This window comes from Eubacterium pyruvativorans (assembly GCF_900102225.1).
GTDB lineage: Bacteria > Bacillota > Clostridia > Peptostreptococcales > Anaerovoracaceae > Aminicella > Aminicella pyruvativorans.
This window is the reverse complement of the sequence record NZ_FNBF01000015.1, coordinates 1-44324: the sequence shown is the minus strand read 5'-3', so window position 1 is coordinate 44324 and position 44324 is coordinate 1. Positions and strand designations below refer to the sequence as shown.

Here is a 44324-nt window from a genome sequence, read left to right as displayed (position 1 = left end):
AAAAAACCGGTAATCGACAACTGTCAATTACCGGCTCATCCTTGGTGCGGTTGGAGGGATTCGAACCCTCATGACTCGCATCACACGGACCTGAACCGTGCGCGTCTGCCAATTCCGCCACAACCGCATATCTGATTTTCGCTGCTCTCGTGAGCAACATCATTAGTATAAGGGGAACCGGTGGAGATTGCAAGGAAAATCTGCAGCCCCCACCGTATTCTTTTTCGTACACTCCCACCGGGCACGTCTATGCGCCCGGCTGCACTCCCTACTGATATTTCTCCGCCAGCTCCCGGGCCACATAGATTCCGGACGCCGAAGCCTGGGACAGGGAGTGGGTCACCCCGGAACCGTCACCGATGGCATAGAGCCCCGGCACCCGGGTCATCAGATTTGAATCCACTTCCACCTTGGAATTATAGAATTTCACTTCCACACCGTAGAGAAGAGTATCCTCATTGGCCGTGCCCGGCGCAATGGTATCCAGCGCATAGATCATTTCGATGATATCATCCAGCTGCCGCTTCGGAATCACCAGGCTCAGATCCCCTGCCGTAGCGTGAAGGGTCGGCTTCGTGAAGCACTTCTCCATGCGGCGGGCGCTGCTCCTTCTCCCTTTGACCAGATCCCCGAAGCGCTGCATCAGCACGCCGCCTCCCAGCATGTTGGACAGACTCGCAATGGCCTGACCGTACTCGTTGGAATCCTCGAAGGGCTCCGTGAAGTGGTTGGACACCAGCAGCGCAAAGTTCGTGTTCTCTGTCCGGAGTTCCGGATTGGAATAGCTGTGGCCGTTCACCGTGACGATGCCGTTGGTGTTTTCGGAAACCACCTCGCCGTACGGATTCATGCAGAAAGTCCGGACCAGATCGTTATATTTCTCTGTCTGATAAACGATCTTACTCTCGTACACCTGGTCGGTGATATGCTTGAACACCTCCGCCGGCAGCTCCACCCGGACACCGATGTCCACCCGGTTCTTCTTCGTCGGAATACCGAACTTGCCGCAGATTTCCGACATCCACTCCGATCCCGAGCGGCCGGTGGCCAGAACCACGTCGGCTGCCCCGTAGGTTTCCTTGTCCGTGTGCACCCGGAACGTGCCGTCCCCTTCCTGGGTGATGTCAGCCACCCGTTCATAAAAATGAATGTCGATCCGGTCCTTCACATACTCATAGATGTTGCCCAGGATCTTCACATTGGTGTCCGTTCCCAGATGCCGGACCTGGGCATCCAGCAGATGCAGGTCATGCTGCAGACACTTCGTCTTCAGCTCCGAGTTGGCGGTGGAATATAGTTTGGCGCCGCTGCCTCCCATTCCGCAAAGCACCTCGTCCACATAATACATCAGCGCCATGGTCTTCTCCTCGCCCAGATACTGATGGAGATCTCCGCCGAACTGGGTTGTCAGATTATATTTCCCGTCTGACAGTCCGCCTGCGCCCCCGTATCCGTTCATGATACTGCAGGGATTGCAGTTGATGCACTGCTTCGTCTTCCCGGTGCTGATCGGGCACACCCGCTTCTCAATCGGGCCTCCGGCATCAATTACCAAAACCCGGGCATTGTTCTGCACCTTGGTCAGCTCATACGCCATGAACACGCCGCCCACGCCGGCGCCGCACACTACGATATCATATTTCTCCATGTGATTCCTTTTCCTTTCTGCCCGGACCCTCTCTATCCGGGGACAAAAAACGATCTGCTGCCGTTCGCCGGCGGCATTTCCGGGACCGCCCCATGAAAAATGCACCCCCGGCGAAAGCCGGTCGGTGCATTGCGAAAACTCCGGAATGTTTCGGAATCGGATCTACTCCTCTTCCGCTTCCTGGCTGGCCATGATCTCGTCGAATTCATGGGCCACCTTGTTAAACAGTGCATCATCTGTGATGTCGATCAGCTCGAACGATGCGTCATCATACTCCTGATAACGATACAGGTAAACATCATCGCTTCCATCATCCGGAATCAGCGCAATATAATCCTTGTCATCATAATCGAAAACACCCAGGATCTCACAATCCACCTTGGAACCGTCGTCGAACTCCAGTGTGATGACTTCCGCCTCTTCCTCTTCCGGAATCAGTGTGTTCTTCTCGTCTGCCATTTCCTTCTCCATTCTCCGCAAACTGCGGCGTGCCGGCAGGAATCCCGCCGCCGCCCCGCACCGGGGCCGGGATCCGCATCCTGCAATGAAACAGGGCTGTACGCCCAATCACAATTACAACTTAATATAACATCAATCCTTTCAATACGCAACATCACAGCCGTTGATTTTCTTCCCTCCGGAGCCTGCCGAAGTGTCTTACTTTTCTTTACATTCGACCTTTTATCGACTATCATTACATATGTGTGATAACTGATGTGAAAGGAGTGCCGGTGCCTGCAGCTCCGGCACTGCGTTACGATACAGAAAGAAAGCGTGAGAATGATGAGAGAAAACAGAAGCCTGAAAGAAGTGATCATTGAATCGGCCTGGGAACTGTTCTCCGAGAAAGGATATGACCAGACCACCATTAACGATATTATTTCGAAAGCGGGGATTTCGAAGGGTTCCTTCTACTACTACTTCCGCAGCAAGGACACCCTGCTGAACACCCTCTCCAATGTGCTGGATAACAAGTATAAGCAGTTCGAAATGGAAATGTCCCGGGATATGAACCGGTTCGATGAGCTGATTGAACTGAATTACCGGATGCACAACTATATCGGAAAGAAGCTGGACTACCGCCTTCTGGCCAACCTCTACGCCTCCCAGCTCACGAAAGCGGAAGACAGCAATCTGCTGGACCGGAACCGCTACTATTTCCGTATGATCACCCGGCTGATCGACGAGGGCCAGAAACGGGGCGAAATTGTCGCTGACCGGCCGGTCCACGAGATCGCCCGTATCTACGGACTCTGCGAACGGGCGCTGATCTCCGACTGGTGCATGAACAACGGGGAATACGATCTGGGAGAGATGAGTCACCAGTACATGCCCCTCCTTTTCAGCACGTTCCGGGGAAAGCCGGAGAAATAGATTTTTTACAACGAAATACCCTGAAAATCATCTGCGGCGGGTCATCCCGCCGCATTGTTATTTTCTATGCAGCAATTCGATTATTTTTTGACAAATGAATTGCATCTCCTCCGGGCGTATAGTAGAATAAGGGTGAAGATTTTAGACTACGGTCTAAACCTGATACGACTCCGCCAACACACCAATGCAGGAGGTCAGATACCATGTCTGATGCGCCAGTTATTACGAACATACAGAAATATTCCATCCACGACGGCGACGGGATCCGCACCTCGGTTTTTTTCAAGGGCTGCCCCCTTCGCTGTCTCTGGTGTCATAACCCGGAGACCCAGGTGTACGAACGGCAGATCCAGTTCGACCCGGAGAAATGCACGGGCTGCGGCAGGTGTGCCCGTGCCTGTCCGGAGCAGGCAATTTCCATCGATCCGGGTACGGCGAAAGCCTGTACGGACACTGCCCTTTGTCAATTCCACGGAAAATGCGAGGAGGCCTGCGTCACCGGCGCCCGTGCCGTCCTGGGCAGACAGTACACCGTGCAGGAAGTCATGAAGGAGATCATGAAGGACGAGATGTTCTACGAGCAGTCCGGCGGCGGCGTCACGCTGAGCGGCGGCGAAGTCATGACCCAGAACATGGACTACATCGAGGAGCTGGTAAAGAAACTTCATCGGGAAATGATCACGGTGTACATCGACACCTGCGGTCAGGCGCCCTATGAGAATTTCCACCGCATCCTGCCTTATGTCCATACTTTCCTGTACGACCTGAAATGTATGGATCCGGAAACCCACCGGAAATACATGGGAGTGGGCAACTCTCTCATCCTGGAGAATCTGAAGCGCCTCAGCGAGGACGGCGCCAGAATATATATCAGAATACCGACCGTACCGGGTGTCAGCGGGACGGAAGAGAACATGCGGGAAACGATCGCTTTTCTGAAGAACAATCACATTCACACACCACAGATCAATCTGCTGCCTTACCACAACACCGGCAGCGGGAAGTATGCGAAGCTGGGCCGCACTTACGGCGGAGCAGAACTGGAAGTTCCGTCGAAGGAGCAGATGGAACACTTCGCAGAGATGTTCCGGGCGGCAGGTTACAGCAACACGAAAATCGGAGGTTAATCGAAATGGCTGACAGAGGAATGAACGAAAGAATCCGGCGTCTCCGCAGGATCAGCACCACCACACCGGCACACATCGACCTGGAGCGGGCGAAGATTGAAACAGATTTTTATCGGGAAAACGAAGGAAAATATTCCACCCCGGTTATGCGGGCGATGGTACTGAAGGAGTATTTCTCCAGGAAGACCCTGTATCTGGGTGATGACGAACTGATTGTGGGCGAGAAGGGAAAGGATCCCCAGGCTTCCCCGACCTTCCCGGAGATCTGCACCCACACTGTGGAAGATATGAAGATCATGGATGCCCGGGATCTGGTTTCCTTCAAGGTGACGGATGAGGACATCGCACTGCAGGAGAAGGAGATTATCCCGTTCTGGAAGGGGAAGTCCACTCGGGAGAAGCTGCTGGCCAGAATGACAGACGAGTGGAAGACCGCATACGCTGCCGGTATGTTCACAGAGTTCATGGAGCAGCGGGGCCCGGGTCACACCTGCGGCGGCGACCGGATCTGGACCCACGGCTATCTGGACTACAAGCAGGAAATTCAGGATGCCATCGACAGACTGGACTATATGAACGATCCGGAGGCGCTGGACAAATTCGAAGAACTCACCGCCATGTCCATTGACTGCGATGCGATCTGCATTCTGGGCGAGCGGTACTACAAGCTGGCGCTGGAAAAGGCGGCAGAAGAGAAGGACCCGCAGAGAAAGAAGGAACTGGAGCAGATTGCGGCGAACTGCGCCGTGGTTCCGGCCCACAAGCCGCAGACCTACTGGCAGGCGCTGCAGGCATACTGGTTCACCCACCTGGCGGTTACCACTGAGCTGAACCCATGGGACGCCTTCTCCCCGGGCCGTCTGGACCAGCACCTGTTCCCATTCTATGAAGCGGATACGGAAGCGGGTATTCTGGACGACGAGCACGCACTGGAGCTTTTGGAGTGCCTGTGGGTGAAGTTCTACAACCAGCCGGCGCCGGTGAAGGTCGGTGTCACGCTGAAGGAATCGGGAACCTACACGGACTTCGCCAATATCAACACCGGCGGCATCACACCGGAAGGAAAGAACGGCGTCAATGCGGTCAGCTACCTGATTCTGGACTGCATGGATGAAATGCAGCTGGTGCAGCCGAACTCCAACGTACAGATTTCCAAGAAGACGCCGCAGAAGTTCCTGAAGAGAGCCTGTGAAATTTCCCGGAAAGGCTGGGGACAGCCGGCGTTCTACAACACCGACGAGCTGGTGCAGGAACTGATGAACGCCGGAAAAACCGTGGATGACGCCCGCTGCGGCGGTTCCTCCGGATGTGTGGAAACCGGATGCTGGGGCAAGGAAGCCTACATTCTCACAGGCTACCTGAACATCCCGAAGATTTTCCAGCTGACTCTGTATGACGGATATGACACCTGCACAGAGCAGCAGCTGGGTCTGCACACCGGAAATGCCCAGGACTTCCAGACTTTTGAAGAACTCTGGAATGCGTTCGAGAAGCAGATGAAGTACTTCGTGGACATGAAAATCCGGGGAAACAATGTGATCGAGAAGATCTTCGCCGAAGAACTGCCTGCCCCGTTCCTTTCCATCGTCACCGACGACTGTATTCAGAACGGAAAGGACTACAACGCAGGCGGCGCCCGGTATAACACGAGATACATCCAGGGTGTGGGCATCGGCACGGTTACCGACTGTGCGGCCGCCATCAAGTACAACGTATTCGACCAGAAGAAGTTCACCATGGCGGAACTTCTGAAGGCCATGGAGGCGGACTTCCAGGGATTCGACGACATCTACAGCATGGTGCATGACAAGTCCCCGAAGTACGGCAACGATGACGACTATGCAGATGATATCATGAAGGAGATCTTCGATCTGTATCATGACACCATCACCGGCCGGCCGACGGTCTGCGGCGGAACCTATCATATCGATATGCTGCCGACCACCTGTCATGTGTACTTCGGCGACGTCATCCTGGCAACGCCGAACGGCCGGAAAGCCCATAAGCCGGTGTCCGAAGGTATCTCTCCGGAGAAATCCGCCGATGTGAACGGCCCGACCGCCGTCATCAAGTCCTGTGCAAAGATGGATCACATCGCCACCGGCGGCACACTGCTGAATCAGAAATTCACACCGGGGGTTGTGGCCGGAGAAGCCGGACTGGATAACATGGCGAATCTGATTCGTTCCTATTTCGCCATGGACGGACATCATATCCAGTTCAACGTGGTGGATCGCCAGACACTGCTGGATGCCCAGGCCCACCCGGAAGAATATCAGGACCTCATCGTCCGTGTAGCAGGCTACAGTGACTATTTCAAGAATCTGGACAAGCAGCTGCAGGATGAGATCATCGAAAGAACAGAACAGTCTTTCGAATAATACCAACACAAGGCGGCGCGCGGGCGCCCGGCATGCCGGGACGTCCGCGGGTCCTTTGTCATATCTAATATTTATTCCAAAACGACTATTTTCAAAGGTAACGGAAGGAGCATTGAAATGAAGTTAGGATTTATCGGATGCGGCGTTATGGCCAATGCAATGATGGGCGGTATCATCAAGAACGGACTGCTGAAGCCGGAAGAAATCTGGGGGGCAGACCCGTTCGAAGGCAGCCGTCAGAAAACAAAGGAACAGAACGGCATCCACGTCACGGAAAGTAATCTGGAAGTGATCGAGAACTGCGATGTTGTTTTCCTGACCATCAAGCCGCAGTACTATGCAGATGCGATCGCCAGCTTCCGGGATCACGTCAGAGAAGACCAGATGTTCATTTCCATCGGCGCCGGCCGTACCCTGGACTATATCGCAGAGCAGTTTGAAAACAAGCCGGTGAAGGTCGTCCGTGTCATGCCGAACACCCCGGCCCAGGTTGCGGAAGGCATGTCCGCCGCCTGCCCGAATCAGTACGTTACAGAAGAGGAAACCCAGACAGCCCTGACCATCCTGCGGGCCTTCGGCAAGGCGGAGCTCATGCCGGAAAGTCTTTTCGACGTGGTAACCGGTGTCAGCGGCAGCGGTCCGGCCTACGTATGCATGTTCATTGAAGCGATGGCGGACGCTGCGGTTCTGGGGGGCATGCAGCGGAGCCAGGCATATACCTTCGCAGAGCAGACCGTTCTGGGCACTGCCAAGATGCTGATGGAAACCGGACTGCACCCGGGCGTCCTGAAGGACATGGTTTCTTCCCCGGCCGGCACCACCATTGCGGCGGTCCGCAAGCTGGAAGAAGAGGGCCTGCGCCGCGCCGTGATTGAGGGCGTGAACGCCTGCACCGAGAAGTCCATCCAGATGCAGAGTGCGAAGTAGTCTTCCCTTCCTTCGGATGAGACGACAAAAAAACACCCGCAGTCCGGTCTCATACCGTTCTGCGGGATCATAAACATTCTCTTCCCGGGGCCCGCATGATACATCGTGCGGGCCCCGGATTTCAATTCTACTTCTGCAGCATTTCTGCAATCTGCTGCAGCCCTTCCTGCTGCCGGGCGGAAGCAGCTTCCTGGTTTTCCGCCTCCGCATCCCGGATCTCTCCCCGGATTTTCTGCTCCACATCGTCGAAGAGCAGCTCCCGGTTATGGCGGTAGTAGGCTTCGCAGCCGAAATTCTGAACGAACCAGCTGGTGTCATATCCCGCCGTGACATTGGTGACGAAGATGACCATCTCCTGGCTGTCTCCCAGGGCCTGCTCCAGGAAACCGAAAGCATGGTCGAAGGAGGAAGAGGTGTCATCCACCTGTTTTCCCCGATCTTCCACCACTCCGGCGAACCACTCCCTCACCAGGTCCATGGCCTGATCAGAAGATGCACCCGCCGCCTCATTCCGCAGATCGGAAGTGTATCCATCCAGAATCCTGTATTCCTTCTGCAGCAGCTCCCGCTCTTCCCGGGACAGCCGCTTCTCTTCCTCGGCATTCTTCAGTTCCCGGAGCACACTGTCCGCCAGTTCCTCCATCCGGTCCCCCGGATCCTTTCCCTCTTCCAGACCGCTGCGGAAGCGGATCAGGTCACTGTGAAGCGCACCGGCCAGGGCATCTTTCCGCCGTGTCTCCCGCGCCTTGTCTGACAGGCGGGCATGGAGCAGTCCCATGACCGAGAGCTTTTCGTCGAAAGGCGCCGTCTGAAAAGAACGGGTCGTCACCGGCTTCCAGCTTCCCCGCAGAATCTCATCCACATGGTAGGTCTCCTGGTATTTCCGGTACAGATCCAGGTATCCGGCGAAATCCCGGGCGATCCCCGGAAGCTGGATATACTCGCTGATCATCTGCCGGTCCGGACGGATTCCCAGTTTCTCGTAGGCCTGCAGCATCTCACTCAGATCCTCCCAGCCCCGGGCGGTGATGAACCGCATGCCGTCCACCGTGTTCTCAATCCGGAAGAAGTTCTCCTTCTTGATATCCAGGTAGCTGATGATGGCGCCGTGAATTCCGTTCCGGTAGGCGTATTCCTTCCAGACACTGAAATCTTCCTGTACCTCAATCATCTTCACCCGGTCCATGGTGGCCACGTCGAATTCCCGGGCGGACTTATTGTATTCCGGCGGATTGCCTGCGGTGACAATCAGCCAGCCGTCCGGCAGTTTCCGGTTCCCGAAAGTCTTGTACTGCAGGAACTGCAGCATCACCGGAGTCAGGGTCTCCGACACACAGTTGATCTCGTCCAGGAACAGGATTCCTTCCTGCCTCCCTGTTTTCTCCATCATCTCATACACCGTGGCCAGAATTTCACTCATGGTGTATTCCGTCACCGGGGTGTCCTCCCCCTGAAACTGCTGATGGACGATGAACGGAAGTCCGATCACGCTTTGCCTGGTATGGTGGGTCATGGTATAAGAGATCAGCGGAATGCCTTCCTCCTCTGCAATCTGCTCCATGATCTGGGTCTTACCGATCCCCGGCGGCCCCATGAGCAGCACCGGCCGCTGCCGCTTCGGCGGGATCAGATAGTTGCCCAGATCATCCTTTGACAGATAGGCTCTGAGCGTATTCCGGATCTCCTGCTTCGCCTGCTTGATATTCATTGCCATTTTCTAAGCTCCTTCTGTTACATATCCGGAAGATCTTCCCACTGAATCAGATCTTCCAGTTCCTCGTCATCTTCCGCCGCCCGGTACAGATCCGGCAGATCCAGTTCCAGCCGGATCGCCCACGGAGGGGCCGGAAACAGTTCCGGCGCCTTGCCCAGGTACACAAAGGCCGTTTCGTAAGCCGGCCGCTTCTTCGGATAATGTCCCATGCCGTCGGTGAAATAGATCAGCCCCCGCAGATTGCGGAATTCTCCCCGCCGCACCATCTCGTCCGCATATTCGAACACCGGCCGGAAATCCGTGCCGTGTCCTCCTTTCAGCGTGAAGTGGCTCATATATTCCTTCAGATCATCCAGATCGTGGATGGCATCATCCGCCTCCACCCGGTTGTCGCACTGGATGATATGAATATTCACCTTTCTGGTGTAGGTCTCCGTGCTGTGCAGAATCGAGTAGGTGCAGGACAGAAACGCCTTGACCAGATCCCCGTTGGTGGACATGGAGGTGTCCACGGCGATGATCAGGTCTTCGATCCGCTTTTCCTCCCTCGTTTCCCGGGGCTCCACCAGAGGCATATTCCCGTAGAGCTGAAGACCGTAAGTATAGAAGATATAATCGAAGGAATCCGGGTCCGCCCTCATCACTTCCTTCGGCGCCGCGAAACGGCGCAGGAAAGAGCGGTAATCCACGTTCTCCCGGAGCTCCACATTGAGCTGCTCGATGACGGCCTTTCCGTTTCCGGATTCTGTCATGCCCCGCCCCTGATTCTGCTGGGTCTGCCGGCTGATTTTCTCCCATCTCTCGTCCTGTTCCTGCCGCTCCTGCTCCTGCTTCCGGGAACGGGGCGTCCAGTAATCATGGTCATCCACATGGAACGTCTTCCAGAGAGATTTTTTGTCCTCTTCCGTCAGCCCCTTCTTCCGCAGCAGGTGCAGGTACACCCCCTCTGCCGTGATCACCCGCATGGCGCCGGCACACTCCCGGAGAAATTTTTCCCGCAGAGGGTATCGTCCGACGGCAAGACAGTCGTAGTCCAGTTCCGCCAGCAGCGCCTCCACCGCCGCATCACAGGCAATATCCCAGAGGACCGGATCCTTCCCCCGGGCCTTCCAGATGTGACGCAGGATGCAGTGCAGGATCACATGAAGATACCCCCGGTTCACCCAACGGCGGGAGCGGAGATACCGGTCCTTCAGCCACCGCTCGTTGTACACCAGTTCCATTCCGTCTGTGGCCATACCCAGTGTGGCCCCGGCGTCTTCCCGGATCCCCAGAGAACAGAGGGGCACGTCCAGGTACGGCAGATTCATATACAGTTCATTTCTGACAGCGCGAAGAATTTCGTTTCCGATCTGTCCCTTCTCGTATGCCATGGATTCTCCCTTTGAATATTCTCTCTGCAGCCTATAAATCGAAGTTCTTCTTCCGGCCCGCCGGCACCAGCCCCCGGATCTGCTGCATCAGCACGGCCAGGCAGGCGGTGCGCCGGAGGGTGCGGGCCGTCTCACAGCCCCGGTCCAGTTCTGCCCGTTCCGCCGGCACCAGCTTCAGCATTTTTTCCAGCTGCCCCGGCGCATCTTCCCGGATCAGCCGGTCCAGAAGTTTCATCCGGTTCTTCGAAACGTATTTCTGATAGCCCTCCCGGAACCGATCCTGCAGGCCTTCCGGCCAGTACAGCCGGTACCAGGCCAGAGTCAGCAGTCCCTCCGGATCTTCCGCCTCGTGGCTCAGTGCATATTCCCATTCCCCGTCATACAGTCCGAAGGAGAGCTGCCCCCCGCGGAACAGATGGTGATACGGATAACCGAACCCCTCCGTATTGGTGACAAACTGACGGGCCGGTGTGTTCTCCGTCACCACTTCCAGGTATTCCGGGAACAGAAGCCGGGCGGTGCGTCCGTCCTCCCAGAAGATCCTCACGTCCAGTTCCGCACTGAAATGTTCACAGAGATAAGCCAGATTTCCCTGCCCTCCCTGCCAGCTGCGGATGATTATTTCATGCAGGGAGAACCAGTTCTGGCAGGCTTCGGCGCACCAGGTCACCGGCACATCGAAGAGTTCCAGTTTCTCCAGATCGTACATACCATGAAAAGCATATTCACCGATGAATCTTACACTTTCCGGCAGGGTCAGAGAGCGGATTCCGGCGTTGGACCATTTCTTTTCTCCGTCCCCGCCGGCCCCCTCCAGTTCGATCCAGGTTCCTTCTTCCTTTTCGGTATGATCCTTCGGTCCCATGGCGTAATTCCAGATCCCCGTCACAGGCACACCGCCGATCTCCGCCGGAAGAACCGCATCCCGGTCACAGGTCACGGCCCGGAGGAGCAGAATCCCTCCATCTTCTTCCACATATTTGATTTTCCAGTTTCCGTATCCCGAAAGCATTTTTTCTCCTGTGCCGGCGGTGCGTCCCTGTGCGGGATCTGCAGCTCTTCCCTGCTGCAAGACGCCTGCAAAAGCCCTCTTCCAAACGGCCTTCACCCTGCCCGGGCTATTTCACCGGCTTCTTATGTTTCTGAAAATAAGCGACGATATTCTCCGCCACATGCTGGGGGATGGATGGCACCTCCATCAGCTGGAGAACCGTCGCATTTCGTATGTTATCCACGGTTTTGAAATGATACAGCAGTTCATTCCGCCGCTTGGGTCCCACACCCTCGATATTATCCAGCACCGAGTGCATGGCGTTCTTCCCGTGCAGCTTATGATGGTAGGCGATGGCATAACGGTGCACTTCCTCCTGAATCGTTCCCGCATAGCGGAACAGGTCCGGCCGGGACCGGAGCGGAACCTCCCGCCCGTCCCGGAAAACCACCGCCCGGGTTCTGTGGCTGTCGTCCTTCGCCAGTCCCACCACCGGAATCTCCAGCTGCATGGCATCCAGTACATCGCAGGCGGCGCTCACCTGCCCCAGACCCCCGTCCATCATAATCATATCCGGCAGACGGATGAAGCCCGGGTCACCGGCCAGCGCCCGGCGGAACCGGCGGTACAGCACCTCCTGCAGGCTGCCGTAGTCGTCCGGGCCCTCCACCGTCTTGATTCTGAACCTGCGGTAATCCTTCCGGACCCGTTCCAGGCCGCTGAACACCACCATGGCGCCCACCGAATCCACACCGTTGGTATTGGAAATATCGTAGGATTCCACCCGGTAAGGCTTTCCTTCCCGTTCCGGATCCCGGTGAAATCCTCCTGCCTGCATCAGGCTCTCCATTTCCCGGTACACGGCTTCTTCCTGTTCCCGGTGGGTCTCCGCCCGCACCTGAAGCGTCTTCGTCATTTCCACCAGATCCCGCCGGGTCAGATCCATCAGCGCCCGCTTGCTGCCCCGCTTCGGCACATTGATATGCACCTTCCGGCCCTCCCGGCTCAGAAATTCTTCCAGCAGTTCCTTCTCCTCCGGTTCCTCGTCCACCAGGATTTCCCCGGGAACCCGGGCCCACTGACTGTAGTACTGTTTCAAAAACTCCCGGACCATATCCCCCCGGGTGTCCCCCTCATCCGACTGAATCGGGAATGTCTCCCGGCCGCTGAGCTTGCCGTCCCGCACCGGAAACAGCACGATGAACGAGCGGTCCCGGTCCTTCACCGCATGGACGATGTCCAGATCCTGATCGCTGATCATGGTGACCCGCTGGGTTTCTTTCAGAGACTTCACCGCCTGAATCATGTCCCGCCAGCGGGCGGCCTCTTCATACGCCATCTTCGCCGAGGCGTCCTGCATCCGCTTCGTGAGCAGGTCCACAAGAGGCTTGTCCTTTCCGGACAAAAATTGACTGATCTTCGCGATCGATTCATAATATTGATCTTTGTCCACATGGCCCAGGCAGACCCCCCGGCAGGCGCCGATATGATAGTTCAGACAAGGCCGGTGGTTTGGCGGAAACTCCGTCATGGAGCACCGCTTCAGGGAAAAGAGCTGATTCAGCAGGTCCACAATCTGATTCACGGCGCCGGCATCGCTGAAGGGACCGAAATAGCGGTTTCCGTCCCGGCTGATGCGGCGGGTCTTCACCACCCGGGGGTAGTCTTCACTGGTGGTGATCATGATGTACGGATAGGTCTTGTCATCCCGGAGCAGAACATTGTACTTCGGCATGTACTTCTTGATCAGATTGCACTCCAGAATGAGGGCCTCCATCTCACTGCCGCAGGTGATGTATTCAAACTCTGCGATGTGCCCCACCATCGCCTTCACTTTCGGACTGCTGTTCTGGTAGGAGGTCTGAAAGTATTGCCGCACCCGGTTGCGAAGGGAGATAGCCTTCCCGACGTAAATGACCTGTCCCAGTCTGTCCTTATGTAGATAAACTCCCGGGGAGTCCGGGAGTTTCTTCAGATTTTCCTGTATATCAAACATATCAGAATCGCCAGCCCCGCTGGTTCCGTTCCTCCTCTTCCATCATTTTCTGACGGGCGAGACGCTCGATCTTCCGCTGCCGGGCCAGCCGTCTCCGCCGCCGGTTCCGGGCCCGGATCGAAGCAATCCAGAGCAGGACGGCGACCACCGCCAGGAGCAGGAGGAGAATGACCACAGTTGCGAAATTGGAAATGCCCAGGTAGGACGGAAGCCAGCCCGGCAGCACATTCTCCCGCACCACGATCGGCACACTGTTCACCTGTTCGCCGCTGACGTAGATCCGGTAGGTGCCCACCCGCTGGCCGCTGACCAGAGGTGCCTTCACATTACTGTACAGGTCCGTCTTCGTGCTCACCAGCCGGGAAGATCCCTCCTTCGGCAGATAAGCGTACCCGGTTTCCCCGGTGTAGACATCCACGGAAGTCCTGGCTCCGTGACGCACATGGACTTTCCCCACATGGGTCCCCGCTTTCACCGCCACGATCCCCTGCACACTCTTCTTCGCATACTGAATAAGTGCCAGCAGATCCTTCTCCCGTTCCTTCTTCGTGTCCCCCAGCAGGATGATGAACAGCTGCAGGCCGTCCTTCCGGTATGCCACCGCCGTGCTGCAGTCATCATCTGACCAGAACCCGTTCTTCGCAGCATATACCCCGGAACCGGATTTGTTAATCAGTTCCGCCGTGTTCTTCATGGTGCGGGCGCCCGACTTGTTGGTGAGTCCCATATGGTAGACCTTCGTGCCGGCGATCTTCCGAATCGTGGGGTTGGAATAGGCCACCCGGGCGATCTGAAGGAAATCCGCCGCGGTGGTGTAATTATTCCGGTCGCTGATGCCGCTGGGATTGTCGAAATGGGTGTGCCGGCACTCGATGTTCTTCGCCGTCTCATTCATCATGGCCACGAAATCCTTCATCTTTCCGGTGCCGCTCACCGCTTCTCCCAGAGCGTAAGCCGCGTCATTTCCAGAAAGAATCAATGCGCCATAGAGCAGCTGTTCCACCGTCACCTGCTCCCCTTCCTTCAGTCCCATGCTGGTGTCCTTCTGGGAAGCCGCTTCCCGGGAGACAGTCACTTTCTGATCCAGCGGAGCGTTCTGCACCGCCAGCATGGCCGTCATCAGCTTCGTGATGCTGTAGGGGGAAAGCTTGTCATTCTTCCCCTTGGCGAATACGATCTCGTCTGTGTTTTCGCAGTAGACCACCGCCCCCTTCGCCGTCAGTTCCGGCTGATCCTGGGCATATACCCGGCCGCCCTGCCCCGGAACCGGCAGCAGCCCCGCTGCCAGAACCACTGTGAGGATGACAATCCAAAAACGGCCGAAGAAGCCGGACCGCCTCCGCTTCCCGGCTTCTTCGACCTGATGTGCAGTTATATTCCGGCGGCCCGGTTCCCGGGCCGCTTTCCGTCCAAATTCTCTGATTCCCTTCACCGGTATAGATCTCCTTCTATCGCACCTTGCCGATCAGGATCCGGAGAAGGAAAGCCCGATCAGCGGTTCTTCGCCTCGAACTGTTTCATGAATTCGATCAGCTTGTCTACACCTTCCGGCGGCATCGCATTGAAGATGCTGGCACGGATTCCGCCCACACTCCGGTGTCCCTTCAGATTGATCATGCCCTGTTCTTTCGCTTCGGCCACGAATTTCGCATCCAGTTCCGGATTACCGGTTACGAAGGTCACATTCATCAGAGAACGGTCCTCCGGTTCGATGCCGGTCCGGTAGAAGTCTGTGGAGTCCAGATAGTCATAGAGTTTTCCAGCCTTCTTCACATCGATTTCATGGATGGCCTTCACACCGCCGATAGACTTCAGATACTGGAAAACCAGCCCTGCCATGTAGATTGTGAAGCAAGGCGGCGTATTGTACATACTCCCCTTCTTCGCATGTGTGGCATAGTCCAGATAGATCGGGGTCTTCTCGTCAGCGAAGCCCAGCAGATCCTCCCGGACGATGACGATGGTCACCCCGGCCGGCGCCACATTCTTCTGGGCCCCCGCATAGATCAGACCAAACTTCGACACATCAACCTCTTCGCTCAGGAAACTGGAGGACATATCCGCCACCAGCGGAATGTCTCCGGTATCCGGGATGTAGTTAAAATGCGAACCATAGATTGTATTATTATAGCATATATAGACGTAATCCGCATCCTCCCGGAAGTCGTCCCGGCCGCATTTCGGAATGTAGCTGTAATGGTCCGGCTCCGAAGTGGCGGCAATCCGGATATCGCCGAACTTCGTAGCCTCCTCATAGGCCTTCTTCGCCCAGTTGCCGGTGATGATATAATCCGCCTTCTTCGACTTCCGGAGCAGATTCATCGGTACCATGGAAAACTGCAGCGTGCCGCCGCCCTGGAGGAACAGAACCTTGTAATTGTCCGGAATCTTCAGCAGATCTCTGAGATCCGCCTCCGCCCGGTCGATGATTTCCTGGTATTCCGCAGATCGGTGACTCATCTCCATGACGGACTCTCCGGTGCCGTGATAGTTCAGCAGTTCATCTCTGGCTTTCTCCAGAACCGGAACCGGCAGCATGGACGGCCCCGCAGAGAAATTGTACACACGATCATACTTACTCATGACTTACTCCCCTCTGTCAGAAAAAACAATTTTTATGGAAAGTATAGCACGCTTCTTCATCACTGTAAACAATTAACGTCTTAGATTCTCGCCACACCGGACTGCCGGGCCGCTTCCGCCACGGCCTTCGCCACCGCCGGTCCCACCGCCGGATCGAAGGCCTTCGGAATGATGTTGTCCGCATTCAGTTCTTCCGCCGGGATCAGGTCCGCCAGCGCCTTCGCCGCAGCCATCTTCATCTCCTCATTGATGTCCTTCGCCCGGACATCGAAGGCGCCCCGGAAGATGCCCGGGAAAGCCAGCACGTTGTTAATCTGATTCGGGAAATCAGAACGGCCGGTGGAGATCACCACCGCGCCGGCGGCCTTCGCCTCATCCGGGAAGATTTCCGGTGTCGGGTTGGCACAGGCGAAAATAATCGCATCCCGGTTCATGCTTCTGACCATTTCCTGGGTCACCAGCCCCGGAGCGGAGACACCGATGAAGACGTCCGCCCCCTTCATCACATCGGCCAGAGATCCCTTCTCTCCCTGCAGATTGGTCACTTCCGCCATCTCTTCCTTGATCCAGTTCATACCTTCCTTCCGGCCCCGGTAGATGGCACCGTGCCGGTCCGTCATAACGATATTCTTCACACCGGCAGAGAGCAGCAGCTTCGTGATGGAAATCGCCGCTGCGCCGGCGCCGGAAGTCACCACCTTGATTTCATCCATTTTCTTGCCTACCACCTTCAGGGCATTGGTGAGCCCCGCCAGGGTGATGACCGCCGTGCCGTGCTGGTCGTCATGGAAAATCGGAATGTCACACTTCTCCTTCAATTTCCGCTCGATTTCAAAGCAGCGGGGAGCGGAGATATCCTCCAGATTCACACCGCCGAAGGAACCGGAAATCATGTAGATTGTATTCACGATTTCGTCCACATCGTTGGACCGGATGCAGAGCGGGAAGGCGTCCACATCGGCAAACTCCTTGAACAGCACGCATTTCCCTTCCATAACCGGCATCCCTGCCACCGGACCGATATTGCCGAGGCCCAGAACGGCGGAACCGTCCGTGATCACTGCACACATATTCCATCTTCTGGTCAGTTCGTAGCTCTTATCCGGGTCCTTCTGAATCTCCAGGCAAGGCTGCGCAACCCCCGGCGTATAAGCCAGAGACAGATCATCCTTGTCCTTCACCGGAACCCGGGAGATCACCTCGATCTTTCCATTCCATTCGCCATGCAGTCTGAGCGATTCCTTCGCATAATCCATTGTTCTGTTCCTCCTGTGTATCCGAATATTTCGGCTGTGAATTCAGTTCACCGGCTTCGACCGGAAGCCTCATACATCCTATAGCAATTCCGTTGAAAATGCAAGAAAAAGCCCGGGGGCCGCGCTCTTCTGCGCAGCCCCCGGGGACGATCGACATGTCTGTTATCTGTCAGAGGACGGTCCTCCGTTCTACTTCGTTACAAATCTCGTGGCGCTGTACGGACGACCTGTGTAGTACATGGACGTCATCCGGATGCCGATTCTCGGATTCACCGCATGAACCACCATGCCGTTTCCGGCGTAGATGGCCACATGGCCCGGATAATGCAGCTCGTCTCCCGGCTTCAGATTACGCAGGGAAACTCTCTTTCCCACAGCACTCTGTCCGACCCGCGGCAGGTTGACGCCGAAGTGACGGTATACCGAGTACACGAATCCGCTGCAGTCCGCACCGTGCTTCAGACTGGTGCCGCCCCAGCGGTACGGATTGCCGATCCAGTTGGTTGCAAAATCCACAACCTTGTGTCCGGAAGTGCCCCGAACCAGGTACCCTCTCCGGGAACGAACCGAACCGGTTCCCACATAGGTCACCTTCGTCTTCGGCTTCTGCACCAGCTCTGTGGAAAGCTTCTCAGAAGAAGCGGTGGCGCCGTTTTTCTTCACCAGCCGGTAGGAAGTAACCCGCTTGCCGTAGACACCGCCCTTCACCTTCTTCGTGGTCTTCCGAAGAGAGTCGGTCTTCACAGTTCTCTTCCGGTACTGCAGAAGATCCGTCTTCTGGTAGTTCTCCACGGTGGTAATGTCAATATAATGATTATCTACAATCTGCTTCAGGAATTCCGTGTAGGAATACACCGTTCCGTTGCCCGCTTCCGTCTTCTCGGAATCGGTGCGGATTCCCTCCCGGGAAGAAACATCGACTGACTCTACGCCGGATCCTGTCTCCTTCACATAGGATGCCAGATCGGTTCTGATCTCCGCCGGTGTCTTCGCGGTATCGGTATATAAAGACACTGTCTTACCGGTGGACGGATCAGTGATCTGCACCTGATAGCCCATGCTCTCCTGCGCCTTCACGCGGGAATAGCCCGTCAGGCCCAGCGCTGCCGCTGCCATCGCCACTGCGATGATCACAACTGCAATCCGCCGCCCTGCCGCATGCTGTTTCAGATGTTTCTGACTGCTGCCCATCATAAATTCAATATCCTTTCGTCCGGAAATAACTCGTTTAACTGTTACCCATAGTAGCAGTTAATTCTTAAGATGTCAACGCATTTCTTAAGAATTGGACGGTGCCGTGCATCCGTTACTCCCGTTCAGACATTGAATTTTCAACGTTTATAATTCTTTAGACTCTCTTGATTTTCTTAAGAAACTTTCTTTAAACGACCTGGTTGAACGGATCCATCAGGCGGTGAACCGGCGCACCGGGTTTCTCATGATCATTCACCAGAATCGACACCGCACTGAAGTGGTTCACAATGTCGATATCCCGGGCGCCGGCCTGGTACTCCCCGTCCAGCGTCCACGGCATATCCGGGTCCGCCGTGATCTCCAGATGGCTGGTGCTGAAGAAATCAATCAGCGGACAATTGTCGTAATTCTGGCTGGTCAGCGCCATCAGAATCTGCTGCAGCTCAATGATGTTGGACGGGCTCTTGATCAGCAGTACTTCGAACACCCCGTCATTCATGTTCACCAGATCCGCTCTGAGGGTCAGCACCCCGCCCATGGAGGTGGAATTGCAGATCGCACCGAAAAGGTACTTTCCGGCATAGATATGTCCGTCCTCATTCATGAACTTCATTTCCACGGAGCGGATGGTCAGCACGTCCCGGATGCCCCCCAGAATATACGCCAGGTGGCCCAGCGAATTCTTCAGACCCTGGGGCACGTCATAGGAAGTGTTCGTGAATGCGCCGAAGGAAGCTACATAGGAGAAATACCGGCCGTTGAAACTGCCGATATCGATGGTCTCCGGCTTCCCCTCCACCACATCATAGGCTGCCTGCAGCAGATCCGTGGAAAGTTTCAGACTGGAAGCGAAGTCGTTGGTCGTTCCCGCCGGCAGATAACCGATGGGCACTTTCACCCCGGACTCCATGACGCCGGCCACCACTTCATTGAAGGTGCCGTCTCCCCCGGAGGCCACGACGACGTCCGCATCCTTCGCCCGCTCCCGGGCGATCTTCGTGCCGTCCCCCGGCCCGGTGGTGGCTGCCACCACCACTTCATAGTCCGCACGGCAAAATATTTCCACAATATCTCCCAGATACTTCGCACCCTGCCGGGTCCCCGAGTACAGATTCGTGATCAGCAGCAGTCTCTTCATAAATTCACCTTATTCTTCATTCGTTTTCTTTTCTCGCCTTCATATCCCTGGTATCCCGCCAGAGCTTATTGAACAATATGCCCAGCACCAGCACCCAGGACAGCAGATAAAGCCAGAACAGCACCGCTGCCACCGATGACAGGGAGCCGTAGATCAGACCGTAATCCACCACATAATTAGTGTAGATCGAGTAGAACACCGTCACCACCAGCATGCCCACCGAAGCCATAATACTCCCCGGCAGCAGATCCCGCACGTTCATCTTCTTCAGCGGGAGCAGATAATAGTCGAACACAATGACCAGGAAGTACAGCACCAGTGCCAGAGGCCACCGGAGCCAGGACCACAGCCGGGAGATCATGGACGTCTGAATCACCCGGCCGAAGACCAGCCGGAGAATCATCTGGCCGTATACCAGAATCACCACCACGAAGACCAGTGTGAGCACAGTCAGGGACATGGTTCCCAGGGACCGCCACCGTTCCTTGAAGAAGTTCCCTGTTGTGCGGCCGCTGCTGTACGTGTAATTGGCGATCCGCATCAGAGCGAACTGGGCCCGGGAGGCGGACCACATCGCCATGGCGATCAGGATGATGTTATTCCCCGTGGAGGACCGGTTCTCCAGAAATGCCTTCAGCGTCGCCGCCATGTTCGGCGTCACATACCGGTCCAGCCAGATAAACAGGAAATCCAGGGATGTGATGCCCAGCACATTGAGGATCTGCATGAGAATGATGACCGTCGGAACAATGGAAAGCAGCAGATAGAAGGCGATCTGCGCCGCAAACCCCTGATAATACGGGTCCGCAAACTGCCTGATTCCCATTCTCACCATTATCCGGATCCGTTCTTTCATACGAGTCCTCTCCGTCTGCTCCAGCACAATTTTCTATTCTTTCATCGCTTTCAGTTTCCGGGCAAGTTCCGCCAGCGCCCGGGAGCGGTGACTGATCTGATTCTTCACTTCCTGAGAAATCTGAGCGAACGTCTCCGTCTGTCCGTCCGGCAGGAACAGCGGATCGTAACCGAAACCGCCGGTGCCTCTCCGTTCTTCCAGCAGATGTCCCTCACATTCTCCCCGGGCCGTGATTTCCCGGCCGTCCGGCCATACCAGTGCGATAACCGACACGAAGCGGCAGGTCCGCTGCGCCCGGGGAACGCCCTTCATCTCCTCCAGCAGCTTGTCATTATTCTTCTCATCATCACACGGTTCGCCGGCAAAACGTGCCGAGTAGACCCCAGGCCGGCCTCCCAACCGGTCCACCGCCAGCCCGGAATCATCGGCAATGGCCGGTTTCCCGGTCCGCTCCGCAATGGCCCGGGCCTTCTTCAGCGCATTCTCCTCGAAGGTTTCTCCGTCCTCTTCCACATCGAAATCCTCCGGCACCCCGGCATCCCGGCGGGAGATCACCCGCATACCGAATCCCCTGGTGATCGCTTCCATCTCCCGGATCTTGTTCTCGTTCTTGGAAGCGGCAATGATGGTTTCCGGAAGTTCCGCTTCCGGATGAACTTCCGGTTCCTTCCGGCCGGCCTCTTCTTCGCTGTCATCGGCCCAGGCCAGCGCACAGCGCACCGCCCGTTTCCAGCCGCCGATCTTCCGCTGCCGCTCCGCCCCGCTGATTTCCGGGGCGAAGGACCGGTCCTCCGTCCAGTTCCGGAGCACATCATCCCGGCTCGCCCAGAACCCGACCGCCAGCCCCGCCAGATAAGCGGCACCCAGGGCCGTGGTCTCCACACAGGCCGGGCGGACGACTTCCGCCCCGCTGATATCGGCCTGAAGCTGCATCAGCAGATTGTTCTTCGAGGCTCCTCCATCCACCTTCACCCGTCCAGACAGCATGCCGGAGTCCGCCTTCATGGCCTCCAGCACGTCATTCACCTGATAAGCCAGAGATTCCAGGGTGGCACGGATAATATGCGACTTATTCACCCCCCGGGAAAGCCCCACAATGGTGCCCCGGGCGTACTGATTCCAGTACGGGGCACCCAGCCCCGTGAAAGCCGGAACCACATAGCAGCCGTTGGTGTCCGGCACCTTCCCCGCCATATATTCCGAATCCGCAGCGGAATCAATCAGCCGGAGTTCGTCCCGCAGCCACTGGATCGCCGCACCGGCCACGAAGATTGAACCCTCCAGCGCATAGGTGACCCTGCCGCTGATGCCCCACGCAATGGTGGTGACCAGACCATTCCGGCTCATAACCGGCTGATCTCCGGTGTTCATCAGCAGAAATCCCCCGGTTCCGTATGTATTCTTCACATCCCCCGGCTCGAAACAGGTCTGTCCGAACAGGGCGCACTGCTGGTCTCCGGCTGCGCCGCCGATGGCGATGGGCGCCCCGAAAAGCCGGGGATCCGTATATCCCAGCACCTCACTGGAGGACCGGACTTCCGGCAGCATACATACCGGAATATCCAGTTCCCGGAGAATCTCCCGGTCCCATTCCAGGGTGTGAATATTGAACATCATCGTCCGGGAAGCATTGGAATAATCTGTGGCATGAACTTTCCCTTTCGTCAGATTCCAGATCAGCCACGTCTCCACCGTGCCGAACAGCAGCTCCCCGTTCTCCGCCCGTTCCCGGGCCCCTTCCACGTGGTCCAGAATCCACCGGAGCTTCGTGGCGGAGAAATAGGCGTCGATCTCCAGACCGGTCTTCTGCCGGTAGACTTCTGTCAGGCCCTTCTCCCGGAGACTGTCTGCGTATTCGGATGTTCTGCGGCACTGCCACACAATGGCATTGTACACCGGCTCTCCTGTCTTCCGGTCCCAGACAATGGTGGTCTCCCGCTGATTGGTGATGCCGATGGCCGCAATATCTTCTGCCGTGGCGCCGACCTTCGCCATCGCCTCCACCGCCACACCCACCTGGGTGGACCAGATCTCGTTCGCATCGTGTTCCACCCAGCCCGGGTGAGGAAAGATCTGCCGGAATTCCTTCTGTGCCACACTGACCATGCTGCCGGACCGGTCGAACAGAATACAGCGGTTGCTGGTGGTACCGGCATCCAGCGCCATAACATACTTCGCCATTACGATATGCCTCCTCTTCTAATAACAATTGATTATACCATGTCAGGGTCAGTGGAACAATCGAATGTATTCTATATCATATCCCTGCATAAGTATGCGCCCCGGCCCCTCCATCCGGTCCCCCCAGCCCGCCGCTTCTGTTTCCATGACCCGAAGAATCATGCTATAATATTGGTTGTTTATTCACCGGAACCGGGAAACCGTTCCGGCAGCGGAAGAATGGGGGATATATGAAGAGACCGGAAACGAAAAAGCAGAATACAGGAAAAGCCCCGAGAAACAAGACGCTGGATCGTCCGGTTTCGGAGCTCGGTCCTTATCTGGACCGGACCGTGACCCTGTCCGGCCCGGCGGACAGTCTCACAGACCTGAAGGATCACACGATTCTGGGGGACACCCTGGCGGTGATGCCCCTCCTTCCGGCCGGATGTGCAGATCTCATCATCGCCGATCCGCCCTACAATCTTTCCAAGCATTTCAACGATGCGACATTCCGCCGCACCGATGACGGATCCTACGAAACGTACACCCGCCGCTGGATGAGCGAGGCGAAGCGGCTGCTCAGGCCAGGCGGCTCTGTCTACGTGTGCTGCGACTGGCGGAGCAGCCTGGTGATCGGCCGGGTCATGGCGGACTTTTTTGTCCTCCAAAACCGCATCACCTGGGAGCGGGAGAAAGGCCGGGGTGCGGCGTCCAACTGGAAGAATTCCATGGAGGACATCTGGTTCGCCACCGCCGGCGAAAAGTATTATTTCAACCTGGATGCCGTGCGTCTCCGCCGGCGGGTTCTGGCCCCTTACCGGGAGAACGGCCGGCCCAGGGACTGGCGGGAGGATAAATCCGGAAAATGGCGGGACACCTGTCCCTCCAATTTCTGGGACGATATCACCGTTCCCTTCTGGTCCATGGCCGAAAACACCGGCCATCCGACCCAGAAGCCCGAGAAACTGGCGGCGAAGATGATTCTGGCCAGTTCCCGGCCCGGGGACCTGGTGCTGGATCCTTTCCTGGGCTCCGGCACCACCAGCGTGACGGCGAAGAAGCTGGGGCGCCGCTATCTGGGTATTGAGCGGGACCCTCAGTACTGCGCCTGGGCGGAGGTCCGCCTGGAACGGGCGGAAACGGACCGCCGGATTCAGGGCTACGAGGACGGCGTATTCTGGGAACGAAACAGCGGCCCGATGCGGAAGTAGTTTTTTGCCCGACACGGGGATGCCCAGGGATTTCCCGGGACGCTGCCCCAGTGCGCCGGGAAGACAGGGAAGGCACCGGCAGACGACATAGAGAAAACCGAAGAATCGAAAGCAGAGGGAGAAGAAACAGAATGTTAACTGTATTTACAAAAGTGATGACGATCTTCGTGATGATCGGCGCAGGATATCTGGCAAACAAGGTGAAAATACTGCCGGATCAATCCACTCCCTACCTGACCAGTCTTCTGATCAATATCTCCACGCCCTGCCTCGTCATCAGTTCCATGACCGCCATGTCCCTGACCCGGGAGACACTGACCGAAACCCTGGAGGTGCTGGTGGTCAATGCGGCCTGCATGCTGATCACCGGCGCCGTCTCCTGGGTCGTCATCAAACTGCTCCGGTACGAGCCGAAGGAGGACCGGGGCATCCTCATGGCCGTCATGACCTCCATCAACACCGGGTTCCTGGGATTTCCGGTGGCGAAGGCCATCTTCGGCAATGATATTTTCTTCCTCTTCGTCATTCAGAACATCAACCTGAACATCTATATGTACAGTCTTCAGGTTCTGCAGATGAACTACGGCAGGAAGGGCGGTGTCCACCCGAAGCAGATCCTGCGGGCCATGGCCACCATGCCCATGTTCGCCACCATCCTGGGGTGTGTCCTGCTGTTTGCGGGCATCAAACTGCCGGGACCGGTATCCTCCTTTGTGGGTACCATGGGGGATATGACAATTCCCCTGTCCATGGTGCTGGTGGGGGTGCTTCTGGGCAAAAGTCCCCTGCTCACGATCGTCCGGAACTACAAGCTGGTGATCGTCTGTCTGACTGCGGAAATTCTGATGCCGTTCCTCACCTTCTTCCTGGTCAACTGGCTGCCGATCACCCCGGAGGCGAAGCTGACCTGTATCTACGCCGAAGCGTTCCCTTGTGCGGTGCTGACCGCCGCCGTGGCCGAACAGCAGCATCTGAACGGTCACCTGGCGTCGGAAGGCGTCGCCCTCTCCACACTGATTTCCCTGGGAACCCTGCCGGTGGTCAGCATGATTCTGATGCACCTCTACGGCGGACTAATCTGATCTATTTCTTTTTCACCAGCCGGCCGGCTCTGCGTTCTCCCCGGTCCGGCTGGTACATATCGTCATCCAGCCAGAGGGTGTAGCCGTTGCCGTTCACCTCACTGACACTGCTGATGGTGAGAAACGCTTTTTCATCGAACTGGAACACGGCGTTCTTCACCGCATTGATGTTCCGAGCTGAAGTCACACAGACCAGTGTGTCCTGTTCCTCTCCCAGATATCCCGTCTTCGAATGCAGGAAAGTGGATCCCAGTCCCATCTGCATCAGGCGCTCGTTGATCTCCTGATTGGCCTTGGAGAAGATCAGCATCTGAACGCCGCCCTGATCGAACACCAGAATCTTGTTCATCACCACACTGTAGATCAGCGCATAGATAATGCCCAGAATGACACCGTTGGATTTCGTGAACGGAATCTGGATGATGAAAATGGTGAAATCGATGGCATACATGACCGGCGCCACCGGCAGCCCGAATTTCGAATGCAGGATAATCGGCGGCACATCAATGCCGCCGGTGGATCCCCCCGCCCGGATGATGATACCCAGACCCAGACCGTCCAGCAGGCCGGCGCAGATGGCGGCGATCAGCGGATCATCCACCAGATGATGAAGCATGGTCAGATGATTGAAGAACTGCAGACAGATCGGGAATGCGAAAGTGCCCACGATGATGGTGGCGGCGAATCGCTTTCCCATAATGAATAGTCCTACCAGGAAAATCAGAATATTGACCGCATACACCACCATATTCAGATTCGCACCGAAGAAATACTGAAAAAACTTCGCAATACCCGACACTCCGGAAACCACCATGCCGTATGGCAGTGCGAAACATGCGATCGCCGCCGCATTCAGTGCATTGCCCAGCACCAGCAGCAGAAATGTAATGACCGCTTTCCACGGTCCGTTTTTCATTTTCTTCATACTCCCTCCATTTCTCCGGCGCATCCGGATTTCTGCCCGCTTCCCTGCATCCGGGCGAAAAAAATCGGCCCAGGCCCGTTTCCGGGCCATGAACCGTACTTGCTCACCCGCATGAATGCGGGATCTTTTCTTCGTTAATTATAAGTCAGGGAATTACCTCCGTCAACCTCTACTCCGCCAGCTTCGCTGCCAGCTCGTCCATATCCCGGCTGACATACGTCTCGATGACGCCGTCGTCACAGGCTCTGGCCACCGCCGGATCCATCGGCAGCTTCACCACATTCGGGATTCCGTGGGCCTTCGCCACCTCATCGATGCGGCTTTCTCCGAAGATCTGATGCTTCTTCCCGCAGTCCGGGCACTGGAAGTAGGACATATTCTCCACGATGCCCAGCACCGGAACATTCATCATCGCCGCCATGTTATAGGCCTTCTCCACGATCATCTCCACCAGCTGCTGCGGGGATGTGACAATGATAATCCCGTCCAGCGGAAGGGACTGATAGACCGTCAGCGGCACGTCACCGGTTCCCGGCGGCATATCCACATACATGACATCCACATCTCCCCAGACTACATCGGACCAGAACTGCTCAACCACCCCGATCAGCACCGGGCCTCTCCAGATAACCGGATCTGTCTCATTCTCCAGCAGCAGATTCGTGGACATAATCTCGATCCCCGTTTCGGACTTCACCGGAATAATCTGCTCGTCGCTGGTTCCCATCGGCCGCTCCGTAATGCCGAACGCCTTCGGAATGGACGGTCCGGTCAGGTCCGCATCCAGAACAGCCACGTTCTTCCCTGCCCGGCGGGTCGCCGCAGCCAGCATGGAAGTGACAGAGGATTTACCCACTCCGCCCTTGCCGCTCACCACACCGATCACCTTCCGGACATTCGATCTCTTATTCATCGGCGCCTTCTTCGGACCCTGGTCCCCGCAGCTGCCGTTGGAACCGCAATGATCGCAATCATGATTGCACTCAGCCATAATTAATCTCCTTCTAACTAAACTCTTCTTCACCGGCACACCGCCGGCATCCGACTATACAGAATCTACTTACCCGCTCTCCGGACACCAAAACCCTAGAACATTCCAAGGTTTTTGTAAAAGAACAACCACAGCACAATGGTCCCCACCGACAGCGCCGAAGTGAAAACCACCGTATTCCCCGCCAGTTCTCCGTCGCAGTCCATCGCCTGGGCCATGGTGAAAGAGGATACCGCCGCCGGCCCGCAAAGCATCACCGTCAGCGTGGCGAAGTGAATGCCCCGGATCCCCAGCGGCACGGCGATGGCGGTCCAGATGGCCGGTACGATCAGGAGCCGGGTCAGCACCGTGATCACCAGCTGCCGCTTCTCCGCCCTGACAGACTGAAAACTGATGGATGCCCCCAGAATAATCAGCGCCAGCGGCGAGGCCACATCGGCCATATCGTTGATCACCCCCCGGAGTATCGGGTGCAGCGGGATGTGGAGAGCGACAAAAAGAAACCCGGCAATCGTTCCGTCAATGATCGGGTTGGTCAGCACGCCTTTCAGAATGCTGCGGATATCAATGGTTCCGCCCCGGAACGTTTCCAGCACCACCACCGCCGCCACATTGAACACCGGCACCACCACCACCAGAACGGCGGCAATCTCTCCCATGCGGGCCTGTCCGAACAGATTCGTCACGATCGGCAGTCCCATCAGCACGAAATTACTCCGAAAAGAGGCCTGCACCATCACCGCCACCGTCCGGGGATCCTTCTCGATCCGCCGGAAAACCAGCGAAGAAATCAGCGCCGTGGCCACAATCGTGAAAACACAAAAAAAGACGAATCCCCAGCTCATCCCTTTGGACATGTCTGATTCCCACACATTCCGGAACATCATCGGCGGAAAAAACATATTGAACGTGAACTTATTAAACTTCTTCACTTCCTCGGTAGTGAGCCAGCCGATCTTCTTCACACCCATTCCGATCAGAATCATCATGAAAACCGGCAGAACGGCACGGAGACAAATTACAAAATTCGCATACATATATCAACTTTCAATTATCAACTCTCAACCTGCAAACGCAAAGTATTATAGCATATCCCGTCCGGAATGTATACAGCGTCCCCCGGGCTGCTGCTCACCGTTCGACCTGTCACCGGAATCTTGATTATTTATTCTGAATCCATAAAATATTGAAAAATTTTTCGAAAATGTATTGACATGAAAACATTCTGTCCCTATAATGAAGACAACAAAAGAAAGAAAGGAGCTGATACCAATGGGAATCAGAACGAATGGTTCAGGTGACATCTCAGGGCACGGCTCCGGCTTTCGGAAAATCGCATAGAAGGGTCACAAATCGAACAGAATTTTGACTGAGACGGAAGATTCGAGCTCTTCGAATCGATCGGAATGATTGACAACCTCCTGCAATGGTTTTTCGAAAGCGGGGCCCTGCCGGAAAAGGTTGGTTATCGTAATTGAAAACGGAATTGAGAATGGTCGTAGCTGTCAGGATACCTCAGTGGAACGATAACGAATATCGGAGAGGGTCCCGAAATGATGATCAGAGAACAGATACGAAGTGTCTCCGATGAATGTATGTGCAGCAGGAAACGGAGCGAAGATCTGATTCCGAAATATGAAAGAGAACTTCATATAGATTACGAGATGTCTCTGAGAGATCGAAACGATTTCTAACGTAAGACGAAACACAACTCAAATAGTGATAACATGTTGAGCAGAAAGCCCGTCGTCCACAGACGCCGGGCTTTTTCATGTCCCGCCTCTTCTACCGCATCCGGCTGACCAGAAGCCTGCAGCTCTCCATCTGCTCCCGGTACTCGGGATCCCCGGTACTGTAATACAGATCTTCGAAGATCCTGCACGCCTCTTCTGCCCGGTTCGCATCATTGGTATTCTGTACGACCGGACTTCTGGCCAGGGTCCGGAGGACCTTGGCCAGAAGCGCCAGAAGCTGTTCCTCTTCCGGGTCCGGACGACCGTACCGGCGCCGGCGGGGCAGTTCGGAGCCGCCGGCGCCGGGCGGCTCCTGCCGGGACTGTTTCTCATTCAGTGAATTCCGTATAGCCAGTTCCAGTTCATTCAGCGCCCGGAACGACTGCATCCGCCTTTGCCATCCGGCGGAGCGGGCACCTCGGATCCGTCCGGCGCAGGTGTCATGATACATGCAGAGCCGGCAGTGCCCCGGATCAAAATCAAATCCGCAGACCGTCTGCCCGACCCGCTTCTTCTCTTCTTCCGCAGATCCTTCCTCAAAAAGCCGAATCGCACGGTACCGGTTTTTCAATTCCTCCAGCGAATACTCCATCTACTTCAGTCCCAGAACATCCTCGGCCAGTTCGCATGCCGTTTTGACACAATCCGGACAAGCCATCATGACAACGCCGGTATCCCGTCCCTTCAGATCTGCACAGGCAGTGGCGCCGGCCTTCTCACGGAACCGCTTCACCATCTCCCGGGTGAACCGGTACGTTGCCCCTTTCGAACTGGCCCGTTCCATATCCACCGTACTCTTCGTGATTCCCGCCAGCACACATGCAGCGTTCAGCGCACCGCAGGTCCCGTCCATACATCCCATACCCAGGCCCAGCCCTTCGCCCACCCGGAACATCGTCTTCTGGTCCATGCCCACGTCATCGGCAAATGCGCAGAGCACAGCCTGAGCACAGTTATATCCCTGATGATGCAGCTTCATCGCTGTTTCCACATGATCCATATCCTTACCTCTTCGATTCCTTTCTATTAAATAACCTTCTCGTGACATCTCTTTCGCACCCCATATTTTAGCACCGGCCCGGGGTCCCGTCCACCGGCTCGTTCTTCTCGCCTCCAATGTGCGAAATCACCCAAAATGTCCTGATCCGCACCCGAATGACGGTATGCGAGGGTGCGAAACCAAAAGAAAATCCCGGTTAATCTATTCCGGCGGCCTCTGAAGGTGCGATTCCGGAAAAATTCCTATTTCCGCACCTGGCCGGCCGGACAGATTGTATATGTGCCGGATGTGCTGGACAAAAAACAACCCGTCTGCCGATCGATCATTCCCGAACACACTGTGCTTCAGCGGGCAGGCAGACAGACAAAGCAGCTATTGAGCATAATACTTGTGCGTTAAGTAAATTAATTGCAATGTCGAAATCATTGCTTTCAGCAGCCCAGTGCGGAAATGAAGTTTTTCGCAGATCCGCACCCCGCCGGACGACCTTCCCAACCATTTTTTCTATATACCCTGGACCCCTTCATTGAAAAAGTCAATAAATACCTGGGAATCATTGTATCTTCCTATTGGACGAATTCATTAACAACTCATACAATAGGTTGACGTAATAAAGTATTGTGATGACATTGAAGGGAGAATGATTCATGTCTAAGAACGCATCACTGCGTAAGGCGATCGTCGTTCTGCTGGCTCTGGTGGTAACGGTATGTTTCTCCGGCATTGCCCAGACGACTTCTTTCGCTGCGAAGAAAACGAAGAAGAAGACAGTTAAGCCAAAGAAGATCACGCTGCAGTCCCAGTGTAAGTATTCTGTGGGAATCAACGGGCTTTGCCAGATCAAGGTGAAGTCTGTTAAGCCGCAGAAGGCAAGCAAGACTGTTACATGGAAGTCCAGCGATGCGAAGGTTGCTTCCGTTTCCAAGACAGGTCTGGTGAAGGGCAACGCAGAAGGTCTGGTTACGATTACCGCCACATCCAAGGCGAACAAGAAGGTCAAGGCTTCTGTAAAGCTCCACGTCGTTCCGACGCAGCAGGGTACAATGACAACGAAGGTTGACCTGACGAAGCAGAACGGCAAGTCTGCGAAGGCATGGGTTCCGCTGGCGAAGTCCAACAATGATCAGAAGATCCAGGATGTGAAGATCGATGTTCCGGAAGAAACCACGAAGAGAATCACGAGGGATTCCGAGGGCAACAAGATTGCTTTCCTTGACTTCACGAACACGCCGCAGGATAAGCGTGTCGCAACGGTTTCTTTCTATGTATGCCGTAAAGCCGTCGTTCCGGCTGCAAAGGGCGAGAAGAGAAACGGAATGACACAGGCTCAGCTGAAGAAATACCTGGGCACATCCTCTCTGGGCGGTAACCTGAAGTCCGGCATCGTGAAGGAGACTTCCGACAAGATCGTGAAGGCCGCGAATGCGAAGACAACAGTTCAGAAGGCGAAGGCCATCTACAACTGGGAAGTGGCCAACCTGGTTCGTATCGACAGCACCATCGGCTGCGGCAGAGGCGACGTTGAACAGATCCTGAAGGATCAGGCAGCTGGCAAGGAAGCCGGCGGCAAGTGCACAGACCTGAGCTCCGTATATGTTTCCCTGCTCCGTGCCCAGGGCATCCCGGCAAGAGAGATCTTCGGCATCCGTATTCAGGGTACAGACACCGCTGCTGCCAAAGACGAGACAACGGCACAGCACTGCAGAGCCCAGTTCTATGATTCCAAGCTGGGCTGGGTCGAGGCAGATCCGGCAGACGTTCTGAAGGCAGTCCTGGTCCAGAAGCTGGACAAGAAGGCAGACAAGGATACGGTAGAATCCCTGAAGGCAGAGTACTGGATGGGCAACAACCAGGAATGGGTGGAACTCTCCGAAGGCCGGGACCTGACACTGAATCCGGCCATCACCGCGAAGGTTTCCTCCGATCCGAAGGTTGCACAGTATTCCTGCCTGCAGAAGGACGGCGTCCTGAACAACTTCGGCTATCCGCATGCAGAAGTGGACGGTGTGGACGTTCCGTGCTATCAGCATCAGGCGTACAGCTACAGCTTCCAGTATGATTCCAAGGTGGTCTGCTGTTAAGCTTTGAACGCTGATCTTTGAATCAAGAATCAAAAAATAGCAAAGGGGCGCTGCCCGAACGAAACAGATTCATCGTTCGGGCAGCGCCCCTCTTTTTTATTGTTCTTCCGCCCGGTCCTCCGCCAGGGCCTCCAGATACTGGCCGTAGCGGGTCTGGTGGAGGCTGGCGGCGCCGGCCGCCAGCTGCTCCAACGTAATCCACTGGTTATCCAGGGCGATCTCTTCGATGCAGCCGATCATGACGCCGCTTCGCTGGGCGCTCTTGATGGCGCCGGCCGCTTCGTAGAGCCGCTCGGCGGTTCCCGCATCGAACCAGGTATAATCCGCATCCAGAGCATGGACACGAAGCTGTCCCTGCTCCAGATACCGCTCATTCACTGCTGTGATTTCCAGTTCGCCCCGGGAACTCGGTTCCAGTGCTTTGGCAAACGCCACCACCTGCGGATCATAGAAATACAGTCCCGGCACGATATAATGGGATTTGGGAATCAGCGGTTTTTCTTCCAGGGAGATCACCCGTCCGTTGGGATCGAATTCCACCACGCCGAAGGGGCGGGGATCCGCCACATAATATCCGAAGATGCCCGCGCCTCCTTTCTCCCGGACCCGGTTCCCCATCCGCCTGAGGGTCCGGCGGAACGCCGGTCCGTAGCAGATATTGTCACCCAGGGCCAGGCACACACAGTCGCTGCCGATGAAGGATTCCCCGATCAGGAATGCGTCGGCGATGCCCCGCTGAACCGGCTGCTCAGCATACTGGATCTCCAGTCCCAGCTTTTCGCCGTGACCGAAGAGCCGTTCGAAGGTTTCGGTCTCGCCTTCCGGAACGATGATGAGGATCTCCCGGATTCCCGCCTTCATCAGCATGCTCAGCGGGTAGTAGATCATAGGCTTGTCGTACACCGGCAGCAGCGGTTTGCAGACCGGAAGAGTGCAGGGGTAGAGTCTGGTGCCCTTACCGGCTGCCAGGATGATTCCTTTCATTGTTTCTGTCCTTTCCGAACATTTCCTGTCATGCGGACGGAGTGAACCGCACAATTTATCCTTTCTGAATGTTCCCCGCTCTGCGGGTGTAATGAACTCTGCTCGGCCGGGAATACTTTCCCACGGATTTACTGTAATGCAGCGTGCCGACGGCCCGGACACGATACAGATACGTGCAGCCCGGCTTCACCTTCCGGTCCGTATATTTCCAGGTGTATCCGGGAACGCATTTCAGATTTTTCCAGTTTCCGTTCTTCCGGCGTTTCTGGATCTGGTAATAGTTGACCCGGCCGGAAGTCGGTTCACTCCAGTTGATCCGGACAGACCGTTTCCGGGGACTGAGCTTCGCCTTCGTCGACAGCCTCGGGAAGGTAAACTTTGTCTTAACCGGAAGCCCCAGCGCCATGCGCACCGCCCGGCCCGCATGGACATTGCCGTAGCCGGTCTGATCATCCCAGCCCTTCTCGTAGAGGTCCGTGGCCGTCGCCTGCAGGATATACCGCACCAGGTCCGGCGTCATAGAAGGATCGATGGAATAGAGCATGGCAGCCACCGATGTCACCGTGGCCGCAGCATAGGACGTGCCGTTCTCCTTCAGCCCGTAATAGGCCGGCCGAATCGGCGTCACCCGGCGGCCCGGGGCCGAGATGAACTTTTCTCCGTAATTGGAGAACAGGGCCCGGGGATTGCTCCATGCGTCCCGGTAATGTTTCGTACCGATGACACTGATCACATGTTTCAGGTCAGAGGGATACCAGGGGGCGGTGGAAGCGAAATTTCCGGCGGCCGCCACCACCGTGACATCATGGGAGGCAGCGTAATCCACGGCTTTCTGGAGAACGCGGTCATCCGCCCTGACATCACCGTCGGGAGCCCCGTGGCCGAAGCTCATGTTGATCACCTTCGCCCCGTGGTCCACTGCGTACCGGACCGCTTTCGCCACCACCTCATTGGAAGCGCTCCTAGCATTGATCTGACCGTCTGCGGCCACCTTGATCGGCATGATGCGCACGATGTCGTTGTGATATCCCGCCGCTGCGCCGGCGATCTGCCCCTTGTTGCCGTAACTGGCACCGATGGCCCCCGCCATGTTGGTGCCGTGCACCACTTTTTTGCTGCTGTATGCGTAAATCCGGAAATTCTTCGTCGCATCCACGGCGTACTCCGGCAGAACGTTCTTCTGCAGATCCTTGTCACTTACATCCACCGCCGTGTCCAGCAGCGCCACCTTCACCGGACTGTGCCGGTGCTTCCGCATCAGATCCCAGGCATCCTTCAGGCCGATGCTACGCTGATACCAGTATGCGTCCGGCTGGTCAGAGAGGGATGCGCCGGAAACCGGCATGGTTTCCGCTTCCTCGGATCCGGGGGACTCGTTGGCACTGCAGGCCCGGGGCAGCAGCACAACGGCAGCCACGATGACCGCCAGAATCAGGAAAACAAATATCGCGGCCACCCCCTGTCGACCGCGATACATGCTGGTATTCCCATGACTTCTCTCGAATAAATCCCTCAATTTTCTCATAAACCTCTTTCGAATCGTTCCTTCCGGAAACAGAATCTTCCGTTCTGCCCCCGCTTACTTGATTTCCACATGAATCACATAGCACCGGTGTGTCTTTCCGCTGTGACGATACTGCACAATGATCTTCGCATCCCCGTGCGCCACACCCCGCACCAGGAAACTACGGTGTCCGGCATCCCAGGTAACCTGGCATCCGGTTCCCGTGGTCTTCAGACCGTTCGGGCTGATGTACCCGCTGCCGAAATGGAGACGTCTGGTCTCGCCGGACCCCATCGAAAGGCTGCGGCTTTCCACATCCCGGAAAATCGGTTTCGTCCGGAAACGAAGGCCCCTGGACCAGCGGCTCTCCCGTTTTCCGGTCACCGCCATGGCCCGGACTTCCATCCGGGAACGCCCGTTGGCCCGGACAGTGTACGTTCCATCCGACCGGTACCGGAACTTCAGCGTTCTGTCTCTCCCGTTCGTCCGATTCCTGACCCGAAGCACCACGTGGTCAGAAGCTTCCTTCTGCTTCAGGCGGACACGAACGGTCACTTTCCGGCGGAACGGCTGCGCATCCTGATTGACAAAACAGGATGCATCGGCGATCGCCGGCGCATCCGGCGGCTTCGGCCTGCTCTTCTTCGGTTTCTTCGCCGCATGAACGATTCCCGCCGGCGGCACTGCCAGAAGAACGGCCAGCATGACGATCAGAATCAGAATCCCCCATTTTCTTTCTGCCGTCCGGCCCTGTCTCATTCCTCTCATATCCATCCCTCCCCTGAAATGCGGTGCGGCGGAAGCCTGCCGGAAAACGCCCCCTTCCGGTTCAGCGCACCGGACAGATCATTTCCGGCAGGATGCTGTCCGCCGCACATCAACACCATTTCCTCTTGTTAATAGTATAATCAAATCACGAAAACCCCGCAAGAGATGCGGGGCGTATTCAGAGCCTGTTAAGAACTTTTCAGGTTCTCGGGGGGCATCCGCGATCAACGGGATGAGGGATTATCGGGATTTCCGGCCGTTCTAATCATTCTTTGCCCAGATTCTCTGGTTCGTGGTGATCTCCGTCACCCCCAGATCCACATATTTCTTCGCTTCCAGGGCATCGTCCAGAGGCCCCAGGGAAATCTTCAGCTGTTCTTTCTTCAGCCGGGAGATGATCCAGCGGAGTTTCTGTTCCCGAAGCGCCAGCCCCTGTTCCGACTTGTCTTTCATGACCTGGGCCACGGAGACGCCGGCCATGTGGTTCGTTTTCGCCCAGCTGATCTCCTGCAGCGTGTTCTCCTCCGACAGGTCGTTCCGCATCAGGAGCCAATAGTCCGCCCCGGAGGCGTCATACCGGATCACTCCCGGCTGACCTGCTTCGCCCTGCTGATTTCCGGCGCTCTGCTGACCGTCCGCACTCTGCCGGCCGCCTGCGTTCCCCTGACCTTCTGACGACGGATCCGGGATCCCCGCCGTGTATTCCTGTCCCACCTGCCGCAGCGTCAGAAGGGTTTCCTTCCCGAAAGCGATGATGGTCACCTTGTTCCCGGGAACTCCCTTCTGCCGAAGAGTTTCAAAGAATTTCTCCGCTCCCGCCCGGGAAATGTTCTGATCCTTCATCTCGATGATGAGCTGCTTCCCCGTGTGCACCGGGTCCACTGCATCGATATATTCCTCCAGATTCGGGATCAGGTAACGGATCGACCGGTCGTTCTTACGGCCTCCGACGATCGGATAGTTCGTCCGGTTTTGCATATTCACCCACTGAACAGGCAGGAAATACCCGGTCAGCCGGTTCAGATACCTGTCGTGAAACACCATGAGGTCCGTGGTCCCGTCCGGCTCCTTCGTTTCCCAGATGTCACACTCGACGCCCCAGTATTTCTGTCCGGCAGCACCCCGGAAGGATTCCACCGTATTCTCCGGATAGGACTTCGGCATGCCCCGGTGCCCCAGGAAATGGGTCTGGAAGGGATTCAGCGGATTCTTGACCGTGAGGGACATATTCAGCTTCCTGCCGCTGCCGTCCCGGGCCGCTGCCGTGATCTTCACCAGTCCCCGCCGTTTCGCCGTCACAACCCCCTTGCTGTTCACGGCGGCGGTTCCCGGATCCGAGGAATAGAAGCGCACCCGTCGGTCCGAAACATTCTTCGGCGAGAAGGTCAGCTGGAATTTCTTCTCCTCCCCGAACCGCATCGTCATCTTCGGTTTCCCGTTCTTCCAGGTCATCTTCCGGACCTTCTTCCCCACCGTCACCCGGCAGGATACAGCCAGATTCGAACCGTCCTGCGTCCGGGCCGTGATGGTGGCCCGGCCGTTCTTCCGGCCGTACACTGTGCCGCGGGCATCAACCTGCGCCACCTTCGGATTGGATGACCGGAACGTCAGCTTCCGGTAGGCCGCATCCGCCGGTGTGACAGCCGCTTTCATCCGGAACTTCTCCTTCTTCTCGATGGTCCTGCGCTTCTCCGTGTTCTTCCATCCCAGCGCCGTGATCCGGGGGCCCACATACACCGCGCAGGAAACAGAGGCGCCGGCTGCCGACGCCGTGATCCGGGCCGTTCCTGCCTGCTTCGCCGTCACAACTCCTTCCGGGCTGACTTCCGCCACATTCGGATCACTGCTGACGAAGGATATCTCTTCGATGCCTTCCGCCAGCACAAGCTGCTCCGACGTCCCCGGCTCCATGATCCTGAAACTGCGGGCGTCCTTCCAATGGAGCGCTTCCCCGCTCTTCTTTGTCTTCACCTTCACCACCCGGGTCACTTTCGTCCCGGAAGCCCGGGGTGCCTTCTTCGCCGCGAAGACATACCCCGGCTCTGTGCCGGCCCCTGCCGTCAGCGTGATGGACAAAAAAAACACCGCAGCCGGTCGTCCAACCTTCTGCCACAATCTCTGATCCAAAGTTACCCCTCCTTCTGATTGCGTTCGGGACGGAGGCGGACCCCCTGCCCGTGCTCCGTCCTGTATACAACGTATACCCGTCAGTATACTGCAATCCAGGGATCTTTTCAATTCCCTCCCTGCCCGTCGGGGCTTCCGGCCGGCAGGTTCCGGGGCAGAGGAATCAGTACATTACTGTAGAATTCCATTCCTTCATGGGAGAAGGATGCCCTGCCGCCGTAGCGTTCCACAATGTACCGGACCGAGGATAATCCGACGCCTCTGCCGTACCCCTTGGTGGATTCGTACTTTCCGTTTTCCATGCGGACCCGGCCGTCGAAACTGTTCGTCATGACAATATAGAGGATTCTGCCCCGCACCCGTACCGTCAGCTGAATGAACCGGTTCTCCGGCCCTTCCCGGGCGGCGGTCAGCGCATTATCCAGCAGATTGCCGATCACCCGGGAGAGGTCCACATTCAAAAGACCCGGGTGCTCCGCCGTCCCATCTCCCGCACCGTCTTCCTGGGCGGTCCCCTGTGCTCTCTTCCCCGTGCTCCCGGAGCCGGCCGGCACCAGAACGTCCGGATCTATCTTCCAGTTCAGGCGGATGCCGGCCTCCCTGGCCTCATTGGCATAATAATTCAGAATGGCATTCAGCGCACTGTCCCGGCAGTACAGCACAGTGTTCTTCCGGGGAAACGTCCGGACGTACCGGTCCAGATACGCATTCAGATCCTCCAGATTCCCCGACTCCGCCATTCCCTTCAGTGCCAGAATTGTCTGCCGGAAGTCATGCCGCTCCCGGGCGTTGTCCTCCAGATACCGCATCTGGTCGTGGTACTGCTTCTCCTGCATTTCGAAGACTCGGTTCCGCTCCCGGATCTCTCCGCTCCGGGTGATCTCGATGCTGATCACATAGAACATTTGATCTGCGATCACCCATGCCGCCAGCATGAGAAACAGCAGCAGCCGGAACATCTGTCCCACACGGTTGAAATGCAGAGTAGAGTAGCGAAGCGGCCGGATGACCAGATTAAAAGCCAGAAGAACCGCCGAAAACGGAATTGCCATGAACCACGCCCGTTCCACATGAATCGTGTCCACCATCCGGGCGCCGTATTTCCCCCAGGGATATGCCAGCAGAAGAAGAGCGGCGAAACCGGCCACATTCTGAAACAGAATGAAATCCATGGACGAATTGGTGAACCCCAGCTTCGGATGAAGCCAGGCATCATACACTGCAGCAAAATTCGACAAAATAGCCAGAAGGGCGATCACATTCATGATCACCGCCAGCGCCTTACAGACCGGTGCTTTCACACTCCAGATGAAGTAAAGAACCGCTGCCAGAAGCAGCCCGAAGTAGAAGATATCCGGATTCCAGTCGAATCGGACCTGAAGGTATTCCGCCGGCAGCACAACGGCAACGGAGAACAACAGGAACGAACTCACAATGAACCGGACACTCTTCCGCAGCTGATGCCGCATGGGAAGATAACACAGAACACATGCCGGAATGAAAATCAGATATGAAGTCCATTCCTGGAACACCTCCTGCCAGATCATGCATTTCCTCCCTTCTCCATGGCCTCCCGGCGCATCTTCGCGAACATATAGTTCTGCCAGATCCGTTCCAGCTGTTTTTCCTTCCGCCGGTTGCACGGGATATGCAGATCACCGGTCAGGTGACAGGTTCCGTCACCGAACGCTTCAACATAATCCATGTTCACCACCACACCCCGGATAATCAGCAGAAACCGCCGGTCCTCCAGCAGCAGCTCCGAAACACCGGAAAACGTCATCCGGGTATGGTAGGTTTCGCCGAACCGGTCTGTAATGTCCAGATAGTGTCCCGCCGTGCACACCGCGACAATTTCCGAGTACGGAATCCGGTACTCGGTCCGGCTGCTGGAAAACGTCAGGCTGGGAATCACCGCCGTGGAACACCGGAGAATATCATCCATCACCCGGTAGACCTCTTCCGGCAGCAGCGGTTTCTCCAGATAATCGAACGCATGCACCCGGAACCCCTCTGCCCGGTGGTCCTCACTGATGGTCATGAAAATCAGCAGCGTGTCCGGATCCCGTTTCCGGATCTCCCGGGCCACTTCAATTCCGGTGCCCTGCTCCAGATAAATATCCAGAAACACCGCCGTATACAGATATGGTTCATAATTTTTCAGCAGTTCTTCCCCGGCGGCGAAGGAGCTGACATGCACCCGGATCCCGTTGACTGCTCCATATTCCGTCAGAATCGTATGCAGCCGTTCCCGGTCCTCCTGCCGGTCATCCAGGATACCGAGATGAATGCTTCTTTCATTCATTCTTCCCCCTCTCTTTCCCGTTTCTCGATCATCTCTCCCACGGACATCGGCTTCCGGAAAAAATATCCCTGATAATTCCGGCAGCCGGCCTCCCGCAGCATCTTCCGCTCCTCTTCAGTCTCCACACCCTTGGCGATTGTCACCGTTCCCAGGACATCCGCCAGCCGGACCAGACTTTTCAGAATCTCTGTAGCCTTCTCCCCCGGATTACGCCGGAACATCCCCATGTCAATTTTCACGGCATCGAAGTCGAAAATCTCCAGCAGCAGTAGCGCCCCGCTGCCCCTTCCGAAGTCATCCAGCCAGATCCGGAACCCTGCTTCCCGGAGCCGGTTAAGCCCTTCCAGCAGATCACCGCTTCCTTCCGGGAGAGATGCCCCGGAAACCTCGAATCGGACCTGCTCCGGACCGATCCCCCAGGCGGCGCAGGTCTCCAGAATCCGGTCAGCCGCCTCCCGACCGGAAAACTCTTCTCCGGTCAGATTCACCGACACCGGAAGGCATCCCATCCCTTCCTTCTCTTCCCTTCTCCGGTCCTCCGCCACCTGCCGGAGCACGAAGGTGTCCAGTTTCCGGCCCATATGATATTTCCGCAGCACCGGCAGAATCTGAGCCGGCGAAATCATCCCCCGGTCCTGCGGGAACCAGCGGATCAGCGCCTCTTCACAGAACGGCTTCTCCTCTCCGCTCCGGACCACAGGCTGATAATACAGCTGCATCTCTCCTGCGTCCAGCGCCTCTTCGAACCGGGCACGGATATATTCCTCCAGAGACTGCCGAAGCTCCCTGGCTTTCCCATCCGGCCGCTGCCCGCCCGAAAGGCAGGCTTCCGGAACCGCCGGGGGTGCAGACTGCGGAGTTCTGCGGTCCTCTTCCCGGTGGCAGGCATAGTACAGCCGCTTATCCTCGTACATCAGTGCGTCCGCCCGCTTCATACAATCTTCCAGAAAAGCCGTATCAGGGCAATACGCACATCCCGCCGCAACCGAAAGATGAATCGATGCCGCAGCGGACCGGAATGCCTCACATTTCTGGGAAAGATCCTCCTCCGTCATCAGCTCGTCCATCACCACGAACTCGTCCCCGCCGGCCCGGTATACATTCTGTTTCCCGAAAATGCGGGACAGCGCATCCGCCAGATCCGTGAGAGCCCGGTCTCCCTCCCCGTGGCCCAGAAGATCGTTGATCCGCTTCAGACCGTTCAGATCGGCGTACACCACACCGCAGGAAACCCTCCTCTCCCGAAGTTCCGCCATCCGTTCCTCCAGCGCATTCCGGTTCCACACCCGGGTGAGCAGATCGTGACGATTGTTGAACTTCAGCGCATCCATGTGGCATTCCATACTCTCCAGCAGATGATTCATATGGGCCGCCAGATCATCCAGTTCCCGGGAGGACTGCTCCCGGATCCTTACGCCGTAATTCCCGCCCTCCATCTCTTCCATGCCGGCATTCATCTCCTCCAGGGGCGCCAGCACCCGCCGGCGGGTTATGCGAAGCACCAGCCACACCTGCATCACCATAACCAGCAGCGCAGTCAGCGTGATATACAGCAGGCTCCGCATCATTTCCCGGACAAAAAACACCCCGTGCACCGTTCGCACCAGCCAGAACCGCCCCTCCCGTTTCGCCACGCAGTAGTGCATTCTGCCATGAATGCGGGTGAAGAAAACCCCTTCCCGGAGTTGCTTCTCGGAAAACCCCGCCTCCCCCAGCGTCTTACCGATCTCCTTCGTTTCCTGGGAAGCGGTCACCACATCCCGCTTCCCGTCCAGCGCATACCACCTGGTTTCCTCGCCGGACACAATGAGGCGGAACGCCTCGGTGAAACTGACCCCCATCTCCTCCCGGTAGGATTCAATCTGCCGGAATCCTGCCCGGGCGTTGATCTGCTCCGCCCGTTCCAGGGTATAAAGCTTCACATATTCCCCCATAAGGAGAACAAAAACCGCCGTAACCAGTGCCATCAGAATCATGGAGCGGCTCATCGACCTGCCTAGGCCCGGTTTCTCTCTGCAGAAATTCTTCTCCGCCATACCCCGCTCCTTTCTGTCCTCCCAGCTGCGGCATATTCAGGAAATCCTGCTGCCACAGGCGGCAGCAGGATCCTCTTTTCACCCGTCCGGAGCATCTCATCCTCCGGATGCATCACTTATTCTCCGGGCACAGCACGTATTCCATTTCCCCGAAACTGTGTTCCCTACTTACCGGATTTTCTTCTCAGCCGAAGGAGAACCGCAGCACCTGCGGCGGCCAGTACCAGCATGCCGCCGTACAGTCCCATATGGTTCTCATCGCCGGTTTTCGGCACATTCGCCTTCACCTGCTCCACCGGCACACTAACTGCCGGCTTCTTCGGTTTGGCCGGCTTGCTCGGTTTGACCGGTTTGTCCGGCTTCGTCGGCTTCACCGGCTTGTCCGGTTTAGTCGGCTTGTCCGGCTTCACCGGCTTATCCGGTTTCTTCACGTCATCATTGGTGATGGTGATGGTATCTCCATCCTCTGTGACTGAAGAAACAAACCCGTCCACAGAGGTGACTTCCTGTGCGGTATACTTCGCTCCGTCATCAATGACGGCTTCCGAGTAGTTCCATCCGTTTGCGTCGGACAGCGTCACAACCTTGTACGCCTCGCCGTTCTTCAGGATCTGCACATCCACAGACTCTGCCGGCGTTCCGCCGTCATCGGTGACCCATACCTTGCTGATGCGGATTGTTTTCACCGGCGGGATGTACGGCGCCGGTGGATTATACTTATTCCAGATATTAAAACCTTCCACTCGTGTTGTGTAGTTCTGGACAGGCTCTTCCGAAATGATGTAATGGACCGGCACACCATTTACATAATATGGCACATTTCCGAAGGAATATCTCCAATTCTCCCCGGAAGTGACCGTCCGCCTTTCGACTTTGTCGCCGCCGGTCAGACAAACCGTTATACTATCCGGACGACTCTTAGCCTTATTATTCTCATCATCCCAGGTTTTCACACCGGAAACAGTGACATATCTTTTGTAGTAAATGGTCACATTCTTATGTCCTGTAAGGTCACTGGCTTTTACGGATAAACTCCCATCTATTTTTACTTGTTGATACACCCCGGCATCTTTGTGCACACCAACTTCTCCGATCGTGAATCCCGAATAATTGTAGTTGCTAAAATCTTTATCCTCGTAAACGTACGGAACCTGCTGCGTATAGAAAGAAATCTTCGTATCCACATCTACATAGTTGATTGTTATGCCGGTGTAAAAACAAAATCCGTCTTTTTCCGTAAAGCCATTATCCCAGGTCGTAACCAAATTCCCCTTTCCGACTCTATCCGCCTCAAATTTTTCCAACGAATCATACTTTTTTCCGTTGAACTCGACGTACTGTTCCTTAATATGTGACGACGGATCGGCCACCGGTTTTCCCTTTTCTTTTACATTGTTCTGAACAGAGTAGGTAACATTCAGTTTGCGGGACTCATCCATGTTTAGATAATACCCATACTCACGTCCCTCAACGTTTGCAATATTCGACCACTCTCTCGGCAACGTTTCTTTAGAGTTTTTTTCATTCGATTCCTCTCCTGAGGACACTCCGCCCTTCTCGCCGGTGTTGGTCGTTTCCGAAGCAGACTCTTCACTTTTCGGAGTCTCGCCATTCTTCCCTTCCGAAGCGGCTTTCTCTTCAACAGTTGCCGTTTTCTCTGTATCGGCTGATGTGGATTCCGACCCTCCCTTATTGGAGGCGCCGGTCTCACCCGCCTGTACCTGTCCCTGATCAGTTCCCGCTGCCGGGGCATTTTCCGTCTGTGCAGAATTTTCCACTGCAGTGAAGCTTTCCGTCGTCGCCGGCTGTCCTTCCTCCGCAAACACGGATCCCGTAAAGCTGAATGTCATGGCAAGTGCGATGCAGAGCAGCACAATCATAAGTTTCTTCGACTTGCTTTTCATTTCGTCCTTCCTTCCTGCTCAGCGGTTTCCAAAAATCAAAAAACCGCCATCGTAATAACGAATGGCAGCTGGCTGTCTCTCTCCCCTGTATGACCGATCTATCGCAATTCGTCAGAACACAACGGTCAGAGACCCTGTAGTTTTGCGTCCCAGTCTCGCGGCTGGTTTGCCTTTCACATTTCCGAACGAATCCGATTATCCAATACTCGACTACTCGGCACGAATCCCATCATCTTCCAATATCGCATATTCTATTCGTTCTTCCTGTACTCAGGATACCCATTTTCTGACTATTTTGCAATAGGAATGACGGAGAAAAATCGCCGGTGGCACGAAATGCAGAATAACTGGCACGAAATGACAATTCTATGCACTTTCCTGCGCATCCTGTTTCACTGATGTCTGCAGGACCGATTCCCCCTGACACGATCAGATGACAGCGAGTCGGAAGATTGTATACAAATCACGATTTGAGTCCTGATGAATGGATATAGAACAGCGTATTGTATACGAATCACGGTTGTATATTGATGGAAGGTGCGAAATCGCTTTTTTCTCCTGATTCGCACCTAAAACTGTACTGGTCAAGTAAAATTGTAATAAAGCAACTCATTTTATGCTACTTGTGCTGGTGGTATCCCGCCGTTATGAGAGTGTGGTCTTTGATTATTGTACCAGCCATACGCATATGCATTCACTTCAACGAATAGGCTCTCTTCAGTTGAAAACTTCCTGAGATAGATCAGCTCTGACTTTAGTGTATTAAAATATCTCTCCATTGGGGCGTTGTCATATGGACAACCTGGTCTGCTCATACTTTGAGTGATCCCATGTTCTTTGCAGAAGTCTGTAAACTCTTTTGACGTGAACTGGCTCCCGCGATCGCTGTGTAGGATCATTCCTGTTTTATTGCCAGATCGCTTGAGTGCCTTCAGAACTGTGTCAATCGCAA

At 56.0% G+C, this 44324-nt stretch carries 34 protein-coding genes, 1 tRNA gene, 1 pseudogene and 1 riboswitch; of the genes and pseudogenes, 7 read left to right on the top strand and 29 right to left on the bottom strand.

Annotated elements, in window-relative coordinates; all coding sequences use genetic code 11:
* Positions 1–42 precede the first annotated feature (42 nt).
* The 3 genes from BLQ24_RS06355 to BLQ24_RS06345 form a co-directional block, all read right to left on the bottom strand.
* Positions 43–127 (bottom strand) — tRNA-Leu (locus BLQ24_RS06355).
* A 141-nt stretch (positions 128–268) separates the two neighbouring features.
* Complete coding sequence (locus BLQ24_RS06350; protein WP_090163817.1) at positions 269–1648, bottom strand: NAD(P)/FAD-dependent oxidoreductase; 1380 nt, start codon at positions 1646–1648, stop codon at positions 269–271.
* A gap of 162 nt (positions 1649–1810) precedes the next feature.
* Complete coding sequence (locus BLQ24_RS06345) at positions 1811–2107, bottom strand: DUF1292 domain-containing protein (RefSeq protein ID WP_090163820.1); 297 nt, start codon at positions 2105–2107, stop codon at positions 1811–1813.
* A gap of 321 nt (positions 2108–2428) precedes the next feature.
* Between BLQ24_RS06345 and BLQ24_RS06340 the strand changes: the two genes are divergently transcribed.
* From BLQ24_RS06340 to proC, 4 genes are all read left to right on the top strand, one after another.
* Positions 2429–3022, top strand: coding sequence for a TetR/AcrR family transcriptional regulator (locus BLQ24_RS06340; RefSeq protein ID WP_090163815.1), 594 nt, complete (start codon positions 2429–2431; stop codon positions 3020–3022).
* Between the two features lie 203 nt (positions 3023–3225).
* A complete protein-coding gene (locus BLQ24_RS06335) occupies positions 3226–4149 on the top strand; it encodes a trans-4-hydroxy-L-proline dehydratase activase (protein WP_090163813.1) in 924 nt (307 codons plus the stop codon).
* A 5-nt stretch (positions 4150–4154) separates the two neighbouring features.
* Complete coding sequence (gene hypD, locus BLQ24_RS06330; RefSeq protein WP_090163811.1) at positions 4155–6530, top strand: trans-4-hydroxy-L-proline dehydratase; 2376 nt, start codon at positions 4155–4157, stop codon at positions 6528–6530.
* 111 nt (positions 6531–6641) lie between these two features.
* Positions 6642–7457 (top strand): pyrroline-5-carboxylate reductase, encoded by an 816-nt coding sequence (gene proC / locus BLQ24_RS06325; RefSeq protein ID WP_336433267.1) that lies wholly within the window; start codon positions 6642–6644, stop codon positions 7455–7457.
* 127 nt (positions 7458–7584) lie between these two features.
* Here the strand turns inward: proC and BLQ24_RS06320 are convergent, their stop codons facing one another.
* The 12 genes and pseudogenes from BLQ24_RS06320 to glpK form a co-directional block, all read right to left on the bottom strand.
* Positions 7585–9165: an AAA family ATPase gene (locus tag BLQ24_RS06320; protein WP_090163818.1), complete on the bottom strand. Its 1581-nt coding sequence runs from the start codon at positions 9163–9165 to the stop codon at positions 7585–7587.
* A 23-nt stretch (positions 9166–9188) separates the two neighbouring features.
* A complete protein-coding gene (locus BLQ24_RS06315; protein WP_090163807.1) occupies positions 9189–10544 on the bottom strand; it encodes a vWA domain-containing protein in 1356 nt (451 codons plus the stop codon).
* A gap of 31 nt (positions 10545–10575) precedes the next feature.
* The gene (locus tag BLQ24_RS06310) at positions 10576–11556 is read right to left on the bottom strand and encodes a leucine-rich repeat domain-containing protein (RefSeq protein WP_090163805.1); all 981 of its coding nucleotides are present in this window, start codon (positions 11554–11556) and stop codon (positions 10576–10578) included.
* A gap of 106 nt (positions 11557–11662) precedes the next feature.
* Positions 11663–13531 (bottom strand): excinuclease ABC subunit UvrC, encoded by a 1869-nt coding sequence (gene uvrC / locus BLQ24_RS06305; protein WP_090163803.1) that lies wholly within the window; start codon positions 13529–13531, stop codon positions 11663–11665.
* A 1-nt stretch (position 13532) separates the two neighbouring features.
* Positions 13533–14963, bottom strand: a complete 1431-nt coding sequence (locus BLQ24_RS06300) for a D-alanyl-D-alanine carboxypeptidase family protein (protein ID WP_090163801.1) — start codon at positions 14961–14963, stop codon at positions 13533–13535.
* Positions 14964–15022: 59 nt separating this feature from the next.
* Positions 15023–16114, bottom strand: coding sequence for a 3-phosphoserine/phosphohydroxythreonine transaminase (serC, locus tag BLQ24_RS06295; protein WP_090163799.1), 1092 nt, complete (start codon positions 16112–16114; stop codon positions 15023–15025).
* Positions 16115–16194: 80 nt separating this feature from the next.
* Positions 16195–17370, bottom strand: a complete 1176-nt coding sequence (locus BLQ24_RS06290) for an NAD(P)-dependent malic enzyme (RefSeq protein WP_090163797.1) — start codon at positions 17368–17370, stop codon at positions 16195–16197.
* Positions 17371–17559: 189 nt separating this feature from the next.
* On the bottom strand, positions 17560–18564 hold the full coding sequence (locus BLQ24_RS10355) for a C40 family peptidase (protein ID WP_090163795.1): 1005 nt from the start codon (positions 18562–18564) through the stop codon (positions 17560–17562).
* Positions 18565–18751: 187 nt separating this feature from the next.
* Complete coding sequence (locus BLQ24_RS06280) at positions 18752–19702, bottom strand: diacylglycerol/lipid kinase family protein (protein ID WP_090163793.1); 951 nt, start codon at positions 19700–19702, stop codon at positions 18752–18754.
* A gap of 16 nt (positions 19703–19718) precedes the next feature.
* Positions 19719–20558 carry a YihY/virulence factor BrkB family protein gene (locus BLQ24_RS06275; protein WP_090163791.1) on the bottom strand — a complete coding sequence of 280 codons (840 nt, stop codon included), beginning with the start codon at positions 20556–20558 and terminating at the stop codon, positions 19719–19721.
* 33 nt (positions 20559–20591) lie between these two features.
* Positions 20592–21182 (bottom strand): XTP/dITP diphosphatase, encoded by a 591-nt coding sequence (locus BLQ24_RS10350; protein WP_272867341.1) that lies wholly within the window; start codon positions 21180–21182, stop codon positions 20592–20594.
* Between the two features lie 66 nt (positions 21183–21248).
* A pseudogene (glpK, locus tag BLQ24_RS06270) lies at positions 21249–22739 on the bottom strand (glycerol kinase GlpK); the annotation flags it as partial.
* A gap of 230 nt (positions 22740–22969) precedes the next feature.
* On the opposite strand from glpK, the gene BLQ24_RS06265 reads away from it, so the two are divergent.
* Both BLQ24_RS06265 and BLQ24_RS06260 read left to right on the top strand, forming a co-directional pair.
* The gene (locus tag BLQ24_RS06265; RefSeq protein WP_090163787.1) at positions 22970–23932 is read left to right on the top strand and encodes a DNA-methyltransferase; all 963 of its coding nucleotides are present in this window, start codon (positions 22970–22972) and stop codon (positions 23930–23932) included.
* Between the two features lie 131 nt (positions 23933–24063).
* Positions 24064–25014, top strand: coding sequence for an AEC family transporter (locus tag BLQ24_RS06260; RefSeq protein WP_090163785.1), 951 nt, complete (start codon positions 24064–24066; stop codon positions 25012–25014).
* A 1-nt stretch (position 25015) separates the two neighbouring features.
* Here BLQ24_RS06260 and BLQ24_RS06255 read toward each other — a convergent pair whose 3' ends face one another.
* The 5 genes from BLQ24_RS06255 to BLQ24_RS06235 all read right to left on the bottom strand — a co-directional run bounded on the left by BLQ24_RS06255 (position 25016) and on the right by BLQ24_RS06235 (position 29663).
* Positions 25016–25939 (bottom strand): YitT family protein, encoded by a 924-nt coding sequence (locus tag BLQ24_RS06255; protein WP_163427128.1) that lies wholly within the window; start codon positions 25937–25939, stop codon positions 25016–25018.
* A gap of 169 nt (positions 25940–26108) precedes the next feature.
* A complete protein-coding gene (locus BLQ24_RS06250; RefSeq protein WP_090163781.1) occupies positions 26109–26930 on the bottom strand; it encodes an Mrp/NBP35 family ATP-binding protein in 822 nt (273 codons plus the stop codon).
* Positions 26931–27025: 95 nt separating this feature from the next.
* Positions 27026–27967, bottom strand: coding sequence for an AEC family transporter (locus tag BLQ24_RS06245; protein WP_090163779.1), 942 nt, complete (start codon positions 27965–27967; stop codon positions 27026–27028).
* Positions 27968–28715: 748 nt separating this feature from the next.
* A complete protein-coding gene (locus tag BLQ24_RS06240; protein WP_090163776.1) occupies positions 28716–29255 on the bottom strand; it encodes a hypothetical protein in 540 nt (179 codons plus the stop codon).
* A complete protein-coding gene (locus BLQ24_RS06235) occupies positions 29256–29663 on the bottom strand; it encodes a C-GCAxxG-C-C family protein (RefSeq protein WP_090163774.1) in 408 nt (135 codons plus the stop codon).
* Between the two features lie 647 nt (positions 29664–30310).
* Here BLQ24_RS06235 and BLQ24_RS06230 point away from each other — a divergent pair.
* Positions 30311–31744 carry a transglutaminase domain-containing protein gene (locus BLQ24_RS06230; RefSeq protein ID WP_090163772.1) on the top strand — a complete coding sequence of 478 codons (1434 nt, stop codon included), beginning with the start codon at positions 30311–30313 and terminating at the stop codon, positions 31742–31744.
* Between the two features lie 96 nt (positions 31745–31840).
* Here the strand turns inward: BLQ24_RS06230 and rfbA are convergent, their stop codons facing one another.
* The 9 genes from rfbA to BLQ24_RS06185 form a co-directional block, all read right to left on the bottom strand.
* Positions 31841–32728, bottom strand: coding sequence for a glucose-1-phosphate thymidylyltransferase RfbA (gene rfbA, locus BLQ24_RS06225; RefSeq protein ID WP_090163769.1), 888 nt, complete (start codon positions 32726–32728; stop codon positions 31841–31843).
* Between the two features lie 55 nt (positions 32729–32783).
* Complete coding sequence (locus tag BLQ24_RS06220) at positions 32784–34205, bottom strand: S8 family serine peptidase (protein ID WP_176755876.1); 1422 nt, start codon at positions 34203–34205, stop codon at positions 32784–32786.
* Between the two features lie 102 nt (positions 34206–34307).
* Entirely contained in the window at positions 34308–35000 is a 693-nt protein-coding gene (locus BLQ24_RS06215; RefSeq protein ID WP_090163765.1) for a hypothetical protein, read from the bottom strand.
* 261 nt (positions 35001–35261) lie between these two features.
* Complete coding sequence (locus BLQ24_RS06210) at positions 35262–37127, bottom strand: Ig-like domain-containing protein (protein WP_143004268.1); 1866 nt, start codon at positions 37125–37127, stop codon at positions 35262–35264.
* Between the two features lie 107 nt (positions 37128–37234).
* The gene (locus BLQ24_RS06205; protein ID WP_090163760.1) at positions 37235–38674 is read right to left on the bottom strand and encodes a sensor histidine kinase; all 1440 of its coding nucleotides are present in this window, start codon (positions 38672–38674) and stop codon (positions 37235–37237) included.
* Positions 38671–39432, bottom strand: a complete 762-nt coding sequence (locus BLQ24_RS06200) for a LytR/AlgR family response regulator transcription factor (protein WP_090163758.1) — start codon at positions 39430–39432, stop codon at positions 38671–38673. The genes BLQ24_RS06205 and BLQ24_RS06200 overlap by 4 nt, the downstream gene beginning before the upstream one ends.
* A complete protein-coding gene (locus BLQ24_RS06195) occupies positions 39429–41468 on the bottom strand; it encodes a sensor domain-containing phosphodiesterase (RefSeq protein WP_090163756.1) in 2040 nt (679 codons plus the stop codon). Before BLQ24_RS06195 ends, BLQ24_RS06200 begins: the two co-directional genes overlap by 4 nt.
* Positions 41469–41632: 164 nt before the next feature.
* Positions 41633–43372, bottom strand: coding sequence for a Cna B-type domain-containing protein (locus BLQ24_RS06190; RefSeq protein WP_090163754.1), 1740 nt, complete (start codon positions 43370–43372; stop codon positions 41633–41635).
* A gap of 60 nt (positions 43373–43432) precedes the next feature.
* Positions 43433–43553: riboswitch (cyclic di-GMP riboswitch) on the bottom strand.
* A gap of 433 nt (positions 43554–43986) precedes the next feature.
* Positions 43987–44324: DDE-type integrase/transposase/recombinase (locus BLQ24_RS06185; RefSeq protein WP_143004267.1), on the bottom strand; the 338-nt coding region annotated here is incomplete at its 5' end.

What these genes read in the sequence shown, in the direction of transcription:
- BLQ24_RS06350 (WP_090163817.1), bottom strand. Translation starts at nt 1,648, where the DNA reads ATGGAGAAATATGATATCGTAGTGTGCGGCGCCGGCGTGGGCGGCGTG.
- BLQ24_RS06345 (WP_090163820.1), bottom strand. Translation starts at nt 2,107, where the DNA reads ATGGCAGACGAGAAGAACACACTGATTCCGGAAGAGGAAGAGGCGGAA.
- BLQ24_RS06340 (WP_090163815.1), top strand. Translation starts at nt 2,429, where the DNA reads ATGATGAGAGAAAACAGAAGCCTGAAAGAAGTGATCATTGAATCGGCC.
- BLQ24_RS06335 (WP_090163813.1), top strand. Translation starts at nt 3,226, where the DNA reads ATGTCTGATGCGCCAGTTATTACGAACATACAGAAATATTCCATCCAC.
- hypD (WP_090163811.1), top strand. Translation starts at nt 4,155, where the DNA reads ATGGCTGACAGAGGAATGAACGAAAGAATCCGGCGTCTCCGCAGGATC.
- BLQ24_RS06320 (WP_090163818.1), bottom strand. Translation starts at nt 9,165, where the DNA reads ATGAATATCAAGCAGGCGAAGCAGGAGATCCGGAATACGCTCAGAGCC.
- BLQ24_RS06315 (WP_090163807.1), bottom strand. Translation starts at nt 10,544, where the DNA reads ATGGCATACGAGAAGGGACAGATCGGAAACGAAATTCTTCGCGCTGTC.
- BLQ24_RS06310 (WP_090163805.1), bottom strand. Translation starts at nt 11,556, where the DNA reads ATGCTTTCGGGATACGGAAACTGGAAAATCAAATATGTGGAAGAAGAT.
- uvrC (WP_090163803.1), bottom strand. Translation starts at nt 13,531, where the DNA reads ATGTTTGATATACAGGAAAATCTGAAGAAACTCCCGGACTCCCCGGGA.
- serC (WP_090163799.1), bottom strand. Translation starts at nt 16,114, where the DNA reads ATGAGTAAGTATGATCGTGTGTACAATTTCTCTGCGGGGCCGTCCATG.
- BLQ24_RS06290 (WP_090163797.1), bottom strand. Translation starts at nt 17,370, where the DNA reads ATGGATTATGCGAAGGAATCGCTCAGACTGCATGGCGAATGGAATGGA.
- BLQ24_RS10355 (WP_090163795.1), bottom strand. Translation starts at nt 18,564, where the DNA reads ATGATGGGCAGCAGTCAGAAACATCTGAAACAGCATGCGGCAGGGCGG.
- BLQ24_RS06280 (WP_090163793.1), bottom strand. Translation starts at nt 19,702, where the DNA reads ATGAAGAGACTGCTGCTGATCACGAATCTGTACTCGGGGACCCGGCAG.
- BLQ24_RS06275 (WP_090163791.1), bottom strand. Translation starts at nt 20,558, where the DNA reads ATGAAAGAACGGATCCGGATAATGGTGAGAATGGGAATCAGGCAGTTT.
- BLQ24_RS06265 (WP_090163787.1), top strand. Translation starts at nt 22,970, where the DNA reads ATGAAGAGACCGGAAACGAAAAAGCAGAATACAGGAAAAGCCCCGAGA.
- BLQ24_RS06260 (WP_090163785.1), top strand. Translation starts at nt 24,064, where the DNA reads ATGTTAACTGTATTTACAAAAGTGATGACGATCTTCGTGATGATCGGC.
- BLQ24_RS06255 (WP_163427128.1), bottom strand. Translation starts at nt 25,939, where the DNA reads ATGAAGAAAATGAAAAACGGACCGTGGAAAGCGGTCATTACATTTCTG.
- BLQ24_RS06250 (WP_090163781.1), bottom strand. Translation starts at nt 26,930, where the DNA reads ATGGCTGAGTGCAATCATGATTGCGATCATTGCGGTTCCAACGGCAGC.
- BLQ24_RS06245 (WP_090163779.1), bottom strand. Translation starts at nt 27,967, where the DNA reads ATGTATGCGAATTTTGTAATTTGTCTCCGTGCCGTTCTGCCGGTTTTC.
- BLQ24_RS06240 (WP_090163776.1), bottom strand. Translation starts at nt 29,255, where the DNA reads ATGGAGTATTCGCTGGAGGAATTGAAAAACCGGTACCGTGCGATTCGG.
- BLQ24_RS06235 (WP_090163774.1), bottom strand. Translation starts at nt 29,663, where the DNA reads ATGGATCATGTGGAAACAGCGATGAAGCTGCATCATCAGGGATATAAC.
- BLQ24_RS06230 (WP_090163772.1), top strand. Translation starts at nt 30,311, where the DNA reads ATGTCTAAGAACGCATCACTGCGTAAGGCGATCGTCGTTCTGCTGGCT.
- rfbA (WP_090163769.1), bottom strand. Translation starts at nt 32,728, where the DNA reads ATGAAAGGAATCATCCTGGCAGCCGGTAAGGGCACCAGACTCTACCCC.
- BLQ24_RS06220 (WP_176755876.1), bottom strand. Translation starts at nt 34,205, where the DNA reads ATGTATCGCGGTCGACAGGGGGTGGCCGCGATATTTGTTTTCCTGATT.
- BLQ24_RS06215 (WP_090163765.1), bottom strand. Translation starts at nt 35,000, where the DNA reads ATGAGAGGAATGAGACAGGGCCGGACGGCAGAAAGAAAATGGGGGATT.
- BLQ24_RS06205 (WP_090163760.1), bottom strand. Translation starts at nt 38,674, where the DNA reads ATGATCTGGCAGGAGGTGTTCCAGGAATGGACTTCATATCTGATTTTC.
- BLQ24_RS06200 (WP_090163758.1), bottom strand. Translation starts at nt 39,432, where the DNA reads ATGAATGAAAGAAGCATTCATCTCGGTATCCTGGATGACCGGCAGGAG.
- BLQ24_RS06195 (WP_090163756.1), bottom strand. Translation starts at nt 41,468, where the DNA reads ATGGCGGAGAAGAATTTCTGCAGAGAGAAACCGGGCCTAGGCAGGTCG.
- BLQ24_RS06190 (WP_090163754.1), bottom strand. Translation starts at nt 43,372, where the DNA reads ATGAAAAGCAAGTCGAAGAAACTTATGATTGTGCTGCTCTGCATCGCA.